Here is a 57,671-nt window from a genome sequence, read left to right as displayed (position 1 = left end):
CGACAGAGCTTCCGGCAATGACGATTCATCGATTGCTAGGCTTTACTGGTCAGGAAAAAGAGGAAGAAACTGAGCGTGAGGTTACAGGGAAACTCATTATTGTTGACGAAATGTCGATGGTCGATACTTGGCTCGCACATCAATTATTAAAATCCTTGCATGAGGATGTACAAGTTGTATTTGTAGGCGATCAAGATCAGCTTCCGCCAGTAGGACCAGGACAGGTGTTAAAGGATTTGTTGGCTTCCGAGCAAATACCTACTGTCGAATTAACAGATGTTTATCGACAGGCCGAGGGTTCTACTATTATTGAACTGGCTCACCAAATTAAACGAGGAAATATTACAAATGACCTAACGTTAAAAACATCTGATCGTTCGTTTATTAAAGCCGCATCAGATCAAGTGGCAAGCGTTGTCACTCAAGTTGTGAAAAGTGCAGTTGCGAAAGGTCAAGAAATCCGAAATATCCAAGTATTAGCACCGATGTACAAAGGTCCAGCAGGTATAGATAATTTAAATAAAATGATTCAGGAGCTTATTAATCCAAACGATACGGGTACTAGAAAAGAGCTCGTCTTTGGGGATGTCACATATCGAATAAAGGATAAAGTCTTACAGCTTGTCAATCAACCAGAAAGTAATGTTTTTAATGGTGATATGGGTGAGGTAATTAGTATTATCAAGGCCAAGGAAACAATTGAGAAACAAGATTTGCTTGTTGTATCATTCGACGGTATTGAAGTAACTTATCAACGTAGTGACCTTAACCAATTGACACTTGCTTACTGTTGTTCTATTCATAAATCGCAAGGCTCTGAGTTCCAAACAGTTATTATGCCGGTTGTACGAGGGTATTCTAAAATGCTGCGTCGTAATTTGCTATATACAGGTATTACGCGTGCAAAAAATTTCTTAATTTTATGTGGTGAGCCTGATGTGTTAGCAGATGGCTTACAGCGTACAGATGATTTACAGCGCTTTACGTCTTTACGTGCAAGGCTCAATCCAATGGAAATTGTAGAAGAAATTGTAGAAGTAGAAACGAATCCAGTAAACGACGATTTACAAAATGAAAAACAAGCCATTGATTTCAAGCTAACTGTAGAAACAGAATCATATATCCATCCATTGATTGGCATGGATGGTATCTCGCCATATGATTTCATAGATGAGTAAAATACAAAACCCGATCAATTCTGAATTGATCGGGTTTTGTTGTACGATTAGTGAATACCAACTAAGTGATGTTTTACTACTTCATATGCTTGGCACACGTTTTTATATTGATCTTTTTCTTTGGCAATCAAATCTGAAGCAATAGAAAATAAAAGATTCTCTTCATTATGATCCTCCATTTTGTTCATTAAAGCAGCTTCCATTTGAGCTACGTACGAGATGATTTGTTTATTCATATATATATTCTCCCTTTATGAAAAAGATGTTTTCGTTTTGGTTTCGAAGCTATCTTACACCTGCATAAATAAAAAATCTAGCAATTCTGTACTAGTCGAAGAAGACTTTTTTGTGAATGTGTCGCAAAAATGAACTTGTTTAAAAAGTGCTGATTGAAACCGTTTTTCTCTAAAGTAACTGAAAAATCATGCAATATAGGCGGGTTTTTAACTGTATTTAAAAAGTGTTACAGTTCATAAAATTCGAGGTCTGATATAATACAGTTTGCTGAGGCGGAACCTAAATTAGGAAGTTTCATATACTAAATAAGTATAAAAACATTTGTGACGTTTAGGGGTGACTGCATGCCAGTAATTACAGGACAGCAATATATTGACCGTATTGACGCTTTACAGACCTACATTTCGATTGATGGGAAAGTTGTCACAGGGAAAGTGTCGGAGCATCCAGCATTTAAGGGAGTTATGAAGAGTCAAGCAAGGCTTTTTGATTTACAAAATGAAGATGCATTGTTCGAGGAGATGACATATGTTTCGCCAACGAGTAATAACCGTGTAGGTATGTCTTTTCTTCAGGCGGTGGCAGTCGAAGATCTCGTGAAAAGACGCAATGCTGTACGGCAATGGGCATTATCCAATAATGGCCTTATGGGTAGAAGTCCGGATTACATGAATACAACATTAATGGCTTTAGCATCGGCTGCGGAGTATTTAAAAGATAAGCCAAATTGTTTCCCTCAGCATTTATTAAATTTTTATGAGTATGCACGTGAGAACGATTTAACAATGACACATACATTCATCGAGCCACAAGTAAACCGCCGGAAATTTTATTTTGAAGATGAAGGTGTTATTATTGCTGCTAAAATTGTAGATAAAACGACCGAGGGGTTAGTAATTAAAGGTGCGAGATTGCTAGCGACACAGGGAGGAATTACAGATGAACTCCTTGTTATATCAACAAATGGCTATGATGAAGGTAAAGGCTTTGCTTTCTCAATACCAAGTAATACAAAAGGATTAAAGTTTTTATGTAGGCAATCATTTGTCGGAGGAGAATCGGCTTTTGATTATCCATTGAGTAGTCGTTATGAGGAAATGGATGCAATCGTTGTATTTGATAATGTTGTAGTACCGTGGGAACGTGTCTTTTATTATGAGAATGTGGAGGTTGCCAATAACTTTTTGAACGTAAGTGGTTTTCAAACATATGGCTTACATCAAGTTCTTACACGTCAAATTGCCAAAACAGAATTTGTCTTAGGTGTTGCACAGTCAATTGTAAATACGATAAATATTGGCGAATACCAACATGTACAGCAAAAGGTTGTTGATATTATCGTGGCATTAGAAACGATGAAGGCTTTACTGTTAAAGTCTGAAATAGAAGCAAAAAGAGATGCTTTTGGTTTTCTAAGACCTGACCATGCGACAGTACAAGTAGCTATTCACATTTTTCCTAAAGTGTATCCGACTTTTACAGAAATTATCCAGTTACTTGGCGCAAGCGGATTAATGTCCATTCCAAGTGAAAAAGCATTTGCAACGGATGACAGCGATCTTGAGCATTATTTGCAGTCTTTTCAAGATGGTGGAGAGGAGCGCGTCAAAAAATTCCGCTTAGCCTGGGATTTAACGATGAGTAGCTTTGGTACAAGACAAACACTGTATGAGCGCTTTTTCTTTGGAGACCCTGTTCGTTTAGCTACCGCGCTTTATAATTCTTACAATAGGGGAGAATTAGTGGATAGAGTCGAAAGTTTTTTAAAAAATAATAATTAATTTCGAGGAAGTAACTGTTTAAAACTAATTTAAATAGTTACTTCTCTTTTATATGAATTGCTGTAAAAAATATATACCATCAATATTTTTATAGATAAGTTAGCACATCATCAAACGTAACGATTCCAAGTAGTTCAAAGTTTTCTGTTACAACGGGGACTGCTAAAAGACCATATTTTCGTATGATTTGGAAGACCTCAGCTTGGCTTGTATTGGCAGTCACTGAAATGATTCCAGTGTTCATAATTTCAGCAATTCGACTTTCTGGTGGAGAAATAATAAGATCTCGTAATGATACGACTCCAAGCAATTGATTATTGGAATCTGTTACATATAAGTAATTAAAAGTTTCTGCATCTGCCTCATTATGCTTTAGGTGTTCAAACACATCCATTACTAAATCATCTTTTGCTATTATTACTACATCTTTTGTCATAAAGGCTCCCGCTGACCCTTTTTCGTATTGAAGTAATTGTTTAATATCCTCAGCCTCATCTTTTGCCATTTGCTCTAAATAATAATCAGCTTCTTTATATGATAGTAGTCCAAAAAAATCGGTAGCGTCATCTGAAGGTAATTCATTTAACATCGCCACTGCAAATGAGCGGTCAAGCTCCAAAATACATTTTTTCTGCATGGATGGTTCTAGCTCGCTAAAAATATCGGCAAATTCACAAGGAGTTAAAAAAGAATATATTGTAAAGCGTCTTTCCTCGCTGAGTTCTATAAAAAATGTTGCCTGATCCATCGGGTGTAAATCTAAGAAGTCCTTTCGGAAGGAATCTTTTTTTTTAGACTTTAAAGATTGCAACATATAGTATGTGTACTCTTCTTTATATTTGTATTGATTTAATATAATCATTTTTTGACACGCCTTTCTATTACAAATTCTCAATTTCAACACTTAGAACGTGATCAATTTTTTTGACATAATAATAAATTTCCGTCGTATACTGATCTTCCGGTACAGAAAGAACTAAATCAATTAATTGGTGGCCGTTATCAAGATCTTTGAGCTTGAAATGCCGAATTTTATATTCACCTTTTTTTGATTGTTCGTTTTGCCCTTTATACTTAATCAATTTAATTAATTCTGTCATACGATAATTCGATTCCACGATAATCTTTAATGAAATTTCCTGACGGTTAAGTGTTGACAGGCCTAATGTTTTAATGAGAAGGGGCACAATATTGACTGCTCCCATCAAGAGGATGACAGCACAACTTGCTTCTAGATAAAACCCCGCCCCAATCGTAATTCCAAGCGCAGAAGCGGACCAAATTAGCGCAGCGGAAGTAAGGCCAGAAATAACCTCGTTACTTCTTCGTAAAATAACGCCAGCCCCAATGAAACCAACTCCACTTACAATCTGCGCAGCAAGTCGCATTGGATCCATATTCGGATGATTTGCACCTCCAAATTTACTGAATGCTTCTATAGAGACAATTGTTAATAAACAGCTAGCAATAGAGATGACCATACTAGGTCTTATGCCAAGTTGTTTTTGTTTAATCTGTCTGTCAATCCCGATCAATAATCCGAATAGCAAAGCTAGGATTAGCTTGAGTATCATTTCTACTGTCATTGTCATCGTTAATCACCTCTTCATTTCTTTGTTTAGAATGCCCTTAAAAATAAAAAAGCTCCCGTAAAAAAGGGAGCTTTTTGCTTAGAATGTATCTTGTTCGATGTACACATCAAATAAACCTATCTTGATATTTCCAATTTGCATAAAATCAGAATTGGATGATTGAAGAGAGGGACATATGTGGACTGAACGCTAAAACGCTGCCTTTTGCCATATTCGAATTTTTTAAAAATGTGAAACGCCATATCGAATAATTGTCCATCACATGTTTCCCCCTTTTTAGTCAAATAAAATAAAAACCCCTCTATCGATTCGAAGAGGGGATGAAGATCGCACAAAAAAGCACGGCCGATTCCCCTTGATCGAGTTTTAGCACTATGCACCGTAAAGAAATGAAATCATTTCTTAGCCACCTTATGAAAAGCCTTAATTCGGCAATTCCTGTTCTACCCATGGGTATCTTTCGATATTTCTGGGCAGTGGCCTATGTTTGCATAGGAGCCTCACCTAACGAGGACTTATTGTTTTCAGCATTGTACTCCGAATAATTTTTTATGTCAACAATTGTTCCAAAAATAAAAATCTTAAAACGGTAGTGTATTTTTGGCTCATCATCATATAGGGGATTTGCGTTCTGCTTAAGCATTTCACACTTGGGTGTCGGGTTGAGCTGTTTGTAGTATTGGTCTCGAAGGGTATTACAGGACGTATCTCCTTTAGCCTTTGTTTTTCTACTACCCCGTTACAGATTCTTGTCTACTCCATTCAAGTCGACTTTTTATTTAGCATACGTGTAAAAATATCATCCCAAACTTTTGGGGAGGCTAGGTAAGTATTTTTACTCAAATCAAATGAATTAATAAAATGAATTTTTATATAAATACTAGATTCTGTAACAATCTAAGCACTTTTCATAATGGTTGTTTCTTGTTTTCAAAAGCTGAACTAAAAATGATAGTGCATCTAAACAGGATCAATACTGAAATTGATTAAAAATACATAGAGAGCCTCAGTCTAACTTTTGTTACTCAGTAAAGATTCGGAATAGCTTTGGTTATCTGCTTGAAATAAACAGCTTAAAAGAACAGAGAACGTGTTGAAAAAGGCAAAACTCTTTACCTTTGCTGAATGGAAAAATTCTAGTGAGATTTCTAATTTGGAACAGAAAATTGTGATAAAAAGCATTCTAAAAATATTATTAGCCTATTGACAAAATGAAAAATACGGATTACGATGGCGAGGAAATTAAATAAAACCTCGTTAGGTGAGGCTCCTATACAAACATAGGCCACTGCCCAGAAATATCGAAAGATGCCCATGGGTAGAACAGGAATTGCCGGATTAAGGCTTTTCATAAGGTGGCTAAGAGATTATTTATTTCTTTACGGTGTATAGTGCTAAAACTCGAGTTAGGGGGAATCGAAAGTGCTTGTTGTACTTATTTATTTTATTATGCGCTTTTTTAAAACCTCCGGGACTCCTGGAGGATTTTTTTTATTTCCAAATAAAGAACCTTATTTCCTTCAACTCTTTTGCAGAAAAATAAGCGTTCATTTTTAGAAAGGAGGGGGTCAAAATGGAGAGTCCAAGTATGGCCGATGCAGATAGTAGGAGTAAAAAACGTAAATCTGTTTTAATTCAACAGATTAGGAGGACGATTCAATGCTTAAAATTTATAAAAGAGGCAGAGAAGGGTTGGAAGAACAGCCTAAGATCGTTCCGGGTAGCTGTGTTTATCTCACAGAACCGACAGATGAGGATGTACAGTATGTTGCTAATCGCCTTGGGGTACCAACTGACTTTATTAGCGACTCCCTCGATATTGATGAACGATCACGAATAGAAAAAAGTGAAAATAATTTATTGTTAATTATCAATGTACCCTTAAAAATGACACCTGGTGAACCTATACCATATAGGACAATGCCAATTGGTATTATTCAAACAAGTGAAGTAATCGTCATAATTTGTCGTAGTAATAATCATCCGATTTTACAGGAATTTATCAAAATTCTTGATAAGAATTTTAATAACAATATAAATGTATCTTTTATTTTACAGCTATTGCTTGTTTCTGCGGGTTACTATTTACATTGTCTTGACGATATTGATCAAAAAGTTATTTTATCTGAAAAAATAATACAAAAATCGATAAAAAACAGTGAAGTGTATACTTTACTCAATATAAATAAAAGTCTTGTTTATTTTACAAAGGCACTAAAAGTCAATCTTGGGATGATGAAGAAATTATCAAGAGTACTAGAAACGAATGAAGAAGATGAAAAATGGTTGCAAGCCACTCTTAATGAGATGCAACAAGCTTATGATACATCTAAAATTTTCAACGAAAACTTAAGTAATTTAATGGACGCATATTCTGCGGCGATTGAAATTAACCTTAGTGTCGTCGTGAAAGTTTTAACTGCTTTTACGATTATCTTGACGTTTCCGACGATGATCGCAACGATATATGGAATGAATTTTCCGTTACCCATGCAGGATGAATCATATGTATTAGTAGTACTTATGTCCTTCTCTACAGTCATTAGTTTGTTGACAGGGTGGATATTTTACAAAACAAAGCTATTTTAGCAGAGAAGGTGAGGGAAAAAGATGCTTACGCTATATAAAAGTGATTCTTCAGGTCAATTACAAAAGGTATCAAACATTGTCCACAACACGTTGCTTTATCTTGTAGATCCGACAGATACAGAAATTTCTCACGTTTCAAATAAACTCAATATTCCGGAAAATTTTATTCGTGATTCCTTAGATATCAATGAGCGACCTCGGATTGAAAAAGATGATTCGTCAATGGTCATCATTCTCAATTCTCCTGTGGCGATGAACGAGGAACGGTTGTACGAAGAAATTCCTTATCGGACGATACCAATCGGAATCATTCATGTAAAAGATCATTTGGTGATTGTCACAAAAAAAGATAATCCATTATGTAGAGAAATATTTTTAGGGAAGTACGGAACATTTCAAACGCATATGAAGACTCGAATAACATTGCTACTATTTGAAGCAATTGCGCAGTCGTATCTCGATTTTCTCAAACGTATAAAAGTCCAAGTTGGACGATTGCAACAAGAATTAAAAGAATCACATAACAACCGCGAGCTATTCGGCTTGATTAATATCAACAAAGGTTTAGTGTATTTTTCAACGTCTTTGAGAGCAATGCGCAATGTGTTTTTACATCTTTCCAAAGGTCAAGATATGAAGCTATATGAAGAAGATGAGAAAATGCTGCATAACGCGCTAGTAGATCTTGAACAAGCAGCGGAAGTAACGGAAATGCGTAGTCTTAGTTTAAGCAATCTAATGGATGCGTACGCGGCAATTACTCATAATAACCTAAATAGCGTTTTAAAAATACTAACTACCATTACGATTGTCCTGATGATACCAACTATTTTGGGTAGTGTTTTCGCAATGAACGTTTCGTTGCCTTTTGAAGATCAACCATTCATGTTTGTTATCATTCTTGGGCTCATGGCAGGAATTAGTGGTGGTCTTGTCTACGTATTTTACAAAACAAAATTTTTACGTTTTTAATCTATTTTACCGTATATAGAAAGGGTGTGTACCAAAATGCTTTTAATATACAAAAGTAATTCTGAAGGGAAATTTGAGCAAACATCAAGTATTGGATATAATAGTTGGCTTCATCTTGAAGCGCCAACATTCAGTGAAATTGAACGTGTAGTAACTGCTCTTGCCGTTCCAAGCGATTTTTTAACGGATTCACTAGATATAGAAGAACGCCCGCGAATTGAAGAGCGCGATGGAGCGGTCTTGATGGTTATACATGTCCCGTACGATCAACTAGATGTCGAGAGTTCTTCTCATGACGTGAAATATCGAACAATACCTATGGGGATTATTCACACTGAAAATCATATGATTACGATTTGTAAAGAAGAGCTACCTTTCATAAAAGATCTTTTTAATGATGGAATGACACTTTTTGAGACACATATGAAAACGCGCAACACTTTAACTATATTAAGTATAACAGCTAGAGCATATATTCGTTTTTTAGCTACAATTGAAAGGGAAATCAATAAAGCAGAAAAAGAACTTGCTAAGTCATATCGTAATAGTGAGTTATATACATTACTATACTTGAATGAAAGTCTTATATATATGGTAACATCACTTAAACAGATGAAATTTACGATGCAAAAAACAATACAGAGTAGCAATATCCAATTAGATGAGTACAATGCAACTATTTTAGACGACGTGCTAATTGAAATAGATCAAGCATATGAAGTGACGGAAATTAATCAAACTAATTTAAATAATATAATGGATGCGTACGGTAACGTCATTCAAAACAACGTAAGTCAAGTACTTAAATTACTTGCTTCATTTACAATTATATTATCTGTTCCGATGTTAATTGCCAGCATTTATGGGATGAATGTGCCTCTACCTTATCAAGATGCATCTAATGCGTTTTGGGTAGTGGTCGTCGTAATGGTCGTGTTAACAGGATTGTCTACCTTTGTTTTTTACAAAAAAAATTATTTCTCTCGATAGCTTCGGTATGAAGGGAAGACCTTTGGGAAAAATTGTTCATCACCAAAAGTTGTGAATGACTTTTGGTGAAACGTATATTATGTAAATAAGTTGGTCTACGTTACGACTGGGCGACTCCTCCGTGACCAACATCGTGCGCTGCCGCTACGTTGCACTTACGCTTTCGCGCAAAAGATATCTGTTGGCCGGAGACCCTGCAGCGCAGCGAAGCGGGTAGGGGAACGGAGGCTAAAAGCATCACGTCCTGTGATAACGCCTTCGTGACCAACATCCTGTTGTCCCGACGCGCTCAGGAAGCTTTGCTCTGTGCGAAAGCGTAGCGACAGCAATATCAAAACGCCCAGTCGGAACGGAAATCAATTACACGTTTTGGGGATGATCCTTATGATTAGCAATTATAGTGCCAATTGACAGAAGAACATATTTTTTTTATAATTCTCGTTAGAAAATTGTAAAAAACGATGATGGAAAAAGTACGTATTTGTGCGTGTAAAAGAAAGGGATTTCTTGGCTGAAAAAATCCTCACTATAACGAATACCGAAAGCTACTCCAGAGTGCAGTTAATCCCTGCCGTTCACTTACGTTACAAGTGCTAAAGAGGTAAGTATACTTTTACTTACAACTAGGGTGGTACCGCGAGACAAATTACAAGTCCTCGTCCCTTTTTTGGGGATGAGGGCTTTTTTATGTTTATTTGCGGATTCATCTCGTAATTTTACAAAACATTTAGGGAGGAACTTTTCAAATGAAAGCAGTAGAAATTCGTCGCATGTATCTAGAATTCTTTAAAGAAAAAGGTCATCATCATGAGCCATCAGCACCACTTGTGCCGATCAATGACCCATCATTACTTTGGATTAACTCAGGTGTTGCAACACTTAAACCATATTTCGATGGTCGTATCATTCCTGAAAATCCACGTATTACAAATGCCCAAAAATCAATTCGTACAAACGATATTGAAAACGTAGGTAAAACAGCTCGTCACCATACATTTTTTGAAATGTTAGGTAACTTCTCAATTGGTGATTACTTTAAAAAAGAAGCTATTCATTATGCTTGGGAATTCTTAACGGATAAAAAATGGATGGGCTTTGATCCAGAACTTTTATCGATTACGATCCATCCTGAAGACCAAGAAGCGTATGACGTTTGGCATAACGAAATTGGTATTCCGGAAGAGCGTTTAATCCGTCTAGAGGGGAACTTCTGGGATATCGGTGAAGGTCCATCAGGTCCTAACTCAGAAATTTTTTATGACCGTGGGGAAGAATATGGTTCAGATGAAACTGACCCAGAAATGTATCCAGGTGGTGAAAATGAACGCTATCTAGAAATTTGGAACTTAGTGTTCTCTCAATTCAACCATAATCCTGATGGCACATATACACCACTTCCAAAGCAAAATATCGATACTGGTATGGGTCTAGAGCGTATCGTATCGGTAGTTCAAAATGTTCCAACGAACTTTGATACTGATTTATTCATGCCAATTATTGGAAAAATCGAGCAGTTAGCTAATCGCAAATACAAACGTCCTGGTGAAGTAGCACTAAGTGAAATCTTCGGTTCAGAAGAAGATATCAATACACCATTTAAAGTAATCGCTGACCATATTCGTACAGTGGCGTTTGCTATTGGTGATGGTGCTCTTCCTTCAAATGAAGGTCGTGGATATGTATTACGTCGTTTACTACGTCGTGCTGTGCGCTATGCAAAACAAATCGGCATTGAAAAGCCATTTATGTTTGAATTAGTACCAACTGTTGGTGAAATTATGAATGATTTCTACCCAGAAGTAACAGAAAAATGCGAGTTTATCCAACGTGTTATTAAAAACGAAGAACTTCGCTTCCATGAAACATTAGACGGTGGTCTTGCTATCTTTAACGAAGTGGTAGAAGCTCAAAAAGCAGCAGGCCATGACTATATTCCAGGTGCAGATGCATTCCGTTTATATGATACTTACGGTTTCCCAATCGAATTAACAGAAGAGTATGCGGAAGAAGTAGGCATGAAGGTAGATCATGAAGGCTTTGAAGTAGCAATGGAAGAACAACGTGAACGCGCACGTGCAGCTCGTCAAGATGTGGATTCTATGCAAGTACAAAACGAAGTACTAGCAAACTTGACGGTTGCAAGTGAATTTGTAGGCTATGATACATTAACGACAGACACAGAAGTGGCAGCGATCATTGTCAACGGCCAAGTGTCAAATGTAGCATCTGAAGGGCAAGAAGCATTAGTTATTTTAGCTAAAACACCATTCTATGCTGAAATGGGTGGTCAAATTGCAGATAGCGGTGTGATTGCTAATGATAGCTTTACTGCCATTGTAAAAGATGTACAAAAAGCTCCAAATGGTCAGCCGCTTCATACTGTACTTGTAGAATCTGGAGAAATGCATGTTGAAGATGCTGTAAAAGCAGCAGTTAACCGTGATGAACGTAATTTAATTATTAAAAACCATACAGCAACACATATTATGCAACGTGCATTAAAAGATGTTCTAGGCGACCATGTTAGCCAAGCTGGGTCATATGTAGGACCTGACCGTTTACGCTTTGACTTCTCTCACTTTGGACAAGTAACAAAAGAGGAATTACAACAAATTGAACGTATTGTAAATGAAAAAGTGTGGGATGATATAGAAGTCGTTATTGAGGAAAAAGGCATCGATGAAGCGAAAGCTATGGGAGCAATGGCACTTTTCGGTGAGAAATATGGCGATATTGTTCGCGTTGTTTCAATTGGTGATTACTCTATTGAACTTTGCGGTGGTTTACACGTAAAACGCTCTTCTGAAATTGGCTTCTTCAAAATTGTTTCAGAAGGTGGTATCGGTGCGGGTACTCGTCGTATCGAGGCAGTGACAGGTAAAGTTGCCTATGAAGCCGTAAAAGAGGAAGAAGCTTTATTAAACGAAGCGGCAGCATTATTAAAAGCAAATCCAAAAGATCTTGTGACAAAAGTACAAGCGTTGCAAGCTGATTACAAAGATTTACAACGCGAAAATGAAGCATTATCACAAAAAATCGCCAATGCACAAGCAGGAGCTATTGTGGACGCGGCGCAAACTTTTGGGGATGTAACTGTTCTTTCTACTAAAGTTGAGGCGAAGGACAACAATCAACTGCGTCAAATGATGGATGACTTGAAGGCTAAAATGCCTAAGGCTGTTATCGTTCTTGGCGCTGTCGATGGTGAAAAGGTTATGCTATGTGCTGGAGTAACAAAAGATTTAGTTGGTGGCAATTACCATGCCGGAAATATCGTAAAAATGGTAGCAGAAGCATGTGGTGGTAAAGGTGGCGGTCGTCCAGATATGGCGATGGCAGGTGCAAAAGAAGCATCAAAACTTGATGAAGCACTACTTTCTGTGTATGATTATGTTAAATCCATCTAACTTCTTTTAGCGAATGTCCAAACATCCAAATAGAGGAACTCAGGCTAAGAACTTCACATCCTGTGAAAACACCTGAGTGACCAGCGTTGTGTTGCTGCCGCTGCGTTAGCACTACGCTTTCGCACAAAAAAACATCTGCTGGCCTAAAGCCTCTGGCGGATGTCACGGAATCGGAAAGGAGTTCCAATAGGATGTTAGCCTAAAATCATCGCATCCATGCGATAACGGCTAACTAACCTGCATCGGTAAAAACGCCACGTCCTGTGGCATTACCGAAATGACCGACGTCGTGTCGGCCCTCAGCAGGCCTAAACACAAAGCCGATTTCGGACGCAATTATCCGAGGCATAATTGATAATACGCCAAAACATGTTATAATAAAGAGAAATTGGAGATGAGCTTTTTTGCACATCTCCTTATTTCTGAAAGCGAGGTGCTGGTCATGAGTTCATTTGATCAAACTATGAAATTTAATTTTCCAGAAGAATCAATGGAACAGGAAGTCAAGCAGGTAATGTTGAAGGTTCATTCTTCATTAGAGGAAAAGGGATATAACCCTATCAATCAGATTGTCGGTTATTTACTTTCTGGTGATCCGGCGTATATTCCTCGCCATCAGGATGCTCGTAATTTAATTCGCAAGCTTGAGCGTGACGAAATTCTAGAAGAGCTTGTTAAGTTTTATATTAAAAAGAATAACGAGGACTAGAAATGAGAATTATGGGATTAGACGTTGGGTCAAAAACCGTTGGCGTTGCTGTAAGTGATGCTTTAGGGTGGACGGCTCAAGGTATTGAAACCGTAAAAATTGATGAAGCTAACGGTGAGTTCGGCATTGAACGAATAGCTGAGCTAGTGAAGGAGTATGCTATAACAGAATTTGTTGTAGGATACCCGAAAAACATGAATAATACGGTTGGACCGCGTGGGGAGGCTTCTGAAAACTATAAAAAGCTTTTAGAAGAGACATTTTCACTACCGGTCAAGCTTTGGGATGAGCGTTTAACAACGATGGCTGCTGAGCGTATGCTAATCGAGGCAGACGTGAGTCGCAAAAAGCGTAAGCAAGTCATTGATAAAATGGCTGCTGTGATGATTTTACAAGGCTACTTGGATAGCAAAAATTAATTGATGAGGTGACAAGCCATGGCACAAGAGCATAACCATGAAGAAGAACTACACGTACAACACATTACAGTAATTGACGAGAACGGAAATGAACAGCTTTGTGAAGTAATTCACGTACATGAATCAGCTGAATTTGGCAAATCATACGTATTTTACTCTATGGTAGGCGCAGAAGAAGATGAGGATGGCTCTGTTGAAATCTTCGTATCTTCATTCGTTCCATCTGAAAATGGTGAAGATGGTGAGTTAACACCAATCGAAACTGAAGCAGAGTGGGACATGGTAGAAGACGTATTAAACGCTTTAGAGGATGAAAACGAAGAATAATCATCATCGTAGTCTTTAAAAGTGTGGAACAAGGATGGCACCAAGCACTCCTTGTTCCTTTTTTTACTTTAGGAAGAATGAAGCTATGTGGTTATAATGACTCGAATCAATGTTTGAACCATAGTTAAAAGGAGGAAATTAAATGAACGAAGAAACACAAGAATTTCTAATCATTGGAGAGAATGGCAAAGAGCAAAAGTGTCGCGTTGTTTTCACCTTTGATGCAGAAGAAAAATCATATGTATTGTTTTCGTTAATCGACGAAGATGGTAATGAAATTCCTGGTGACATTTCTGCTATGACATTTGATTATGATGATAACAATGGAGAAATGACAAATTTACAGCCTGTTGAAACAGAGGCAGAATGGGAAATGATTAATGAAGTAGTCCTGACACTTTTAAACGAGTTTGAAGAAGGGCCGCAGCAATTTACAATTACAGATGAGCATGGGGCAGATCAAGTATGTGAGGTTATTCATACATTTTCATCAGAACAATTTGGCAAATCTTATGTACTTTATGTTCTAGCAACGGACGAGCCAATAGAAGAACGAGACATTTTTGCTTCTCAATACGTATCTGGAAATGACGGAATGATTGAAGATTTATTACCGATTGAAACAGATGAAGAATGGGCATTTGTTGAAGATGTATTAAATGAATTGTAATTAGAACTCTGAGTAGTAACTTGCTACTCAGAGTTTTTTTATTGTGTATAACGATTAACATGGAGCGACACTTTAGGAGTATTAATAGAAAATTTCTATCTCTTATGTAAAAACATTCTATATGAAAATGGAATTTATGCGTTTTCGAGAAAACCTTGATATTTTTCGAGAAATAACAGGTTTTCTCACATCTCATTTTATCTGAATTTTTAAATATCTATAAATAAAACGAGATATCGAACGTTGACCAATCATAAGTAAACAGATAAGATTTGTTTTACATTAAACCAAGTAAGTTGATTTACAAAGGAGGGAATTGAAAATGAGGACAATATGGGGACTACTAGTTGGTGTATTAGTGATAGGTTTGTTGGTAGGCTGCACAAACAAAGGAGAAGCGAGTAAAGACGAAACAGTAACGTTAAAGGTAGGGGCAGCCAATGTTCCACATGCGGAAGTATTAGAGTATTTAGCAAAGGATCTTGAAAAGGATGGCGTGAAATTAGACATTACCATTTTAAAAGATGCTGTTCAAACAAATCAGCAAACGGCAGATGGAGAACTAGATTTCAATTACTTTCAACACATTCCGTTTTTAGAACAAACGAATAAAGAAAGCCGTTTAGATTTAGTGAGTGTAAAAGGAATTCATATAGAACCATTTGGTGTGTACTCTAAAAAAATCAAAAATATAAATGATTTACCGCAAAACGCAAAGGTTTCCGTTCCAAATGATGTCGTCAATTTTTCTCGGGCTTTACTACTATTTCAAAATAATGGACTAATCGAATTGAATAAAGCAAAGAAAAATGATTTTACGATCGAAGATATTACAAAAAACGAAAAAAATATTCAATTTATCGGTGTTGATTCTCAGTTATTAACTCGTTCACTAGATGATGTAGACGCATCGGCAATTAATACGAACTACGCCTTAGAAGGGGGCTATAGCCCTGTGGAAGATGCACTTATTATCGAAGGACCAGAATCGCCATATGTCAATATTATTGCGACGACAAAAGAAAAGCAAAATGATCCAGCAATTCAAACAGTCGTTAAATGGCTGACGAGCGAAAAGGCACGTACTTTTTTTGAAGATCAGTATAAGGGGGCTGTCGTTCCAGCGCTTTAAGTCGGGCGTATCAAAGATAAATTAAATGCTAAGGAGGTAGATGTGAAATGATTGAATTTATCGAAACGACAAAGGAATTTCAGGTAGGAACAACCGTTGTAACCGCATTAAATCATATTAATTTAAAGATTCAAAAGGGTGATATTTTTGGTGTTATCGGCTTTAGCGGTGCTGGTAAAAGTACATTAATACGGACAGTGAACTTACTGGAGGAACCAACGTCTGGTCGCGTACTTGTGAATGACAAGGAGCTGACAACATTAAGTAAAAAGCAGCTTCGAGAGGAAAAGAAAAACATTGGTATGATTTTTCAACACTTCAATCTTCTCCGTTCTAAAACCGTCTTTGAAAATGTCGCGATGCCTTTAGTATTAAGTGGCGTTAAAAAATCAAAAATTGAAGATCAAGTAAGTGAAGTTTTGGCATTTGTTGGTTTACAGGACAAAGCCGAACGTCATATCGATGAACTGTCAGGTGGACAAAAGCAGAGAGTGGGCATTGCTCGTGCACTTGTCACAAAGCCAACAATTTTATAGTGTGATGAAGCGACTTCCGCTCTTGATCCACAAACGACTAAATCTATATTGGAGCTACTCAAGCGAGTCAATATCGAGTATGGCATTACCATTTTAATGATTACACATGAAATGGAAGTCATAAGGGACATTTGCAATCGTGTAGCTGTTATGGAAAACGGAAAAGTTATTGAAACAGGCAATGTACTTGAAATTTTTTCTTCACCGCAAGAGGAGACGACTAAAAACTTTGTACAATCGGTAGTTCGAGATGAAATTCCACGATCTGTCTATGAGCAACTTAAAACGATAGATCATTCTAAAAAAATATATAACCTGAAATTTATAGGTGTAGACGTTGGGCAACCAGTTGTCTCTCAAGTAGCAAAAAAGTTTGATGTTGATGTAAATGTATTGTTTGGCAATATTACAGAGCTACAAGGGATTCCCTTTGGTAATTTAATCGTTGAACTAGTTGGCGTAGACAAAGAAATAGAAAAGGCACATCAATTTATTAGAACGAAAGATATTCAAATAGAGGAGGTTATTGCACATGAAGGTGAGCTCACAAATCATTATCGACGCAGTGCTAGACACGCTGTACATGGTTAGTATTTCGTTATTTTTTGGTGCGATTTTAGGCTTTATTTTAGGGATTACTTTAGTCGTGACGAGAAAAGGGCATATTCTTGAAAATACAATAATTTTCTCAATCATCAATCCCATCGTCAATACCTTACGCTCCATTCCGTTCATTATTTTGCTTGTTGCTATCATTCCATTTACACGCTTACTCGTTGGAACAGCAATAGGTACGACAGCTGCCATTGTGCCACTCGTCTTGCATATCGGTCCATATATATCAAGATTAATAGAAAATTCATTATTGGAAGTGGATGAAGGCATTATCGAAGCAGCAAAGGCAATGGGTGCATCCCCACTTCAAATTATTCAAAAGTTTTTACTACCTGAAGCTTTTCCCTCTCTAATATTAAGTGTCACGACTGCGACAATTGGGCTTATTGGGGCGACTGCAATGGCAGGTGCAGTTGGAGGAGGTGGCCTTGGTGATGTAGCCATTACTTACGGCTATCAACGCTTTGACAATGTCACGATTTTAGTCACAGTGGTGATTCTAGTAGTCCTTGTACAAATCATTCAAAGTATTGGAAATAGTCTTGAACGAAAGTTACGCAGAGTGTCATAAAGGAGAAGGTTAATATGAGGAAACTAAATTATTTTTTCGGTTTAATAGCATTACTATTCTTACTAGTTGCTTGTGCAAAAGCAGATGAAAAAGATACTGTGAAGGTTGGGATCCGTAGCTCGGAATTGAAAACGTGGGAGTATATAAAAAAACAGGCTGCTAAGGAAGATATAAATCTCGATTTAGTGACATTCTCAGCACAATATGACCCGAACCAAGCATTGGCGGAGGGGGAGGTTGATATGAATGCATTTCAGCATGTCGCTTACTTAAATTTATTTAATACGAGTAACGATACAGATTTACAGGCAATTGGCACAACGATTATGGCTCCGATAGGCTTATATTCTAACAAATATAAATCCTTGGAAGATATGAAAGAGGGCGCCAAAATTGCTGTACCAAACGATCCTTCTAACTGGGGTAGAGCGTTACTGCTGTTACAGGAGAATGGATTACTGACAGTTACGGATAATTTTGATGGCAACGGTGGAGAGGATCGGATTAAAGATAATCCGAAAAAATTGAACATATTACCAGTAGATGGTGCGACGACACCGAGGGTTATGGAGGATGCCGATTTCGCGATCATTAATAATGGGGTTGCTGTCGAAGCGGGACTGCTATTGAAAGATGCCATTATTCATGAGAATGAAACGGCGAAGCCATTTATTAATGTTATCGTGGCAAGACCTGAAGATAAGGACGATGAGACATTGAAAAAAATTGTTGACATCTATCAGCGTGAAGAAACGGCTAATTTTATTAAAGATATTTCCAAAGGGAATTATATTCCTGTAAAAATGCCTTTAGATGAATTAGCTACATGGAAAGAATTTTACCTTCATTGACCAATATTATATTGATCTAATGCCTTTGTTTATATATGGATAGTGAAATTGATTCATATGAAAGGGAGATGACGACAAAATGACTAAGAAAAAAGAGTTAAAGCTTGCATTATATTTAATTGGGGCAGGTATGCATATTGCAGCTTGGAAACATCCTTCAGCAAAAGTTAATGCAAGCATTGATATTAAAGCTTTGCAAAAGGTGGCACAAATAGCTGAAAAGGGTAAGTTTGATATTGCTTTTGTTGCGGATAGTTTAGCAATCAATCATGAATCACATCCACATATTTTAAATCGCTTTGATCCTCTTATACAGATTACAGCTTTGGCAGCTGCGACAACCAAAATTGGACTTGGTGCCACTGCATCAACCACATATAGTGAGCCATATGTATTAGCGCGACAGCTAATGTCTGTAGACCATATTAGTGATGGGAGAGTCGGTTGGAATCTAGTGACAACAGCAGATGCCACAGGAGAGACGGCTTTAAACTTTAGCCGTGACAAGCATTGGGAGCACGATCATCGTTACGAACGTGCGGAGGAATTTATCGATGTAGTTCAATCATTATGGGATTCATGGGAGGACGATGCTTTTGTCTACGACCGTGATAATAATATTTTTTATGATCGCAATAAAGTACATGAGACCGCTTTTAAAGGCGAATATTTATCAGTGAAAGGTCCATTGAATATTGCACGTTCCGTTCAGGGGCAGCCTGTTATTATTCAGGCTGGTGCATCAAAACCAGGGCAAAAATTAGCAGCACGAACAGCGGAGGTCGTTTTTGTTCATTGGGATGATATTGAAAGGTCCAAGGAGCATTATCGTCATTTAAAGGCACAGCTTGCTCCATTTGGACGCACTGAGGAGGAGCTTCTTGTGTTCCAAGGGATATCGCCAATTGTGGGGGATACTGAGGAAGAGGCTATCCGTAAGTATAATGAATTACAGGCGTTGATTGACCCCTATGAGAGCTTGAAATTTGTTTCGGGCTATATGGGAAATGTAGATTTTTCTAAATACTCGTTAGATACACCTGCAATCGAAGTGGATTTTCCTAAGGTCAACAGTATTCAAAGTCATTTCTATGAGCATTTAGAAATTATCAAAAAAGAAAATTTAAAGGTGGGCGAATTATATGCACGCCTATTTGGTCCTGCGAAGCGCGATGCCTTTGTTGGAACACCAACACAAATTGCTGATGAGATGGAGCGCTGGATTACAGAGGAAGCGGCAGATGGCTTTATGTTAATGTTTCCGTTATTACCACGTGATTTAGAAGACTTTGTGAACAAGGTCGTGCCTATTTTACAAGAGCGGGGTATTTATCGTAAAGATTATACTGGTTCAACACTAAGGGAACATTTAGGACTCAAAAAACCACAAAATCGATTTACGAAAAGTAAGGTGACTCATTGATGAGTGATGTTTATATTCGTAACGATCGTGAGCAAAAGCTAGTTCAATATGCTAGTGAATTGGCACAACAAATTGACAAGACTGCTAGTAAATATGATGAGAGTGGAGAATTTCCGTTTGAGCAATTTAAAATTTTAGAGGATGCTGGCTATTTTAAATTAACAGTGCCGAAAAAATACGGCGGTGAGGAAATTTCTCTTTATGAAATGTTATTAGTACAGGAACAATTAGCAAAAGGCGATGGTTCTACTGCATTGTCTGTTGGTTGGCACTTATTAACCTTTTTGAACGTTCGTGAGGCAAAGACGTGGCCCGAGCCAATATTTGCGGAATTAAGTCGTAAAGCAGTTAAAGAAGGTTCTCTATTAAATATTATCAATAGCGAACGAGGAAAAGGTAATATTTCTCGTGGAAGTTTACCTGGCACAATTACAAAAAAAGTGCCTGGAGGCTATATCATTACAGGTGAAAAGGCTTTTGCTTCCCTAGCCCCCATTTTAAAACAATTTACGATTATCGCCTATATCGAAGAAGAGAATTTAACAGCTGAATTTTTAGTAACTAAAAATGATCAGGTAGAGGTTGTTAATACTTGGGATGCAATGGGAATGCGTGCAACTGGTAGTCATGATATTATTTTTCATGACACGTTTGTTCCGGAAGAGGCATTGCTATACAAGCATCGTCCAAATGAAATAAACCGTTTTTTAGCTGATGGTCGTGTCTATTCATTAGAAATTCCAGCTGTTTACTTAGGAGTTGCAGGGGCTGCTAGGGATTATGCAATAGATTTTGCTAAAAATACTTATTCATACAGTTTAGAAAATACAATCGCACACGCAAGTCATGTCCAACAAAAAATTGGCGAAATAGAAATACTTTATCAAACGGCACGTCGAACATTGTATAGTATTGCAGCGCAAGTAGAGCAAAATCCTGCGATTAAGGATCAACTTTCTGAAGATGTTAGTATTGCAAAGTATGTCATTTGTAACAATGCCATTGATATCGTAACAAAAGCAATGCAAGTTGTTGGTGGACGAAGTCTGTCTAAGACTAGTAAATTACAGCGACTATTTCGAGATGTTCAATGTAGCCGCTTTAATCCTCCGGCAGATGATGTAGTAATAACACAGCTTGCAAAGGGATTATTAGTCGATGTCAAACAAGGAGCTTTTCAATTATAGATCTCACATTATCTGGATGTTTTTCCAATCGTTATTGTGGAAAAAATATTATTGAGACGTCTGCTAACAATATTGTTGGCAGATTTTTGGGTTCTATGAAGGGGACTTCCATTCCGAATAATCAAAACGACCCATTATTATCTATTTAGTTTTCTCTAGTATGTTATCAATGCTTTAAAACTGTTTTTGTCTCAACTTTTTTTACTAATTCTAGGGAATCAACTTTTAATTATTATACTCATTCTATTGTCGCAAGCTATTTTTAACTTCTTTCAGCGGCTGTCCAAACACCCGCTGAAATAGAGGAACTCAGTCTAAGAACGCCACGTCCTGTGGCAACGACTGAGTGACCAACATCATGTTGGCCCAAAGCCTCCGGCGGATGTCACGGAATCGGAAAGGAGTTCTTAAAAAGGATGTTAGCCTAAAACCATCGCATCCATGCGATAACGGCTAACTGACCTGCATCGTGCAGGCCTAAGCACACATCAATTATGCCGAGGCATAATTGATGTGTGCTTTTTTCTACTGAATTATCTATTTCTGTTTGTCGTGAAAGTTGATTTCTAGTATGATAATGGAGTGATAGGGGGGAAACCCGTGAATAACGGTTCAAAAAAACAAGAAATGTTTTCAAAAATGCAAGAAAGAAAATCCGAGGTAAAAGTTGTGAGGAAAATCGTTGCAATTGTTGCGATTGCTTTGGTACTAATTTTAGGGATAGTCGGTTTAATTGGCTATAATTATGTGAATACCGCATTAAAACCAGTAGATCCAGATGCGACTAAAACAATAGCAGTTGAAGTACCAATTGGTTCAGGTTTAAGCTCTATTTCGACTCTACTAGAGGAAAAAGGGTTAATTAAAGATGCACGTGTTTTTAAATACTATGCCAAATTTAAAAATGAATCTCAGTTCCAAGCAGGCAAATATGATTTATCACAGTCAATGACATTAGATGAACTAATCAAAAGTTTAAAAACCGGAAAGGTTTACCGTACGCCAGTCTTTGCAATGACCATTCCTGAAGGCTTAACACTTGAACAAATCGGTAATATTGTGGAAAAGAAAACACCTTACACTCAAAAGGAATTTATGGACTTAGTAACGAGCGATACATTTGTTCAACAAATGAAGGCTAAATATCCTGAGCTTGTAACGGATGCGGTTTTAGCCGATAATATTCGTTATGATTTAGAGGGCTATTTATTCCCTGCAACGTATTCTTATTTTGAGGAAAAGCCAACATTGGAATCGATTGTAGATGAAATGGTAGGGGCAATGGACAAGGTTGTGAAAAATTACAGCGATGCTCTTACTGAAAAACAAATGTCAGTACATCAATTAATAACATTTGCTTCATTATTGGAAGAAGAAGCTACTGCTCAAACAGATCGAGAAACAATTGCAAGCGTATTCTATAACCGTATCAATCAAGGAATGCCTCTGCAAACGGACCCAACTGTTTTATATGCACTAGGATCTCATAAAGATCGTGTGCTTTATAAAGATTTAGAAGTAGATAATGCCTATAATACCTACAAAAATAAAGGCTTACCACCAGGTCCTATTGCGGGTGCTGGGAAAACTTCAATTGAAGCAGTGCTTAATCCAAGTGAAACAGATTATCTCTTCTTCTTAGCGGATAAACAGGGTGTCAATCACTTCTCGAAAACATATGATGAACACTTACAGAAAGAACAAAAATATTTGCGCAATGCAGAGTAATTTTTGTTACCTGTGAGATGTTAAGTTACTTTTCAGACGGTGTCCATACATCTGCGAAAAAACGTAATTATGCAGAGACATACTGGATATTATTAAAAAATAAATAGTAATAATGTGGGTAGAAGGAAAGAAAAATAGCTTTCCTTCTATTTTCATGCTATTATAAGTTGTGATTTTTAATCGATCCGCATGGGAAAAATTCAATCAGTCCGTTAATGCGGAAAAATATACGTGGTGGCAATTGTTTAAAGCTTATTAAAACAATTGCTCATTTTTGTATGACGAAGTACCAAGACATCACGTTTGGTCTTTTTCTTTTTGTTGTTAAATGATGAAGTACAGACAACGAGGATTACTCGTTGCCTTTTAACTTCTTTCAGTAGCTGTCTTTTGTAGCGATAGGTACAAATGTCCAAGCATCCGCTGAAAGAAGCTAAAGCCTCTGGTGTATGTCACGAAATCGACTGTGTACTTGCACAAAGCCGATTCTAGACGCAATTATGCCGAGGCATAATTGATATGAGGGTGAACTTAAAAATGGAATTATCAGATGCATATATTCAATCATTTATTCAACCACGTAATGAATTGCTTTTAGAAATGGAAGCATTTGCGGAGGAGAATCATGTACCGATTATGCAGCTTGCAGGCATTGATGCACTAAATCAACTGCTACGTATTCAAAATCCGTCGAAAATTTTAGAGATTGGTACAGCAATTGGTTATTCTGCAATAAGAATGGCTGACGCTTTACCTAACGTGCATATCGTTACAATTGAGCGAGATACTGAGCGTGTTGCGAGAGCAAAGGCTTATATTGAACGTTCTACAGTTTCAGATCGTATTACGGTCATTGAAGGTGACGCTTTAGAGGTGGACGATGAAGCAATTCATACGACCTTCGATGCAGTTTTTATCGATGCTGCAAAGGGACAATATCAACGCTTTTTTGAAAAATATGCGCCTCTTGTAAAATCTGGCGGAGTTCTATATATCGATAATATGTATATGCATGGCTTATCAGATTTGGATTTAAAAGATGTACCGCGTCGCAAGCGTACAATGATTCGAAATTTAAAAAACTTTACCGATTGGATTATGGAGCACCCTGATTATACTAGTGCATTTATACCGGTCGGTGATGGTTTATTACTATGTTTGAAGAGGTGACTATTATGAAAAAACCTGAATTGCTTGTTACACCGCAATCAGTGGACCATGTAAAAGCACTTTTACAGGCTGGAGCAGATGCTTTTGTCATTGGTGAACAACAATTTGGTCTTCGTCTAGCAGGGGAATTTTCTGTTAGTGAAGTGGAAGAAGCTACAAAGTTGATTCATGCAGCGGGTAAAAAGGTTTATGTTGCGGTAAATGCGCTATTCCATAATGAAAAAATGGATGCGCTTGCCGAATATTTAAAAGAAATGCAACGTATTGGTGTTGACCGTTTAATTTATGGTGATCCAGCAGTATTAATCATCCGTCGTGAGCAAGGTGTTACAATACCGCTACACTGGAATCCAGAAACGACTGCAACGAACTGGTTTACGGCAAATTATTGGGGGAAACGCGGAGCAACTCGCGCAGTACTTTCACGTGAACTTTCTTTAGATGAAGTGCTAGAAATTAAAGAAAATGTAGAAATAGAGGTTGAGGTTCAAGTACATGGGATGACATGTATGTTCCAATCAAAACGCCCATTACTAGGCCATTATTTCTTATATCAGGATAAAGTAATGGAAATTGAAAATCGTAAGGAAAATCGCAATATGTTCCTTCATGATGATGAGCGTAATAATAAATATCCAATTTATGAAGATGCTAACGGTACGCATATTTTCAGTCCAAATGATATGTGCATTATTGATGAGCTTGGCGAATTATTCGAAGGTGACATTGATGCATTAAAAATTGAAGGTGTTCTTCAAACACCAGAATATGTAGTCACAGTAACAGAAGCATATCGTCAAGCAATTGACACATATTTTGACGAATCAGAAGATGCGTATGAAGATATTAAAGATGATTTACTAGCTAAAATTGAAGAAATTCAGCCTGCCATCAGACCTCTTGATACTGGCTTTATCTTCAAGGAAACAGTTTACTAGGAGGTGGCAAGAACATGGCATTAGCATTAGAACAAAATGACAAAATTCGTGAGATTATAGACGGGAAACGTGTCATTACAAAAAAACCAGAGCTACTTGCCCCTGCAGGTAGTTTAGAAAAATTAAAAGTAGCAGTTCATTATGGAGCAGATGCTGTATTTATCGGTGGACAAGAATTCGGTTTACGTTCAAACGCAGATAACTTCTCAATTGAACAAATGCGCGAAGGTGTTGAATTCGCCAATAAATATGGTGCGAAAATCTATGTTACGACAAATATTTTCGCCCATAATGAAAATATGGACGGCTTAGAGCAGTATTTAAAAGATATTGAATCTGCAGGTGTTACAGGCATTATTGTAGCGGACCCTCTGATCATTGAAACTTGCCGTACAGCTGCACCAAAGCTTGAAATCCATCTTTCTACACAGCAATCTTTATCAAACTGGAAGGCTGTCCAGTATTGGAAAGAGGAAGGCTTACATCGTGTAGTATTAGCACGTGAAGTAGGCGGCGAAGAAATGAAGCTGATGAAGGAAAAAGTCGATATTGAAATTGAAGCTTTCGTTCATGGAGCGATGTGTATCGCCTATTCTGGTCGCTGTGTACTTTCAAATCATATGACCGCTCGTGACTCTAACCGTGGCGGTTGCTGCCAATCTTGTCGCTGGGACTATGATTTATATGAGCTAGAGGATGGCGAAGAAAAGGCACTTTTCGATGATAATCACGCACCTTTCGCGATGAGTCCGAAAGACTTAAAGCTAATTGAAGCAATTCCACATATGATTGAGCTTGGTATTGATTCATTAAAAGTAGAAGGTCGTATGAAATCAATTCACTATGTTGCTACAGTTGTTTCAGTGTACCGTAAAGTGATTGACGCTTATTGTGCGGACCCTGACAATTTCAAAATTCAACGTGAATGGCTTGAGGAATTAGACAAATGTGCTAACCGTGATACTGCAGAAGCATTCTTCCATGATGCACCTGGTCACGAGGAGCAAATGTTTGGTGTACATGGCCGTAAAACGACTTATGAGTTTGCTGGTTTAATTTTAGAGCATGACCCAGAAACAAAAATGGTAACAATGCAACAACGTAACTATTTTAAACCTGGCGATGAGGTAGAGTTCTTTGGACCAGAAATCGAAAATTTCCGTTTTACAATGGGTGAAATTTGGGATGAAGATGGCAATAGCTTAGATGCTGCTCGTCATCCACTACAAATTGTTAAATTTAAATGCGACACACCATTAAAACCACATAATATGATGCGAAAGGAGAATAATTAATGGCAGCAAAGCGTCCAGTCGTCATCGGAATCGCTGGTGGCTCATGCTCAGGAAAGACGAGTGTGACCCGTGCTATTTATGATGTTTTCCGCGATCATTCAGTAGTTGTAATTGAACAAGATTTTTATTATAAAGATCAAAGTCATTTAACGTTTGAGGAGCGTTTAGGTACAAACTATGACCATCCGTTAGCGTTCGATAATGATTTGTTAATTGAGCACATAAAAAAATTATTGGTTCGTCAACCAATTGAAAAGCCAGTATATGATTATGTGCAGCATACAAGAGCAAAAGAAGTTGTTCCTGTAGAGCCTGTAGATGTTATTATACTAGAGGGTATTTTAGTGTTAGAAGATGCAGATTTACGTGATTTAATGGACATTAAATTATTTGTAGATACGGACTCAGATTTACGTATTATTCGTCGTATAATGCGTGATATAAAAGAGCGTGGACGTACAACAGATTCTGTAATCGACCAATATTTATCGGCAGTGCGTCCAATGCATAATCTATTTATTGAACCGACGAAACGTTATGCTGATATTATTATTCCTGAAGGTGGGGATAATGAGGTTGCGATTGATTTAATGGTAACGAAGATTAAAACTATCCTTGAAACCGACAACGTATTGTAATAAGATAGAGTGGTATTGACAATATTTACATGCATATCTGTACATATTTCAGAAAGGCATGCATACTATTAGGTCAAAGAGTAATTTGAAACCGTTTAAAAATAATAAAATTCGATTAAGTGATTCCTACTAGGCACTTAATCGAGTTTTATGTTTTTATATTGACGAAAACAAGGAGTGAAGAACTTTGGCAAACGAAAAACAGTACCCAATGACAGCTGAAGGTAAACGAAAATTAGAAGAAGAATTAGTGAAATTAGAAACGGAAACTCGTAAGGAAATCGTAGAACGTATTAAAATCGCTCGTGATTTCGGGGATCTTTCTGAAAATGCTGAGTATGATTCTGCAAAAGAAGAGCAAGCCTTTCTTGAAGGTCGAATTTCTACATTAAAATCAATGATTCGTAACGCAGTTATTATTTCTGAGGACGAAACAGACAATAGTGTAGTTTCATTAGGGAAAACGGTTACATTTGTAGAAATTATTAATGGAAAACCAACAACAGATGAAGAATCGTACACAATTGTTGGTTCGGCTGAGGCAGATCCAATGGAATTCCGTATTTCAAATGAATCACCAATTGCTAAAGGCTTGTTAGGTCGTGCTGAAGGCGAAGAGGTTGTCGTACAAACACCTGGTGGTGAAATGAAAGTTAAAATTATTTCAATAAAATAATTTTTGTACAAGCAGTTAGCTTTCTTTGTAAAAGAGAGCTAGCTGCTTTTATCTTCATTCAGCACAATGTATTGTATCTACAGCACCGCCAAGGCGATACTGTTCTTGATTCTATCATCTATGTGAGTTTTTACACTTCTTTAGCAAAAGGCATTTGTAGCGACAGACGATTCAGGAGTATCCCGCTTTTATAGGTAGTGAGATGAATGCGGAGTATTGTAGCAATTTAACTATGCGAATGCGAAGCGACAACAACATATGACTGAATAACCAACGTCTCGTTAGCATAAAGCAGATTCCGTACACAATTACGCCGTTGCATAATTGATTCAATAGCCAAAATCCAATAAATACCTTAAGAGGTCTTTAGTTTTGTCTATGATATAATAAGAGCACAATTATTTTGCAAGTGCTGTTGAACTTGATAAAATATTGGCTAGAGAGGGGGAGACTTCATGAGTGAACGAAAAACTCGAAGCAGCCGTCATTTGCAGCCATCTCATAATAAAAAGCTAGATAAACTATTGAATGTATTAATTGGTATTGTCGTGATATTAATTATTATAGTAGCCACATTTGTGTTTAAATGGCAGGATGATGCAGGGCAAGTTGAGAAAGACGAGCCAATACAGGAGCAGAAGAACGATAAAGAAGACGTGAAGGAAGAACCTTCTAAAGAGAAAAATAATGATGTAACAGCTCAAGAGGAAACAGAGGAAGAGCCTACAGATGAAACTCAAACATCTGAACAGGATGCTGCTACTGAAACCACGTCAGACAACCCAATTGTTGATAAGGTTGTAACTAATAAAAGCTGGAAGCCTACACCTACAACACAAACAGGCCAGCATGTGTCTTCTTACGATAATAAATCTGTAGACTGGGCTGAAAAGGTGGCCACAGTTACTGCCGTTACAGGCATCGAAAAAGACAATATGATTATTTGGCGTTTACAAAATAACGGTGGTGCTAATTCGGCTATTGCAACAGTTTCAACCAATGACAAGACACAAATGTACCGTGTCAGCATGGAATGGGTCGAAAACGAAGGCTGGTTACCAGTGAAACTTGAGCAACTAAATACATTAAATGGCGCCTATTGACGAAAGTAACTCGTTTTATTATTTTTAACTTATATCAGCAGATGTAACAAACATCCGCTGATATAAAGGAACTCAGTCTAAGAACCCCACGTCCTGTGGTAACGACTGAGTGACCAACTTCATGTTGCTGACGCTACGTTAGCACTGCGCTTTTGCACAGTAAACATTTGTTGGCCCAAAGCCTCCGGCGGATGTCACGGTAATCGGAAAAGAGCTCTTAAAAAGGATGTTAGCCTAATATCATCGCTTCCGTGCGATAACGGCTAACTGACCTGCATCGGTAAATACGCCACGTCCTGTGGCATTACCGAAATGACCGACATCGTGTCGGCCCTCGTGCAGGCCTAAGCACAAAGCCGATTCCCGGACGCAATTATTCCGAGGCATAATTGATTTGAAGTGCATAAAGAAGGGAAGTAACGAAGATATGAAAATCGCAGTAATCGGTGCAATGGAAGAGGAAGTAGAGCTTTTACGAGCATCTTTAAAAAAGGCAAAAAGCACAACAATTGCAGGTAGTGAATATACAACAGGAACTTACAAAGGGAACGAGGTAGTTTTATTAAAAAGTGGTATTGGTAAAGTGAATGCTGCAATGTCAACTACTATTCTATTACATGAATTCAAGCCTGATGTAGTCATTAATACGGGCTCTGCCGGAGGCTACGATGAAAAGCTTGAAGTAGGGGCAATCGTTATTTCAGATGAAGTCCGTCATCATGATGTAGATGTAACGATTTTCGGTTATGAAATGGGGCAAATGGCAGGTATGCCAGCAGCTTATAAATCAGATGAAAAACTTATGAAAGTGGCTGAAGATGCTGTAGAGGCTGTTGGAGAGCACCAATATGGTATTGGTTTAATTTGCTCAGGGGATGCTTTTATGAATGATCCTGTTCGTGTAGAAGCAGTTCGTCGTCACTTCCCGCAAATGAAGGCAGTGGAGATGGAAGCAGCAGCTGTTGCACAAGTGTGTTACCAATTTGGTACTCCGTTTGTTGTTATACGTGCTTTATCAGATATTGCTGGAAAAGAATCGAATATTAGCTTCGATGAGTTTTTACCAGTAGCTGCAAAGCATTCAACACAAATAGTACTAAAAGCTATCGAATCGTTATAAAGTCTATTATCAGCAGAGTTTTCTTTAACCCACTGAGTATTAGTTTTCACCAAACTGCGGGATAAACTACACAAAAAAGTCAAAATGAGTGCCTTTTAGTGTGAGAAAAATCACAGTTTAAAAGTCGCACGAATGCTAAACTGTTGTTAATTAAATCTCTTCATATTCAGATGGGAGGCATGCATAGTGCTATTTTTAACAGCAGGTGTAGTCATTATAACAATGTTACTCGGTACACTTATTTCAGCAGAACTTTCAGAATCTGTCGAAATTCATTAAGAGAATAGGCTCTCTTGCGACATTTTAATGACGCAAGAGAGCTTTCTTTATTTCAGCAAATGTTTTCGTAGCGAAAGCGAAGCGTCAGCTACAAATGTTTTCGTGGCGAAAGTGAAACGTCAGCTATAAATGTCTCCTTTTTACCGATAAAAATACAAGATTCATTGCGAAATAATAGCATAGATTTATTGAATTATTATTATTATCAATTTACATTATATTACTCAATAATTTTTTGATCTCGTTTATATAATTGATAGAGTTTAATAAGTGCTCGCTTTTCAATGCGAGATACATAGCTACGAGAAATATTTAAACGTGCAGCGATTTCCTTTTGTGTAAGTGCATCCTGCTGGTTAAGACCATAACGAAGTGTAACGATTTCGAGCTCACGTTCGTCGAGCATATGCAAATAGTGATATAGTTGTGCAACATGCTCTTTATGTTCAATTTTTTCTGTTGCACTTTCTTCATCGCATTGTAAGAGATCTCGGATTTGTAGGGCATTACCATCCTTATCTGTACCGATTGGCTCAAATAAGGAAACATCTTTTTGCACTTTTTTCTGTGTACGCAGATGCATTAAAATTTCATTTTCGATACAGCGGGCGGCATAAGTGGCAAGACGAGTTTTTTTGTCAGGTGTATAACTTTCTACAGCTTTCATCAAACCAATTGTACCGATGGAAATATAATCATCAAGTTGCTCATGCTTTGGGTGAAATTTTTTCACAACGTGTGCGACAAGTCTCATATTACGTTCAATTAGATCAAGACGCGCTTGCTCATCACCGCCTAAAAATCGTTCAATACAAGCAGCTTCCTCTTCTTTTGAAAAGGGTTTATGGAAAGTTTGCCCCTTTAAATAGCCAAGTAATGCTGGGATCTCAAGCCATAACTGCAACATAGATGTGAAAATTCCGCTCATTGAATGATTTCATCCTTTCCCCATTTTTCGACAGTATATGTTTTAAAGCTGTGTTAAATGAAAAAAAGTGCAACAGCAAATGCGCTGTTACACTTTTTTTAACGTGATTGTACTAATCATTAGTAATGCTAGTATTGGGAATAGGAAAAGATAAAATACGGGGTGGAACGTATTAGATGCGAAATACGTTAATGTTAAGACTGTACCTGCCGCAGTAATCGGTAACCCAGTAAAATAGCCGTTTGCTTCTGAAATGTTGAAGCGAGCTAATCTCATCGCACCGCAGACAATATACAATACTGTCATTGTCATACCGACAAAACCAAAGTCTACTAAGACAACTTTATACATTAATAATGCAGGTGCCACACCAAATGATATAATATCACTCATAGAATCTAATTGTTTACCTAAATCAGACACTTGTCCAAGTGCTCTAGCCACCTTCCCATCATAGCGATCAAGAAGGGCTGCGATAAAGATAAACAAGACACTGTAGCTATAGTATTCATGTAGTGTAGCCATTATGGCCGCGCCGCCGAAAGACATATTACTGATTGTGATAAAATTTGCTGCTTGCGATTTCATTTTCTTAACCGTGGTATCCACCAACTTGTGATAAAAAAACAAGGGGGATCACTCCTTTGCACTTAAGATATTGTACCATTATACTTCGAATGCGGAAAAATTGACAGTCTAAATTAATCGATAGGGGTTTTGTTTTATGAAAGAAAAACTATATCAACGCTTGATTGAATTAACAAACGGTAAGCAATCTTCCCAGCTTTTGCAATCAATTGCAAAAGCAAAGTGGAGTAAACGTATTATCCCTAGTTACATGAAAGTATACGATATTAAACTTGAAGAGGTTGCGAAACAACAACAACAATTTTCAAGTTTACATGATTTTTTTACAAGAGAGCTTTTAGAAAATGCACGTCCAATTGAACAAAATCCCAGTACTTATGTGAGTCCAGTGGATGCCAAAGTAGAATCGTTTGGGCGTATCGAATGGGATATGACATTCCTTGTAAAGGGTAAACCTTATTCATTACAAGATTTACTTGGCAATACAGAACGTGCTTCACAATATGCAGATGGGCATTTTATCGTGTTTTACTTGAGTCCGGCAGATTATCACCGAATTCATAGCCCAATTGATGGAGAGGTGCTACGACAGTATACACTTGGTCAAAAATCCTTTCCTGTTAATCAGCTCGGTCTTACATACGGTAAAAAGCCAATATCGCACAATTATCGTTCGGTAACGGAGCTGAAAGTGGCAAATAAACAGCAGATAGCGTTTATTAAAGTTGGCGCTACCTTTGTAAACTCTATTGTGCTCACTAATACAACAACACAGTGGCATAAGGGTCAAGAAGTCGGATATTTTTCATTTGGCTCAACAGTAGTTATGCTGTTTGAAAAGGATGCAATAGAATTTACGGAAAATGTTGTACAAGGAAGCCCAATTCAAATGGGTGAAGCCTTCGCAAATATGCTATAATGGTCGAATAATACGTTTAGATTAGGGGTCGCTATTTTGTATAATTTTTTATTACCAAATGAATTTGTCACGAGTATTTATGAAATTACACCGGAAAAGCTTCAAAACTTAGGTATTAAAGGGATTATTACGGATTTAGATAATACGCTTGTGGAATGGGACCGTGCAGATGCAACGGAAGAGCTTATTATTTGGCTTCGCATTATGAAAGAATCTGGCATTCGTGTTATTATTGCGTCGAATAACAAAGAAGCGCGTGTTAAGCAGTTTGCTGAGCCATTAGGTATTCCTTATATTCATAAGGCAAGAAAGCCACTTCGTAATGCCTTTTATAGCGCCATTGTTCAATTGGGGCTACGACCGCAGGAAGTAGTAATGGTAGGAGACCAACTACTAACTGATGTAATGGGCGCAAATCGCCTAGGCTTGCATACGGTACTAGTAAAGCCGGTTGCACAATCAGATGGGCTCGTAACAAAATTCAATCGATTTATTGAACGACGTGTGTTCAATACTTTAAAACGAAAAGGAATCAGTACTTGGGAGGAAAAAGAATGAACGAAATGCCAAATTGTATTGGCTGTGGTACAACAATTCAAACAGAAGATAAAACAGCAGTTGGGTATGCACCCCCATCATCATTAGAAAAAGACGTGGTCATTTGCCAACGTTGCTTCCGTTTGAAAAATTATAATGAAATTCAACCAGTGTCATTAACAGATGACGACTTTTTACGTATTTTAAACGGTCTTGGAACTCAGCAAGGCTTAATCGTAAAAATTGTTGATATATTCGACTTCAATGGGAGCTGGCTACCAGGACTGCACCGCTTCGTAGGGAAAAATCCAGTGTTATTAATCGCGAATAAAGCCGATTTATTACCGAAATCTGTGAAACCGAAAAAAGTAATTAACTGGCTAAAACGTGAAGCAAAGGCTCTAGGTCTACAACCTGTTGATGTACTTTTAGTAAGTGCTCATAAAGGAAAAGGGATGGCTGAAGCGATGGAAGCCATTGATGAGTACCGTAATGGACAAAATGTTTACGTTGTAGGCTGTACAAATGTTGGGAAATCCACGTTCATTAATCGCATTATCAAGCAGGCTACGGGTGAAGGTGAAGTAATTACAACTTCTCATTTCCCAGGTACAACTTTAGATATGATTGAAATTCCACTAGATGATGGTAGCTCATTATATGATACACCAGGAATTATTAATCATCATCAGATGGCACACCATATTGACGCTAGCGAATTAAAATATATTATGCCTAAAAAAGAAATAAAGCCTAAAGTATATCAACAAAATGCAGGACAAACATTATTTATTGGTGCCCTTGCTCGTTTTGACTTTATTCAAGGAGATCGTTCCGCATTTACGGTACATGTGGCAAATGACTTACCAATTCACCGTACAAAGCTTGAGAAGGCAGATACATTGTATGCAGAACATAAGGGTGAGTTGCTCGCACCTCCAACTGCTGAATTTATAGAACAGCTACCGCCATTAGTGCGTCATGAGTTCTCGATCAAAGAAGCGAAAACAGATGTTGTATTCTCAGGTCTTGGGTGGATTACTGTGCAGCATGCTGATGTAGTTGTAGCAGCTTATGCACCAAAGGGTGTACAAGTTTCAATTCGCCCATCACTAATTTAAGTTGTACAAGTAGAGAAGAGGGACTAGGAAATGAAGAAATGGTTTGCGGTTATTGGTGATCCGATCGAGCATTCAAAATCCCCAGCGATGCATAATGCTTGGTTCCAGGAACTGTCGATAGATGCGACGTATATTCCAATACGTGTACCTTCTGAAAATTTGGAGTCTGCGGTTGCTGGTCTAAAAACATTAGGTGCAAGTGGTTGGAACGTTACAATTCCACATAAAACAGCGATCATTCCTTATTTAGATGAGCTAGATGAGTTGGCAGAAAAAATGGGAGCTGTCAATACGGTTGTCCGTACAAAAGAAGGAAAATTAAAGGGATACAATACAGACGGTGTTGGTTTTGTGCGCTCGCTTGAAGATGCGGTTGGCAAGTCACATAAAGACAAGCCAGTTCTTCTGATTGGTGCGGGCGGTGCTGCTCGTGGCGTTGCTTTTGCTATGCAGCAGCAAGGTTATACGAATTTAACCATTGCCAATCGCACAGTAGCAAACGCAAAAGTAATTGTCGATGAAATGGGTATAGGGAATGCTATTTCTTTAGCAGATGCGGAAGAATCATTAGCTGATTTCGGCATTTTAGTGCAAATGACATCGGCTGGTCTTGCTACGGGCAATTTTTCAATGCCATTTTCATTAGAACAACTTGCAGAAGGCGCAATTGTGGCCGATATTGTGTATAATCCATTAATGACGCCTTTTTTAAAAGCGGCTGATGAAAAAGGAGCAACCGTCGTTACGGGTCTTGGAATGTTTGTTCATCAAGGGGCTATTGCTTTTGAGCATTGGCTTGATGAATACCCGAATACAAATTCAATGATTGCCCAACTAAAGGTGCAATTAGGAGGATATTAATTTTTATGTTAACAGGTAAACAAAAACGTTTTTTACGTGCAGAAGCACATCATTTAACACCAATTTTCCAAGTAGGAAAAGCCGGCGTTAATGACGAAATGACAAAGCAAATTCGTGAAGCATTGGAAGTAAGAGAGTTGATTAAGGTACGTATTTTAGATAACTGTGAAGAGGACAAGCATGAAGTGGCAGAAGCACTTGCTAAAGGTGCTCATGCAGAGCTTGTGCAATTAATTGGACTAACAGTTGTTTTATATAAAGAATCACGCAATCAAAAAAAGATTGCATTACCAAAAGCAACGAAATAAGGTGAAACGATGAAAAAGGTCGGTTTACTGGGAGGTACATTTAATCCACCGCATATTGGACATTTAATGATGGCTAATGAAGTACTTCATGCTTTAGATCTTGATGAAGTTCGCTTTATGCCCAATGCGTTACCACCACATAAGTTTGCACGACATGATGCTAGTGATGTGGAGCGCCTTGAAATGGTAAGGCGTGCAATAAGTCCATATCCGTATTTTTCTGTGGAGTCGTATGAGGTGGATAAGGGTGGCGTATCCTATTCATATAAGACACTTTCTGCGATGTGTATAAGAGAGCCTAATGTGAAATTTTACTTTATCATTGGCGGTGACATGATTGATTCGCTTTATACATGGTACTGTATTGATGAATTAGTGAAGCTTGTGCAATTTGTAGGAGTAAAGCGTCCAGGAACAGAGGCCACAACAGAGTATCCTATACTAATGGTGGAAGCTCCCCAAATCGATTTATCGTCCACACTGCTTCGTGAACGCCTTGCTACTGGAGGAACGGTTACTTTTTTACTGCCAGAAGCGGTAGAGACGTTCATACGAGAGGAAGGTCTTTATGGAACGCGAACAGTACCTAGCGGCGATTAAGCCACGCATGCCTGAGAAGCGCTATATTCATACCATTGGTGTAATGGAAACTGCCGCCCGGCTAGCAAAATTTTATGGTGAGGATGAAAAAAAGGCTGAAATAGTAGCCATCCTTCACGATATTGCGAAATATGCAGATATTGAATGGATGGAGCAAATCGTCCTTGATGAAAAATTAGATGCTGGCCTTATTGGCTGGGGTAGTGAATTACTACATGGTCCAGTAGGTGCTTATATTGCAGAAAGCGAATTTGGCATTACTGATGAGGATATGTTAAATGCTATTCGTTTTCATACAACAGGACGCGTGGGCATGAGCCGTTTAGAAAAAATTATTTTTGTTGCAGATATGATTGAACCCAATCGTAAATTTGATGGTGTTGATCTTCTGCGAAAAAAAGCAAAGAAAAATTTGGATAAAGTGATGAGCGCTTGTGTACGCCATACATTGGCATTTTTAATCGACACAAAACAACCCATTTATCCATTATCAATAGAATGTTACAACGATATGATGAAAAGAGAGGACAGTAAAGGATGACTTCAACTTTATTACAATCAGCTTACAAAGCAATTGACGACAAACATGGTGAGGATATTGTCGTTTTAAATATGGAAGGCATTTCACTTTTAGCAGATTACTTTATTATTACTCATGGTAATTCTGATCGCCAAGTGCAAGCAATCGCACGTGAATTACAAGAGGTAGCAGTAAAAGAGGGCTATGAAATTCGTCGTGTAGAAGGCTTCGATGGAGCACGCTGGGTTCTTGTGGACCTTGGAGATGTTGTAGCACATGTATTCCATAAAGATGAACGTGCTTATTATAATTTAGAACGTCTTTGGGGCGATGCGCCGCAACTAGACATGCCAGAGGCTTAAGTGTGAGTAGCTACGAACGATTTGCACACGTGTATGACGAGTTGCAAACGGATATTCCTTATGAACGTTATGTAGGATGGGTTTTGCAGCATGCACCGAGCACTCAATACCCGAATCTTTTAGATATCGGCTGCGGTACAGGCGTGCTTAGCTTGTTGTTCGCGCAGGCAGGCTACAAGGTGAGTGGGGTTGATTTATCGGAAAGTATGCTCTCCATTGCTGCAGAGCGCTTTGCGGATGCAGGATTACATGTGCCTCTCTATTGTATGTCGATGGATGAATTAGATGGCTTTGAGGCGCTTGACGTTGTAACGATTGCTATTGATTCGCTGAATTATGTAATGGATGAAAAAGCTGTTTATTCAACATTAGAACGTATTCATGGTGCTTTACGAGATGAAGGTCAACTGTTTTTTGATGTGCATTCGTTATTTAAAATGAATGATATATTTTTAGACGGTCCGTTTACGTATGACGATGGTGATATTAGCTATGTATGGCATACGGAGCCTGGCGATTTTGAACATTCCGTTGTCCACCAAATGACGTTTTATGTGCGTGATGCTGCGAGTGACTTGTATGAACGCTTCGACGAGGAGCATAATCAGCGCACGTTCTCAATCGATCAGTATATGGCATGGCTTCAGGAAATTGGCTTTAAGCATGTAGAAGTAACAGCTGATTTTACTGATGAAGGTCCTGAATATGAAAGTGAACGCATTTTTATCCGTGCGGTGAAATAGAAGAACAGCTCGCTGGTAAACTGACCAGCGAGCTGTTTTTGCTTTTCATCCGAAGAACACTTAAATCTTCAATGGGAATTAACGCCACTCCTTCAGACAAATTTAAAAGCTTCCAGCAATACGCACCGTTTTTAGTTTTAGAAAATAGCAATCTTTATGAAAATGATCAAGGCGTTTTTGTAGATACGATACGTGTGGCAGACAAATTAGATGATTGTATTCATTTTTTACATACAGATACATATGAAGACCCGTATGCGCATTTTAGTGAGCCAGTACCCATACAGGACTTGGAGAAGGCGGCCCTAGGTACAGATTATTTAGAGTTAAAGGTTCGTGCATGGAATACGATGTATGCTAATCCAGTACAGCTCGCAGAGAAGATTAATCAAATATTAATGCAGATGAATCCCGCTCAAGAGGATGATATGATGCAAAATGTATTTATTCGCCATTTTTACAATGAGGGAATTTTAACGACTGAGCTTCAAGCGAAATTTAATGACATCTTAGCAGAATAACGCTTGTAGAAAGTAATGATGAAAAGTGCCACACTGTCCAATAGGCAGTGTGGCACTTTTTAAGTGACGGATAGAATATCAGAAAAAGAGTTCTTCAGCAAAATGTTTGAGAAAGAACGCCTTGTGCTCACCTCCACATTATGATGCGTGGCGATCTTACTAAAGTCTAGGGTCGACAGGATCACTTTCGAGTGCTAGTGTCCCGAGTACACATTCATGAATACGGGCAGTCGATTCACCTTTAACAAAACGTTCTATTCCTTCTAGTCCGAGTGCGAATTCACGCAATGCATGCTTCATTTTTTTACTTGGATTACGTTCCTTCAGTCTCGTTAAATGTGAAGGCTCTAAATAGTCCATACCATAAATAATTCGTAAATACTCTCGACCACGTACTTTAATTGCGGGCTGTATTAGCTTGCCATTATATTTTGTGACAAATATTTCAGGTTTAATAACAATACCTTCATGACCAGCAGCAGTCATTTCCTCCCACCAAGTAATAATCTCTTGTTCAGAAGCTTCATCCGTAATGACTTTAAACTCTGTTTCAATAAATAGTGTTGAATTTTTGGCAAATAGTCGATTCATTTCCATATGCCATATATGCGGTTTATGGAAAAACGTTTCCGAACTATGTGCTAATACATGGAAAGGTGAAATTTGAATAGATGAAGCATCCTGGACATCCCAACAATAATTTTGGTAAACAGTTGAAAATCGTTGTGCATTTTTAAGTAACCCCTTATACTCCTGAAGCCATTCTGAAACATCGATTTGTACTGTGTCACGTAGTTTCTCCATAAGCTTTGTGCGGTCCATCAGAGCATGCTCAGCTACATGTGCATACTGTTGATCGATTAATTGTTGCGCTTTTAAATTCCAAGGTAAAATTTCTGCATCGAGTAGTACGAAATTTGTATTAAACTGTTCGAAATAATTTTTCTCTATTAATTCTGTATGAAGTTGTTGCAAAATTTTATGTTCCGTCTCTTTATCGAAAAATCGTCTTCCTGCTCTAGTTGTAATGATACCAAGTGTTTCTGTATCAATGTATTCCTTTGCGATAAGCGCATCTTTAAACAATAAAAGAACAGCGCGACTGCCCATATGTTTTTTCTCGGCAATCATTGTCTGGACACCATTCTTTTTATAATAAGTAAATGCCTCAGAAGGGTGTTCCAACGTATCTGCTAACGAAGATGTTTGTGGTGTTGGGCTCATCGTTGGTGGAATATAAACTAGCTGTTCTAACGGTAGTGCATAATGAGAAACACTGTCGATCGCTGCCTTTGCATGAGCACCGCCTATTTGTACATTGTTAAAGTAGGCAGTTTCCACTGTGAATCCTTCTAAAAATGCCCCAATGTTTGGTGGTGCAAAACGTTGAGCTTTTGCCTCAAGTAGAGGATTTCGTTCGATACCGGCATAGTTTTTATACGCCTTCACAAACTCAATTGTCTTTTCAGGGTAGCGAAAAGCAGTTAGCTGCCCCCCGAAAACAACTCCTTGATCAATATTCAACGTATTATTTTGCTTTAACGGCTGAATTTTAGGATCATGCCCCCAAATAATAAGCTGTGATGTTTGATGCTCTATAAACCAATCATTACGAATAGGTTTTCCAGATTTATCTTGCCCCTGAACATCACCATAACGACAGAAATCAGAAATTCTTGTCGACTGTTTTCCTATATAACGGTCACGGATACCTGCGTGTGTAACAACAGCTGAAGAAATGCCGTTATTCACTAACAAATAGTGAGAGGGAGCAGCAAGTAAACATTTTGCGAGACGAGCTTTTAAGGCATTTGTTTTCTCCACTCCGTAAACTTCCTCATAAGTGTTAAATTCAGCTTCAACTAGCTCATCCCCGTGATGTAATGTTACTTTGCGTCCATCTAACCAACGAGCGATTTTCCAGCCATGATTACTGTCAGTCATATAGGCAAGCTCGCGCTCTATATGGCGATCAAAAAAGTCCATCGTTGCAATTGATTTTGGTCCTCGGCTCATAATATCTCCAACCGAAACAAAGCGTCGACCTTGTGGATGAATATAGTAACCTTCCTCATTTTCTTCGTAGCCTAGCTTACCAAGTAATTCGATAAATTCATCAAAACAGGCATGAATATCACCAATAATATCAAGCCCAGCATCTACATTTAACAGTAGCGGTGACTTTTGTCTTGATAATGTTAGTCCATCCGTCTCTGTCACAATATAGGTTTTTGTAAACGACTCTTTTTTAATAAATCGTTTTTCTGCTTTTAATAAACGTGCCTGCTGTTTAATACGTTTACTACCTCTTGGGTCTTTGCGCAAAGTATCTCGATGTAACAATTCATCAAGAGGAATGTCCAATACAATTGCACTAACCGGAACATGTAGTTTTTTTCCAAGTGAAATATATTTTTGACGTTCCTCTGATTGTAAATGTGTAGCATCAACAAAGGTACATTTATTTAATGAGCTTCTAGCCTCTAATACGCGTTCCATAACTGCAAAGGCTTGTGCTGAAATAGCGAAATATTCATCATACAATAAATCTGCTTCTTTCTTCGAATGATGTTGAAAATCGATATAATCTGTATCTGAAACAAGTGTTCGATAAGCATCAGAGCTAATAATTTCAGAAGGAGAAAGCATACCTGTATTAACCCATTGTTGTAAAAGAGTAGATTTTCCACTATTGGATGGACCAATTAGCAGAACAATCCCTGCATGTGGAATCTTGATGTTCATACATTCTCCTCCTTTTTCGTATAAATGCACATTTGGGTTGGTTGTCCGTAAATATCATGTTGATCGCCGATGCCAGTTAATGAAAGCTCATATTGTTTGTTGCGATTCATCGCATGACACCACTCTTGAAATTGTTGGCGTGTCCATTCAAATCGGTGATCATCATGACGCATTTCATCCAATTTGTAAACAGCATTGTATTCGGCATTTGGTGTTGTCACAATTAATGTTTGAGGACTATATTGAGTTAAAATCAACTCCATTATTTTAGGTAATCGTTCCTCATTAATATGTTCAATGACTTCACATAAAACAATGACGTCTTTATGTTCTAATCGAGCATCGTAATAAAATAGCGAGCCCCATGTAGGTTTTGGGGTTACGAATGCATCCTCTAAGCCTTCAAAACGCTTAATTGCTTTTTTCATTGCAGCTTCACTTGGTTCAACCGCAAGCAACTCGTCAATTCCTTTAACGTAGGCAAGTAAACTTGAAAGCTTTCCTTCACCTGAACCAAAATCAATAATTGATGATTTTCGAGGTAGATTATTAATGGTTTCAACAATTTTTTCGTAGCGTAATGTATTGAGTGACCGCTTTACATTTTGTGGTGCTGTGTTTCCATTATATAAATGGGAGAAGCGTAGAGCTTTTTTAAAAATAAATTCTTTCATTGGATGTGTATCTAACCAGCCTTCTCCGTATCGTTTAAGCTTATCAACTTCCAACTCATCAATAAAGTAGTGCTTATAATCATCTAAAACGGGGATCAGTACAAAGAGATGCTGTAGTGCTTGTTGTAGCGTAATGTCCGCAGATAATGTAAGAAAACGTGCGCGATGGTCGTTACTCAAAGCTTCAATGTTTACGGTGTATCCAAGAGGCTGAAACAATTCATGTATAGCTTCATTTGTCATAGCTGAAGCGATTGGACCGAATTCAAATGAAAATGAAAATGCTTGAGCTACAAATTCAATATATTGTTCTTTTGGTTTACCATTTAACTTATTTCAGCGGATGTTCAAACATCCGCTGAAATAAGTTAAGCCTCCGGCGGATGTCACGGAATCGGAAAGGAGTTCTTTGTGCAAGCACAAAGCCGAATCCGGACACAATTATGCCGAGGCATAATTGATTGCAGTACCTAAAGCAGAACGGATAAGGGATAAAAAAATACTACTAGCGGCGAATTCACGGTCATTAATATAATGTGTAATATCAAGTGCATTGTCATTTTGAACAAGTGCGAGTGCATTTGGTGTAACAAATATTGTCACAACAAGACTTGTTTCAGAAAGCTCGTGATAAACAAGTCGAACTAAATGATCCTTTACGCGCCGTTCATATAAATTATTCGGATTTTTTGATAGTAAGTAGGAGATAGCTTTTACATTTTCTCCCTTTGCATGTATTGTTAGCTGCATATTATTCCTCCATTCAGTACGCAAAGGCATAATGTGTCTTTTTTATTGTGGTTCATCACCAAAAGTGGTAGATGACATTTTTTTAATATATGTGCTGTAAATTAGTCGTTTTGGTGGTGACCTTTATGATTCCAATAATAACATGATTTCACAACATTATGTCAGTGTCATAATAGCAAAGGGCAGGTGCCTTCGTTTTTGTCTTAATAGATAAATTATCTTTTCAACGCATGAATGATATTGTAAGATGAAATAGACTCCATATGATTACCTTTTGCAAAGGAAAGGATGTTAGTTGATGATCCAATCTTTTTGGCAAAAGTATAAAAAAAGTATGTTGATCCCCGGCATACTTGTTATCAGTGGACTTAGTTACTTCTTTTTTTCGAGTTCTGACTCTTCACCTCCCCAAGAAGAGCTCATCGAAACAATCCAACCTATTGAACAACATGAAATAAAAGAATCTGTTGATGAAGCGGTCATACAGCAGGTATTTGTTGATATAAAGGGTGCTGTTATGTATCCTGGTGTCTATGAGTTACAGCCCAGTAAACGCATTATAGATGCCGTACAGCTTGCAGGTGGCTATACCCAGGATGCTGAAACGCAACTCATTAATCATGCGCAAAAAGTTGAGGATGAGATGGTTATTTACATTCCTCAAAAGGGTGAAAAGCTAGACGAAATTACTTCTAATCTCTTGACGATGTCTGCTAGCGGAACTTCACAAGGCGACAACGGTATGAAAGATCAAAAGGTCAATTTAAATAAAGCAGATGAAGCAATGCTTACGACATTATCAGGTATTGGTCCATCAAAGGCACAAAGCATTATTTCGTACCGTGAGGAAAATGGTGCCTTTAAAACAATTGAGGATTTAAAAAAAGTGAGTGGTATTGGCGACAAAACATTTGAGAAGCTAAAGGATTTTATTACAGTTAAGTAATGGTAGTACTTTCTGAGATATTGACGACTCTTTTCAAAAAGGGCTACACTATAAAGCATAGTGACTGTTGCAGTAAGGCACAGTTTGTTAATGGCTAATCACCAAAAGTTGTGGATGAAATTTGATAAGACGTATGCCTCGTAAATAAGTTGATTGGAGTGGAGAATGGGCGACTCCTTGGGGAACAGCAATAGAGGAACGGAGGCTAAAAGCATCACATCCTGTGATAACGCCTCCGTGACCAACATCGTGCTGTTGCCGCTGCCGCTTCGCTTTCGCGCAGATAAAACCCTTTTGCTGTCGCTGCGCTTTCGCACAAACAAAACCAAAACCCTATGCTGCCGCTACGTTGCACTCACGCTTTCGCGCAAAAGACATCTGTTGGCCCGAGACCCTGGAGCGAAGCGAAGCGGCTCATCGGACGCCCCCAGGAAGCTCTGCTCTGCGCGAAAGCGGAGTGTTAACGAAGCGGCAGCGGCAAAGCGCCCAGTCGGAACGGAAATCAACCACACGTTATGGTGAAGAGCCTTGTTAATTCAATGTATGTAAAATTTCGGAGGTAGTCATATGGAGCGAATTACTTGGGATCAATTTTTTATGGCGCAAAGCCATTTACTCGCATTACGTAGTACATGTACAAGGCTTGCAGTAGGAGCAACTGTCGTTAGAGATAAGCGAATTATTGCAGGTGGCTATAATGGCTCAATTACAGGTGATGAACATTGTATAGAAAATGGTTGCTATGTTGTAGATAACCATTGTGTGCGCACAGTGCATGCTGAAATGAATGCACTACTACAATGTGCTAAATATGGGACGCCTACAAAAGGTGCAGACTTATATGTTACACATTTCCCATGTCTACCATGTACGAAATCTATTATTCAAGCAGGTATTGAACGTGTGTATTACGCTACGGATTATAAAAATAACCCTTATGCACAAGAGTTATTTGAAAAAGCAAGTGTAGAGGTAGTACACGTTCCGTTTGATGAACGTAAAATCGACTTCTTAAGCGATGAAAAATTAGCCTTGTACATAGACATGCTAAACGAGCTTCGTGAGAGTGGTATGCCAGCAGAAAAATTGCTTCCATATGAACAGAAGGTGAGTTCATTATTTGGCAAAATGCTTTAAAGCATAAATGGATTTACGTAGCACTAGCTGTACTTGTTGCTTCAATAGCAGCACACAAGTCAGCTTGGCTACTTGCCGTTCTTCTACTTTTGGCATTCTGGCTTAAATGGAAAGGTGAAATACATTTAATTTCAGCGCTTGTGATTGTCTTTGGATGTCTTTCCTATTTCTTCATCGTTACATTCCAACTGACGGATTCTTCCCCTCTACCGTCAACATTCCCAATAACTTGGTCGAGCGAATATAAAATAAATGGTCAAAAGCTCAGAGGCTTTGTAAAAACTGAAACAGATGAGAAGCTGTATGTCGTCTATACTTTTTCGTCAGAAGTAGAGAAAAGCTTTTATGAAACTACGTCATTGACAGGTAGGACCTATCTAGTTCAAGGAGAACTAATAGCACCCCTTCCACCCGCACATGAATATGCGTTTTCTATGGAAAAATATTTAATCAGTAAAGGTGCTAGGGGAATATATGAAGTTTCAAATTGGGCCTTTATAGAAGAGAAAAAATCCATTCGGTCGTTTCTTGCAAAACAGAGACATTATATGAAAAAACATATTGAAATAACATTCCCGAAGTCGCTAGTTGCAGAGGCACAAGCACTTCTAATAGGATTGCAGGATCAAGTCGACCATGATCTTCAAAGAGCCTATCAAAAGCTTGGCATCACACATATATTTGCTATCTCTGGTTTACATGTGGCATTCGTCTCATGGTTGTTTTTTGAAGGTCTTCTACGTATAGGCGTAAGGAAGGAAATGGCGACCTTAGTGTTACTCATCATCTTGCCTATATATGGGGTGATAGCTGGAGGTGCTCCTTCGGTATGGCGAGCAGTATCTGTCGTAGAATTAATCATGTTAATGCGGTACTTTCGGTGGCACGTATCTATTGATGATGCACTAGCAATTAGCTTTATTTGCTTTGTTCTTCTTGAGCCAGGTGTCATTTATCAGATTGGTTTTCAATTGTCATATTTAGCAGCGGTTAGTCTCGTCTATTCAGCTGTCATTTTTAGACGTTTCGCGAACTGGTTAATCCGCTCATTTTTCATTACATTCGTGTGCCAGCTTCTTGTGTATCCATTATTGCTCCATCATTTTTATGAAATTTCTATTTCTTCATTTCTAGCAAATATTATTTTCGTACCACTGTTTTCCTTTGTTATTCTGCCTTTTAATATGACCATGTTTGTTATAACAATACTATCAATGCCAGTAGCAAAAGCTTTATTTGATGTGTACGAGCCGCTCCGTGTTTGGCTTACAAAGTTTATTTTATATATTCAGGAATTGCCGTTTCAGCTGTGGTCGCCTGGGAAGCCTGTTATCTGGCTTATTTGCGTGGCGTTAATAAGTGTATTAGCAGGCCTCTATTTTATCGAGATAAAACAGTATAGTAAATTTGCAGTTGTGATCCTCATTCCTGCATTATGTATTCATTTTTTGCCGATGCTGTTTAGCGAAACTAAACTGACATTTTTAAATGTTGGTCAAGGTGATTGTACAGTTATTGAATTACCGTTTAGAAGGGCTGTGTATGTCATTGATTCAGGTGGCTTACTACACTTTGAGCAGCAGGATATATGGAAGACGTCAGAAAGTCCATATGAGGTCGGGAGACAAGTTGTTGTACCGTTTTTGAAAGGAAAAGGGATACGAAATATTGATATCTTTATCGCCACTCATGCGGATGCCGATCACGTAGAAGGCGCTGAAGAGATTTTGCAAGAGATTAACATGCATGAAATTCACCTCACCCCTGGTTCAATGGACAAGCCAGTAATGCGGGATTTACTGATGGATGCCAAAAAGAAAAGAGTTCCTGTGAAAGAAAAAATGCAGGGAACAGCGTGGCGCATCGGAAACACTAGTTTTCATTATTTATGGCCCCCAGACACTCTTTATGAGGGCAATGATGATTCAATCGTTTTATATATGCAACAGGGTTCATTTCGAGCATTGTTAACGGGTGACTTAGAGGAGCATGGCGAACAGGAGCTACTTCATCTATACAACAAGCAGTTAGCGGATATGACATTGTTGAAGGCCGGGCACCATGGTAGTAAAACATCAAGTATTGAACCGTTTGTAGAGCTGCTACGGCCTGAACTAACCATTTTCAGCGCTGGGCTCAATAATCGCTACCGTCATCCAAATGAGGAGATTGTGGAGCGTTTTACAAGTCGACATTTATCTACATTAACAACTGGAATAGATGGGACGATTGAAGTAAGAATTCGTAAAAATAGTTGGTCTGTACAATAGGAAAAAGACCTTGTCCAATATGAGCAAGGTCTTTTCCTAGACATAAAATAAATTATCTAGATGCTACTTCTACTATAATTGCGATAAGAAACATAAGCGTAAACATCCCAAATGATACACCGAAGCCAACTGCAGAATCGGTTGCATCGTTACGGCTACATTGTATGTTTTTTCCTTCAAATGGATTCATTGTTATCCCTCCAATTCTGTTATTTATTATAAGACATCAATTTCATAAAAGCTATAAAGAAACAGAGAATTTGCCATATGGCAAGGAATCGACACAATTCGGTCAAAGTCACAGAGGAATAAAAATCATGTATACTAGTAGTATTGCTACATGGAGGGAAAATTATGATTTCAACGGTTTGGAATAATATTAAAAAAGGACAGCTCTCACCAGTTTATCTACTCGTTGGTGAAGAAAGCTATTTTATAGACGAAACAGTTAAACGATTAAAAGAAGCGATAGGGTCCGAAGAAGAGATCGAGATGTCAACATTTGATTTGGAAGAAATGCCAGTGGATGTCGTTGTAGATGAAGCAGATACAATTCCTTTTTTCTCTGAGCGAAAGCTTATTATTGCTAAAAACGCATCTTTTTTAAAGGCAACAGAAAAGGGCAAAGAAAAAATTGACCATGATATAAAGCGTTTAGAATCATGGCTTGCTAACCCTTCTGATTTTTCAGTAACAGTATTTATCGCGCCGTATGAGAAATTGGATGAACGTAAAAAAGTGACAAAGATGATGAAGGAGCATGCGTTATTAGTCCAAGCTGAAACACCAAAGGAGCAGGACTTAGCTGTGTGGATACAAAGTATAGTGAAAGCAGGAGGCAACAGCATAAAACAAAATGCGATTGAGCAACTTGTCGCTATGGTTGGACCAAATATGCTCCAGTTGCAAATGGAAATTGAGAAGCTAACTATTTATGTAGGAGATGGTGGTGAAATAACGGCCACGCTAGTCGAGGATTTAGTAGCAAAAACATTAGAGCAGGATGCCTTTAAAATGTTAAATGCTTACTTTGCAAACGATTCTGTTGGAGCATTGTCTATTTATCATGATTTACTGCGTCAAAAGCAAGAGCCTATCATGCTTGTTGGATTACTTGCATCAAATGTGCGTACGATGTCCAATGTCTTTTATTTATTAAAAAAGGGTTATCATCCACAGCAAATCGCAAAAAATTTAAAAATACATCCTTATCGTGTCAAGTTAATGGTGGAGCAGCGTAATCGTCCGTCAGAGGAAAGCTTATTGAAGGCCTTATATCAGTTAGCAGAGGTCGATTTACAACTGAAATCAACAGGAGGCAATCGTGAGCGTTATTTAGAACTCTTCTTACTGCGCCGACTTTAGGGGATAACGGTTATGTAGAATGAAAACAACTATTGATGAGCTGTCCAAAGCAATATGGGCAGCTCTTTAGGCGTAATTGATTTTTCCTATAAATAAAAAGATCAGCAACTCTTAATAGAGTATACTGATCTTTTACAACAATTACGCTTTTTTAGCAAGGCGAGACTTTTTACGAGCCGCCGCGTTTTTGTGGATAAGTCCTTTTGAAGCTGCTTTATCTAAAGATTTGAAAGCTGCTTGTAAAAGTTCTTGTGTGTTTTCAGCTTTAGCAGCAACAGCGTTTTCAGCTTTTTTCACTGTAGTACGCATTGCAGATTTAGCTTTAGTGTTAGCAGCGTTAGCTTTTTCGTTAACTTTTACGCGTTTAATCGCAGATTTAATGTTTGGCATATGTTTCACCTCCTAAAATAGGTACGAGATGATATCTTCTCATTGATTTCTTGTGTCAATACAACAAAAATCATTTTAACAAACGCTTGGCCAAATTGCAATAGATAAATGCAAAGAATATTTACTTGACAGTTTGAACAAACTACAGATGAGGTGAACTGTATGCAAAATTTTAATTGGCTACGTACAGATTTAATCGATGAATCTGAAGAGGTTGTATTACATCAAACGAAAGAGCAAAAAGAAACGCTTGAAGATTCGAGTGGTATTCAAATTGAAGATCGGAATGCTGGTCGGGTAAAAATCACTGATGTAGTTGTGAATGCAGAAGGCGAGAAACAAATTGGGAAAAAGAAGGGGCAGTACATTACCCTCTCTGTACCTACTTTGACGTTAGAAGATCGAGATGGATTTGAGCAGCTTGAGAAAGAATTGCTTGTGAATTTTAAAAAAATGCATGAATCCATGTCATGGAAAGAAGATGACAAAATATTAATTATTGGTCTAGGTAATCGTACAATTACACCAGATGCTATAGGACCATATCTTATTGATCATTTGCATAGTTTAGATGTAATTGATGAAAAATTCGTCATGTATGCCCCTGGTGTAACGGGACAAACAGGATATGAAACTGGTGAATTTGTAGCGGCGATAGCTGAACGTTTAAAGCCAAAATTAATTATTGTTGTAGACGCACTTGCAACAAGAGCTAGTGATCGCTTATGTAAAACAATTCAATTAACAAATACAGGGATACACCCTGGTTCAGGCGTAGGAAATAAGCGTAAGGAGATCTCTTATGAGATGCTTGGCATTCCTGTTACTGCAATTGGTATCCCAACAGTAGTTGATGCGCCTGTACTAATTGCCGATGCTGTAGAGGTAATGCTACGTTCTATAGCTGCACGTGTGTCAGAGCGGAGTAAACCTTCATCAAAATTGTCATTGTCTTCTTGGCAACCAGATATAAATAAAGAACTAGACATGTCTTTAGTACAGCCGATTTTTGGTGAATGGGCTACGTGGTCTAAAGAAGAGCGTCAGCAATTGTTTGCAGAGACTTTCGCAGGCTCTCATACACAGCTGATGGTTACGCCAAAAGAAGCTGATTATTGGATAGATAATTATGCAAAACTCGTATCATCTATGCTTATGAAATGGGCAAATAATCTATAATTTTTTTCGTTCTAAAAGGCACATCCTCTCCATACGATATGGGGAGGAGGGTGTGACTTTGCTAAAAAAACTACAGTGGTCATTTGGTTTATTATTGTTCTTCTTCGTATTACCTGTCATTGCTGGGCAACTTCCGTTCAACAAGCAAGCATCGACTCCGATTAAAGAGCCAGAGGATAAACCAGTCGTGTTTGCCGCTACTAATCTACCTGAACAAAGTGTCCTAGAGGAGACAAAAGAGGAAACTAAAGAGGAAATAAAAGATCCATTTAAAGTATTGTTAGTATTTACGCATTCACAGGAATCATATCAACCGATGGTGCAAGCTGTTAGCGGGAAAGCGGCAGTTTATGATGAAAAAACAAATATTTTTAATTTAAAAGATACTATTTCTAAGCATTTTAGTATGAACGGTATACAAACGGACGTTTTAGATGTTGATGTGATGAAGGAATTAAAACGTCAGAAAAAACTTTTTCCGGCAGCTTACAACGTTGTACGTCCTTATTTAGCAAAACGTTTACAAGAGCAATCCTACGATTTAGTGATTGATTTGCATCGAGATTCTGCCAGGAAAAATGCGACAACGATAACTCATAATAACGAATCATATGCACGGATTGCAATTGTCATTGGTGCAGAGCATAAAAATTATAGATGGAATACTGCGTATGCAGAAAGTTTATCAGCTACAATGAATGAAATTGTGCCGAAAATTTCTAGGGGTGTTATATCAAAAAGTGGTGACAATGTGGATGGACGTTATAATCAAGATTTAACAAAAGAAATGATTTTAATCGAAATAGGTGGAATTGACAATACAGAAGAAGAATTGAATCGTACAATTGCTGTAATAGGAAAAGCTATAGCAAAATCTTTTGTTACAGAAAAACAATAGTAAAAACAATAATATTAGAGATTATCATAATAGTCTCTCTTTTTGCCAATTAGGCGTTGCATTTTAATATTTTTTTAAAAGAATAATTGTTTACAAAAATGCTAGAAATTTTTTTAGAAAAAATAGAAGTTAAGCCTTTTAATTATTCGTTTCTTGCCTTATAATTTTCGAGTCAGCACATAAAGATTTGACTTTGAATTGTAAAAGTTTTGAGGCATATGCAATAGGCGAAATACGCTTTTGAAGCATCTACCATTTTTGGAGATGCTTTTTTGATGGGTAAAATGATCCTTTATTCCAAAAAGGATAAAGGCTAACTATACATATGAGAAGAATTTCGTGTTGTTTATGTGATAAAATGTAAACTTTTATAAATACTCATGCGTCAATTATATAAGTGAATGCACTGATTCAATCGTTAAAAGGGGACGATGTAACTTAAAACTAACGTTTACACTATAAAAATCGCAAAGGTTTATGGATTATCGGAAGAAGAGGACGGAATATTATGTCAGGCAAGGCAGTCAATCATCGTTATATCCCTGGGTTAGATGGGATTCGAGCTTTAGCAGTACTAGCTGTGATAGCTTATCATTTTAACTTCGGATGGGCCAGAGGTGGGTTCCTAGGAGTTGATATCTTTTTTGTTTTATCGGGTTATTTAATTACATCTACTGTTTTACCCTTAAAAGGCAATCAGTTAACGGTAGGATTAGGGGCATTTTGGATGGGACGATTCCGACGTCTACTACCTGCTGCATACGTAATGATTATTACTTCATTCGCGTGGGCTACCTTATTTCATAAGGAACTTCTAGATACATTGCGTGGAGATGCTATATCCTCTATTTTTTATTCAAGTAATTGGTGGTTCATTTTTCATAAACTCTCTTATTTTGATAGTTTTGGATCCCCTTCACCAATAAAAAATTTATGGTCTTTAGCCATTGAGGAACAATTTTATTTGATTTGGCCAATTGTGTTAATGTTAGGGCTTTTTCTTGTTAAAAAGCAGGCTAAATTAGCCATTTATATCTTTATCGCTGCAATATGCTCAGCTGTGTTAATGGGCATAATGTATGAACCGGGAGCGGACCCAAGTCGAGTATATTACGGGACAGATACGCGATCTTTTGAATTACTTATAGGCTGCTGGTTAGCGCTCGTTTGGCCGATGAAAAGACTATCTTCTCAAAAATTATCTACTGACCATGTCAATAAACTAAATGCAATAAGCTTAGTTGCTTTTAGTATTTTCATTTTAAGTATTATTTTTGTAGATGAATATCAAACTTTTTTATATAGAGGAGGTATGTTCCTATTCTGTTTGAATGCAGCTATTTTAATAGCATGTGTTTGTCATCCAATTAGCATTTTAGGAAAAATACTTTCGTTGAAGCCTCTGCGTTGGATAGGTTCAAGATCGTATGGAATTTATCTATGGCATTATCCGATTATGGTATTGGGTACGCCAGTCCATGAAATAGGTAATCCTGCGTACTGGCGAGTTGCATTACAATTAGTTCTTATTTTAATGATTGCTGAATTATCGTATCGATTTATCGAAATGCCAATACGGAAGGAAGGATTCCGTGCCTACTATCGACAGCACCTTATCATTAATAAAAATAAGTGGAGCAGCCTTACAATTGCTAGAAAATTTACAACGGTGCTCGTTCCACTATTCCTGATAGTATTTTTAACTGGGATGACAGGAGTAGTAGGTGAAGAAAAAACGGAGTCAAAAGAGTCTCAACCAACAGAAATTAAAATCGATGGTGGAGAACAACCGTCTAAGCAGAATGATGCAGTAGCGGAAAAAGAAGCACCAGAAAGCGACTCAGGGAATGTTGAGAATGAAAAAGCTGAAGCTAGCCCTCCTGACAAAGAAGAACCTAAGCAAGGAGAAAATGATACAACTGCTAACCCTGAAAGTGAATCCTATAATGGAATATTAGCAATTGGAGATTCTTTAATGATAGATATCGCTTCAAGTTTGCATAATATCTATCCAAACATTACGATTGATGCAAAAATTGGCCGCCAAGTTTCACAAGCAATCCAATTGGCACCTAATTATGCTAGTTTTAATCAGCCAAATAAAGCTGTTATTATTCAACTCGGCACAAATGGTTTCTTTACGAATGATCAAATTGATGCACTACTTGAAGCTTTCGCCAATGCCGATATTTATTTAGTGAATACTCGGGTACCACGTGCTTGGGAAGGTAAAGTGAATTATTCATTACAACAAAAAGCTCAAGAGCACGATAATATTACATTGATTGATTGGCATTCGACTGCTATCAATCATCCAGAATTTTTTGCTCCAGATGGCGTACATTTAGAACAAAAAGGTATTAATACGTTAACAAGCCTAATTCAACAATCAATTAATATATAATTTAGTAAATAAAATATCCAGAGTGCACGTAAGTGTAGCTGGATATTTTTTTGTAGGAAAACATTTGACCTACCCCAATTCATTCTAGTTTGTTTCTAGTTTAAGAGATGGAATATTCGGAATACTTTGACATTACTATTTATCTTTGATAATATGAAATCGCATATATCACTTACATAGAAACTGGGGGGAGTAAATTAGATGGTGAAAACTCTGTACAAACTAGATTTAAGCAAACCAATGGAAGACCAGGCGCATCCTGGTCACAATCGATGGCACCCAGACATACCAGCAGCATTTTCAGTAGATCCAGGCACTTCTTTTAGAATGGAATGTAAAGACTGGACAGATGGGCAAATTAAAAATGATGATAGTCCAAATGATATTCGGGATGTGAATCTTGCACGTGTTCATGTGTTGAGTGGACCGGTCTATGTGAACGGCGTTGAACCTGGAGATTTACTGGTCGTAGATATTTTAGATATTGGTACTTTTCAAGATTCGGCGTGGGGGTTTAACGGCATTTTCGCAAGAGAGAATGGGGGAAGTTTCTTAGTTGACGAATTTCCAGAAGAAGCTAAATCAATCTGGGATTTTGAAGGCATTTATACGACTTCGAGACATGTACCTGGTGTGAAGTTTGCTGGGATTATCCATCCTGGCTTAATAGGCGTTGCTCCCTCTATGGAACTTTTGCAAAAATGGAATGAACGAGAAAAAGCACTCATCATGACCAACCCGGCTCGGGTTCCAACGTTGGCCAATGCACCGACTCCGGAGAGGGCAGTGCTCGGCACATTAAAAGGGGCTGAGTTTGATCGAGTAGCTAAGGAAGGAGCTCGAACAGTACCACCAAGGGAAAATGGCGGGAACTGTGATATTAAAAATCTATCTAAAGGGTCGAAAATCTTCTTCCCAGTATTTGTGGAGGGGGCGAAGTTATCGGTAGGAGATCTTCATTTTTCACAAGGGGATGGAGAAATCACATTTTGTGGTGGTATCGAGATGGCAGGATGGATTGATCTAAAGGTGGATGTCATTAAAGGTGGCATGGAAATCTATAAAATTTATGAGAATCCTGTATTCCAACCAGGCCCAGTAGATCCAAACTATAATGATTTCCTCGTTTTCCAAGGGATTTCAGTAGATAATAAGGATGGGAAACAACATTATTTAGATGCTAATCTTGCGTTTCGTCGGGCATGCTTGAATGCCATTGAGTATTTAAAAACGCTGGGTTATACAGGTGAACAAGCCTATATGTTGCTAAGTACAGCACCAGTTGAAAGTCGAATCAATGGCATAGTCGATGTTCCAAATGCTTGTTGTACCATTGCAATCCCTACAAAAATATTCGATAAAAATATTATGCCAAAATGATAGGATAAGGAGGTTTATTCTTGCCTAGTTACACATTTCGTTGCAATGATTGTGGAGATTTTACGTTATTTTTTAAATCAATGGCAGGGAATAAAGAAAAATCAACTTGTCCTATTTGCCAATTAGAGTCAAATCGGGTCTATTTTGCACCGAATGTGTATACGCTTTCGAGAGCACTTAGTTCGCAAATCGAAAAGGGAATGGAACCGCAAATTATGAGTCGAGAAGAATTAGGGACCAATAAGCCAAAGAAAAAGGCGGGCGCAAATCGTCCGTGGCAATTCGGGTAAGTACCTATTGCTTTACTGGATATATTGGATGAAGATGCTATTCTATCATTCAGCGAAGGCGCCTACTGTGATAGGCGAAAATAATAATACTGACAGTAGTTTTCTGTCTAGTTTATTGCGGGTGGTATCCCCAAGCGCCGAGCGTTGTCGGTAGGATTTTTTATCAGATCCCGACAGAAGACTCCCACTTCAAGCGTTAACTAAGTGGCGAGTAGTTTTCAATTCAACGTATATTAATCATCTCTAAACGACAAAAAAGCTGATTGCCCGTTGTAAAATGGCCAATCAGCTTTTTGTGGAGTCTTGAAGTGCATTATTAAAACGCCAAGCGGTTTAATAGCTGGCTTGGACATAACTTAGACACACAATAAGTTAGAACCGTAACATAATCCACGATTATCTTCGTCAATCATAAGTGTATGGATCGCTAACCAATTCCAACAAATTTCTCCTAATATGCCGCCGTGGATTCTTATAATTTACCAACAAAAAAGATCGAAGCAATTAGCCTCAATCTTTCTTACTCACGCATTCCTTTACACACGCTCGCCGTATTTTATTAGTCCCAATCTAGCCCCAAATAGCCCCGAAATCATGCAGTAATGTACATTAACCTGCAAAATCTAAAAATCGCATAAAACACTTACAAGTATTGATGTAACAGGCTTTCTAGACTAGTTGTAGTTGTACATTGCATATCTTTCATAGTATAATTCATTATAGTTTAATTAGGAGTGGAAAAGATGAACCGAGAAGCACGTTTAAAAAGACAAGAGAATATTCGAAATTTCTCTATTATTGCACATATTGACCACGGGAAATCAACGCTTGCTGACCGTATTTTAGAGCAAACGAAATCATTAACATCTCGTGAAATGAAGGCACAGCTCCTTGACTCAATGGATTTAGAACGTGAGCGGGGCATTACGATTAAATTAAATGCGGTACAATTAAAGTACGAAGCAAAAGATGGCGAAGTGTATACATTCCATTTAATCGACACACCAGGGCACGTCGATTTCACTTATGAAGTATCACGTAGTTTAGCTGCTTGTGAAGGTGCTATTTTAGTTGTAGACGCAGCACAAGGTATTGAAGCACAAACACTAGCAAATGTTTATTTAGCTCTTGATAATGACCTAGAAATTTTACCAGTTATCAATAAAATTGATTTACCAGCAGCAGACCCAGAACGCGTTCGTCAAGAAGTTGAAGACGTAATCGGGTTAGATGCTTCTGAAGCGGTTTTAGCTTCTGCTAAAGCCGGTATCGGGATTGAAGATATTTTAGAACAAATTGTAGAGAAAGTGCCTGCACCAACTGGTGATCCAGAAGCACCTTTACAAGCTCTTATTTTTGACTCTGTTTATGATGCTTATAAAGGTGTTATTATTTCCATTCGAATCATGAATGGTACAGTAAAGCCTGGCGATAAAATTAAAATGATGGCTACTGGAGCAGAATTTGAAGTTATTGAAGTTGGTGTACATACACCGAAAGTTGTACCACAGTCTGAATTAACAGTTGGTGACGTAGGCTATTTAACAGCCTCCATTAAAAATGTAGGCGATACTCGTGTCGGTGATACAGTTACATTTGCTAATCGCCCAGCAGCTGAGCCATTAGCAGGTTATCGTCGTTTAAATCCAATGGTATACTGCGGATTATATCCAATCGATACAGCGAGATATAATGACTTACGTGAAGCGTTAGAAAAGTTAGAGCTTAATGACTCTGCACTTCAATATGAGCCAGAGACATCACAAGCACTAGGATTTGGTTTCCGCTGTGGCTTCTTAGGGCTGTTACACATGGAAATTATTCAAGAGCGTATTGAGCGTGAGTTTAACATTGATCTAATCACAACAGCGCCTTCTGTAATTTACAATGTTCACATGACAGATGGATCTACAGTTAAGGTTGACAACCCGTCATTTATGCCAGATCCTCAAAAAATTGATCGAGTGGAAGAACCATATGTAAAAGCGACAATTATGGTACCAAACGATTATGTAGGAGCTGTTATGGAGCTTTGTCAATTAAAACGCGGTAACTTCATGACAATGGATTATATCGATACTACACGTGTCAGCATTATTTATGAAATGCCGTTATCAGAAATCGTTTATGATTTCTTCGATTATTTAAAATCAAATACAAAGGGCTATGCGTCATTTGACTATGAACTCATTGGTTATCAGACTTCAAAACTAGTGAAGATGGATATTTTATTAAATGGTGAGCAAGTCGATGCATTAAGCTTTATCGTGCACCGTGACTTTGCGTACGAGCGAGGTAAAGTCATCGTTGAAAAATTAAAAGAATTAATCCCGCGCCAACAATTTGAAGTACCAATTCAAGCAGCTGTTGGACAAAAAATTGTTGCTCGTTCAACAATTAAAGCTATGCGTAAAAACGTTTTAGCAAAATGTTACGGTGGGGATATTTCTCGTAAACGAAAACTTCTTGATAAACAAAAAGAAGGTAAAAAACGTATGAAACAAGTAGGTTCAGTCGAAGTACCACAAGAAGCATTCATGGCTGTTCTGAAGATGGATGATTCGAAGTAACGTTGATATAACAGCGTTTATAAAGATTTGAATTGAGTGTTTTTATATCAATAGGGTGGGGATTGCCACCGGTTTAAAATTGTTCCAGCAATTTTTTAATGGAATGGTACCCGTCTAAGAGGAATCTTAGGCGGGTATTTTTTACTTTGGCGGAAATGTACCCAATATTATTTGATTCTATCCCAATCCGTATATAACTTAGCAACATTGGTTATACAGAAAGAGGAATATAGATAACAGATTATGATTTATAGAATCATGAAATTATTTGAGTCATTCTACTTGTGAAATATTTACATTATACTCCCTCTTAAAAGTTTCAATAAACTTAACAGCACTTTTTGAAATGTAACGATCCTTCAACCAGATAACGGCGGAATCTGATTGAATACTAAGTTCTTCAAGCTCCAATATTTTCAAGCCATTCATAGAAAATGAGTGTAAGACAGACCTTGGGAGTAAGGAAGCACCGACACCTTCTCTAACTAGGGACATAATCATAGCAGCGTCGGAACATTGACAGACAATATTT

53 protein-coding genes, 3 pseudogenes, 2 riboswitches and 1 other annotated feature (2 of these 59 cut by a window edge) are annotated in these 57,671 nt (G+C 37.9%); of the genes and pseudogenes, 44 read left to right on the top strand and 12 right to left on the bottom strand.

The window, feature by feature from the left end; all coding sequences use genetic code 11:
- On the top strand, positions 1-1,178 hold the 3' portion of the coding sequence (recD2, locus tag ABE34_RS24610; protein ID WP_197145010.1) for an SF1B family DNA helicase RecD2. Its footprint begins 1,255 nt before the window's first position; 1,178 of the gene's 2,433 nt are visible here — the last part of the coding sequence; the start codon falls outside the window, past its left edge; its stop codon occupies positions 1,176-1,178.
- Positions 1,179-1,225: 47 nt separating this feature from the next.
- Here recD2 and ABE34_RS24605 read toward each other — a convergent pair whose 3' ends face one another.
- A complete protein-coding gene (locus ABE34_RS24605; RefSeq protein WP_197145009.1) occupies positions 1,226-1,414 on the bottom strand; it encodes a hypothetical protein in 189 nt (62 codons plus the stop codon).
- Between the two features lie 345 nt (positions 1,415-1,759).
- On the opposite strand from ABE34_RS24605, the gene hpaB reads away from it, so the two are divergent.
- Positions 1,760-3,196, top strand: coding sequence for a 4-hydroxyphenylacetate 3-monooxygenase, oxygenase component (gene hpaB, locus ABE34_RS24600; protein WP_197145008.1), 1,437 nt, complete (start codon positions 1,760-1,762; stop codon positions 3,194-3,196).
- Positions 3,197-3,284: 88 nt separating this feature from the next.
- On the opposite strand, the gene ABE34_RS24595 is transcribed toward hpaB, so the two are convergent.
- Together ABE34_RS24595 and ABE34_RS24590 are read right to left on the bottom strand one after the other, a co-directional pair.
- Entirely contained in the window at positions 3,285-4,058 is a 774-nt protein-coding gene (locus tag ABE34_RS24595) for a magnesium transporter (RefSeq protein WP_197145007.1), read from the bottom strand.
- 19 nt (positions 4,059-4,077) lie between these two features.
- Positions 4,078-4,788, bottom strand: coding sequence for an MgtC/SapB family protein (locus ABE34_RS24590; protein WP_197145006.1), 711 nt, complete (start codon positions 4,786-4,788; stop codon positions 4,078-4,080).
- A gap of 345 nt (positions 4,789-5,133) precedes the next feature.
- A riboswitch (M-box (ykoK) riboswitch) is annotated at positions 5,134-5,307 on the bottom strand.
- A 727-nt stretch (positions 5,308-6,034) separates the two neighbouring features.
- Positions 6,035-6,209, top strand: a riboswitch (M-box (ykoK) riboswitch).
- Positions 6,210-6,447: 238 nt separating this feature from the next.
- Here ABE34_RS24590 and ABE34_RS24585 point away from each other — a divergent pair.
- The 22 genes and pseudogenes from ABE34_RS24585 (at position 6,448) to mtnN (ending at position 29,854) form a co-directional block, all read left to right on the top strand.
- A complete protein-coding gene (locus tag ABE34_RS24585; RefSeq protein WP_197145005.1) occupies positions 6,448-7,377 on the top strand; it encodes a magnesium transporter CorA family protein in 930 nt (309 codons plus the stop codon).
- Positions 7,378-7,398: 21 nt separating this feature from the next.
- Positions 7,399-8,349, top strand: coding sequence for a magnesium transporter CorA family protein (locus ABE34_RS24580; RefSeq protein WP_197145004.1), 951 nt, complete (start codon positions 7,399-7,401; stop codon positions 8,347-8,349).
- Between the two features lie 36 nt (positions 8,350-8,385).
- The gene (locus ABE34_RS24575) at positions 8,386-9,339 is read left to right on the top strand and encodes a magnesium transporter CorA family protein (protein WP_197145003.1); all 954 of its coding nucleotides are present in this window, start codon (positions 8,386-8,388) and stop codon (positions 9,337-9,339) included.
- A 452-nt stretch (positions 9,340-9,791) separates the two neighbouring features.
- Positions 9,792-10,006, top strand: a binding site (T-box leader).
- 79 nt (positions 10,007-10,085) lie between these two features.
- Positions 10,086-12,746, top strand: coding sequence for an alanine--tRNA ligase (gene alaS / locus ABE34_RS24570; RefSeq protein WP_197145002.1), 2,661 nt, complete (start codon positions 10,086-10,088; stop codon positions 12,744-12,746).
- A 442-nt stretch (positions 12,747-13,188) separates the two neighbouring features.
- A complete protein-coding gene (locus tag ABE34_RS24565; RefSeq protein WP_004226839.1) occupies positions 13,189-13,455 on the top strand; it encodes an IreB family regulatory phosphoprotein in 267 nt (88 codons plus the stop codon).
- 2 nt (positions 13,456-13,457) lie between these two features.
- A complete protein-coding gene (ruvX, locus tag ABE34_RS24560; protein WP_197145001.1) occupies positions 13,458-13,874 on the top strand; it encodes a Holliday junction resolvase RuvX in 417 nt (138 codons plus the stop codon).
- An 18-nt stretch (positions 13,875-13,892) separates the two neighbouring features.
- Positions 13,893-14,201: a DUF1292 domain-containing protein gene (locus ABE34_RS24555; protein WP_049667728.1), complete on the top strand. Its 309-nt coding sequence runs from the start codon at positions 13,893-13,895 to the stop codon at positions 14,199-14,201.
- 142 nt (positions 14,202-14,343) lie between these two features.
- On the top strand, positions 14,344-14,871 hold the full coding sequence (locus ABE34_RS24550; RefSeq protein WP_197145000.1) for a DUF1292 domain-containing protein: 528 nt from the start codon (positions 14,344-14,346) through the stop codon (positions 14,869-14,871).
- Positions 14,872-15,193: 322 nt separating this feature from the next.
- A complete protein-coding gene (locus ABE34_RS24545) occupies positions 15,194-16,003 on the top strand; it encodes a MetQ/NlpA family ABC transporter substrate-binding protein (RefSeq protein ID WP_197144999.1) in 810 nt (269 codons plus the stop codon).
- Positions 16,004-16,050: 47 nt separating this feature from the next.
- Positions 16,051-17,130, top strand: a pseudogene (locus ABE34_RS24540) (methionine ABC transporter ATP-binding protein).
- Positions 17,072-17,725, top strand: coding sequence for a methionine ABC transporter permease (locus tag ABE34_RS24535; protein WP_197144998.1), 654 nt, complete (start codon positions 17,072-17,074; stop codon positions 17,723-17,725). Before ABE34_RS24540 ends, ABE34_RS24535 begins: the two are co-directional and overlap by 59 nt.
- 14 nt (positions 17,726-17,739) lie before the next feature.
- Positions 17,740-18,576 (top strand): MetQ/NlpA family ABC transporter substrate-binding protein, encoded by an 837-nt coding sequence (locus ABE34_RS24530; RefSeq protein ID WP_197144997.1) that lies wholly within the window; start codon positions 17,740-17,742, stop codon positions 18,574-18,576.
- 79 nt (positions 18,577-18,655) lie between these two features.
- Complete coding sequence (locus tag ABE34_RS24525) at positions 18,656-19,999, top strand: LLM class flavin-dependent oxidoreductase (RefSeq protein WP_197144996.1); 1,344 nt, start codon at positions 18,656-18,658, stop codon at positions 19,997-19,999.
- Complete coding sequence (locus ABE34_RS24520) at positions 19,999-21,186, top strand: acyl-CoA dehydrogenase family protein (RefSeq protein ID WP_197144995.1); 1,188 nt, start codon at positions 19,999-20,001, stop codon at positions 21,184-21,186. The genes ABE34_RS24525 and ABE34_RS24520 overlap by 1 nt, the downstream gene beginning before the upstream one ends.
- Before the next feature lie 600 nt (positions 21,187-21,786).
- Positions 21,787-22,914: an endolytic transglycosylase MltG gene (mltG, locus tag ABE34_RS24515; RefSeq protein WP_197144994.1), complete on the top strand. Its 1,128-nt coding sequence runs from the start codon at positions 21,787-21,789 to the stop codon at positions 22,912-22,914.
- A 537-nt stretch (positions 22,915-23,451) separates the two neighbouring features.
- Complete coding sequence (locus tag ABE34_RS24510) at positions 23,452-24,084, top strand: O-methyltransferase (protein WP_197144993.1); 633 nt, start codon at positions 23,452-23,454, stop codon at positions 24,082-24,084.
- Positions 24,085-24,089: 5 nt separating this feature from the next.
- A complete protein-coding gene (locus ABE34_RS24505) occupies positions 24,090-25,022 on the top strand; it encodes a peptidase U32 family protein (protein WP_197144992.1) in 933 nt (310 codons plus the stop codon).
- Positions 25,023-25,036: 14 nt separating this feature from the next.
- A complete protein-coding gene (locus ABE34_RS24500; protein ID WP_197144991.1) occupies positions 25,037-26,317 on the top strand; it encodes a peptidase U32 family protein in 1,281 nt (426 codons plus the stop codon).
- Positions 26,317-26,955, top strand: coding sequence for a uridine kinase (udk, locus tag ABE34_RS24495; protein ID WP_197144990.1), 639 nt, complete (start codon positions 26,317-26,319; stop codon positions 26,953-26,955). Before ABE34_RS24500 ends, udk begins: the two co-directional genes overlap by 1 nt.
- A 187-nt stretch (positions 26,956-27,142) precedes the next feature.
- Complete coding sequence (gene greA, locus ABE34_RS24490; protein WP_197144989.1) at positions 27,143-27,631, top strand: transcription elongation factor GreA; 489 nt, start codon at positions 27,143-27,145, stop codon at positions 27,629-27,631.
- Positions 27,632-28,086: 455 nt separating this feature from the next.
- Positions 28,087-28,734 carry a YrrS family protein gene (locus ABE34_RS24485; protein WP_197144988.1) on the top strand — a complete coding sequence of 216 codons (648 nt, stop codon included), beginning with the start codon at positions 28,087-28,089 and terminating at the stop codon, positions 28,732-28,734.
- 427 nt (positions 28,735-29,161) lie between these two features.
- Entirely contained in the window at positions 29,162-29,854 is a 693-nt protein-coding gene (mtnN, locus tag ABE34_RS24480) for a 5'-methylthioadenosine/S-adenosylhomocysteine nucleosidase (RefSeq protein WP_197144987.1), read from the top strand.
- 499 nt (positions 29,855-30,353) lie between these two features.
- On the opposite strand, the gene sigK is transcribed toward mtnN, so the two are convergent.
- Both sigK and pssA read right to left on the bottom strand, forming a co-directional pair.
- Entirely contained in the window at positions 30,354-31,061 is a 708-nt protein-coding gene (gene sigK / locus ABE34_RS24475; protein ID WP_049667745.1) for an RNA polymerase sporulation sigma factor SigK, read from the bottom strand.
- 87 nt (positions 31,062-31,148) lie between these two features.
- Complete coding sequence (pssA, locus tag ABE34_RS24470; protein ID WP_197145045.1) at positions 31,149-31,649, bottom strand: CDP-diacylglycerol--serine O-phosphatidyltransferase; 501 nt, start codon at positions 31,647-31,649, stop codon at positions 31,149-31,151.
- Between the two features lie 136 nt (positions 31,650-31,785).
- Between pssA and ABE34_RS24465 the strand changes: the two genes are divergently transcribed.
- From ABE34_RS24465 to ABE34_RS24420, 10 genes are read left to right on the top strand one after another with little or no spacing between them, the layout of a single operon-like run.
- The gene (locus tag ABE34_RS24465; RefSeq protein WP_197144986.1) at positions 31,786-32,568 is read left to right on the top strand and encodes a phosphatidylserine decarboxylase; all 783 of its coding nucleotides are present in this window, start codon (positions 31,786-31,788) and stop codon (positions 32,566-32,568) included.
- Positions 32,569-32,604: 36 nt separating this feature from the next.
- On the top strand, positions 32,605-33,126 hold the full coding sequence (locus tag ABE34_RS24460; RefSeq protein ID WP_197144985.1) for a YqeG family HAD IIIA-type phosphatase: 522 nt from the start codon (positions 32,605-32,607) through the stop codon (positions 33,124-33,126).
- A complete protein-coding gene (yqeH, locus tag ABE34_RS24455; protein WP_079562867.1) occupies positions 33,123-34,226 on the top strand; it encodes a ribosome biogenesis GTPase YqeH in 1,104 nt (367 codons plus the stop codon). Before ABE34_RS24460 ends, yqeH begins: the two co-directional genes overlap by 4 nt.
- Positions 34,227-34,256: 30 nt before the next feature.
- On the top strand, positions 34,257-35,087 hold the full coding sequence (aroE, locus tag ABE34_RS24450) for a shikimate dehydrogenase (RefSeq protein WP_197144984.1): 831 nt from the start codon (positions 34,257-34,259) through the stop codon (positions 35,085-35,087).
- 5 nt (positions 35,088-35,092) lie between these two features.
- Positions 35,093-35,395: a ribosome assembly RNA-binding protein YhbY gene (yhbY, locus tag ABE34_RS24445; protein ID WP_197144983.1), complete on the top strand. Its 303-nt coding sequence runs from the start codon at positions 35,093-35,095 to the stop codon at positions 35,393-35,395.
- Between the two features lie 9 nt (positions 35,396-35,404).
- Positions 35,405-35,995, top strand: a complete 591-nt coding sequence (locus ABE34_RS24440; protein ID WP_197144982.1) for a nicotinate-nucleotide adenylyltransferase — start codon at positions 35,405-35,407, stop codon at positions 35,993-35,995.
- The gene (gene yqeK / locus ABE34_RS24435) at positions 35,964-36,536 is read left to right on the top strand and encodes a bis(5'-nucleosyl)-tetraphosphatase (symmetrical) YqeK (protein ID WP_197144981.1); all 573 of its coding nucleotides are present in this window, start codon (positions 35,964-35,966) and stop codon (positions 36,534-36,536) included. Before ABE34_RS24440 ends, yqeK begins: the two co-directional genes overlap by 32 nt.
- On the top strand, positions 36,533-36,877 hold the full coding sequence (rsfS, locus tag ABE34_RS24430; protein ID WP_197144980.1) for a ribosome silencing factor: 345 nt from the start codon (positions 36,533-36,535) through the stop codon (positions 36,875-36,877). Before yqeK ends, rsfS begins: the two co-directional genes overlap by 4 nt.
- 2 nt (positions 36,878-36,879) lie before the next feature.
- Entirely contained in the window at positions 36,880-37,620 is a 741-nt protein-coding gene (locus ABE34_RS24425; protein WP_197144979.1) for a methyltransferase domain-containing protein, read from the top strand.
- A gap of 38 nt (positions 37,621-37,658) precedes the next feature.
- Positions 37,659-38,141, top strand: a complete 483-nt coding sequence (locus tag ABE34_RS24420) for a hypothetical protein (RefSeq protein ID WP_197229943.1) — start codon at positions 37,659-37,661, stop codon at positions 38,139-38,141.
- A 159-nt stretch (positions 38,142-38,300) separates the two neighbouring features.
- Here ABE34_RS24420 and ABE34_RS24415 read toward each other — a convergent pair whose 3' ends face one another.
- From ABE34_RS24415 to ABE34_RS25730, 3 genes and pseudogenes are all read right to left on the bottom strand, one after another.
- A complete protein-coding gene (locus ABE34_RS24415) occupies positions 38,301-40,886 on the bottom strand; it encodes an AAA family ATPase (protein ID WP_197144977.1) in 2,586 nt (861 codons plus the stop codon).
- The gene (locus ABE34_RS25735) at positions 40,883-41,560 is read right to left on the bottom strand and encodes a methyltransferase domain-containing protein (protein ID WP_241747226.1); all 678 of its coding nucleotides are present in this window, start codon (positions 41,558-41,560) and stop codon (positions 40,883-40,885) included. The genes ABE34_RS24415 and ABE34_RS25735 overlap by 4 nt, the downstream gene beginning before the upstream one ends.
- Positions 41,534-42,310 (bottom strand): annotated as a pseudogene (locus ABE34_RS25730) (hypothetical protein); the annotation flags it as partial. The gene ABE34_RS25735 and the pseudogene ABE34_RS25730, both read right to left, overlap by 27 nt.
- Positions 42,311-42,608: 298 nt before the next feature.
- Between ABE34_RS25730 and ABE34_RS24400 the strand changes: the two are divergent.
- The 3 genes from ABE34_RS24400 to ABE34_RS24390 all read left to right on the top strand — a co-directional run bounded on the left by ABE34_RS24400 (position 42,609) and on the right by ABE34_RS24390 (position 46,663).
- A complete protein-coding gene (locus ABE34_RS24400; protein ID WP_197144974.1) occupies positions 42,609-43,256 on the top strand; it encodes a helix-hairpin-helix domain-containing protein in 648 nt (215 codons plus the stop codon).
- Positions 43,257-43,823: 567 nt separating this feature from the next.
- A complete protein-coding gene (locus tag ABE34_RS24395) occupies positions 43,824-44,393 on the top strand; it encodes a ComE operon protein 2 (RefSeq protein WP_197144973.1) in 570 nt (189 codons plus the stop codon).
- 89 nt (positions 44,394-44,482) lie between these two features.
- Entirely contained in the window at positions 44,483-46,663 is a 2,181-nt protein-coding gene (locus ABE34_RS24390) for a DNA internalization-related competence protein ComEC/Rec2 (protein ID WP_206700764.1), read from the top strand.
- A 52-nt stretch (positions 46,664-46,715) separates the two neighbouring features.
- On the opposite strand, the gene ABE34_RS24385 is transcribed toward ABE34_RS24390, so the two are convergent.
- Positions 46,716-46,853, bottom strand: coding sequence for a YqzM family protein (locus ABE34_RS24385; protein WP_197144972.1), 138 nt, complete (start codon positions 46,851-46,853; stop codon positions 46,716-46,718).
- A 164-nt stretch (positions 46,854-47,017) separates the two neighbouring features.
- Here ABE34_RS24385 and holA point away from each other — a divergent pair, with 164 nt between their 5' ends.
- Positions 47,018-48,028, top strand: coding sequence for a DNA polymerase III subunit delta (gene holA / locus ABE34_RS24380; RefSeq protein ID WP_197144971.1), 1,011 nt, complete (start codon positions 47,018-47,020; stop codon positions 48,026-48,028).
- Between the two features lie 141 nt (positions 48,029-48,169).
- On the opposite strand, the gene rpsT is transcribed toward holA, so the two are convergent.
- Entirely contained in the window at positions 48,170-48,418 is a 249-nt protein-coding gene (gene rpsT / locus ABE34_RS24375; protein WP_197144970.1) for a 30S ribosomal protein S20, read from the bottom strand.
- 162 nt (positions 48,419-48,580) lie between these two features.
- On the opposite strand from rpsT, the gene gpr reads away from it, so the two are divergent.
- The 5 genes from gpr (at position 48,581) to ABE34_RS24350 (ending at position 54,569) form a co-directional block, all read left to right on the top strand.
- Positions 48,581-49,597 carry a GPR endopeptidase gene (gene gpr, locus ABE34_RS24370; RefSeq protein ID WP_197144969.1) on the top strand — a complete coding sequence of 339 codons (1,017 nt, stop codon included), beginning with the start codon at positions 48,581-48,583 and terminating at the stop codon, positions 49,595-49,597.
- A gap of 52 nt (positions 49,598-49,649) precedes the next feature.
- Positions 49,650-50,495, top strand: a complete 846-nt coding sequence (gene spoIIP, locus ABE34_RS24365) for a stage II sporulation protein P (RefSeq protein WP_240518340.1) — start codon at positions 49,650-49,652, stop codon at positions 50,493-50,495.
- 508 nt (positions 50,496-51,003) lie between these two features.
- A complete protein-coding gene (locus ABE34_RS24360) occupies positions 51,004-52,899 on the top strand; it encodes an acyltransferase family protein (protein WP_197144968.1) in 1,896 nt (631 codons plus the stop codon).
- Positions 52,900-53,100: 201 nt separating this feature from the next.
- The gene (gene fmdA, locus ABE34_RS24355; protein ID WP_197144967.1) at positions 53,101-54,279 is read left to right on the top strand and encodes a formamidase; all 1,179 of its coding nucleotides are present in this window, start codon (positions 53,101-53,103) and stop codon (positions 54,277-54,279) included.
- Positions 54,280-54,299: 20 nt separating this feature from the next.
- Complete coding sequence (locus ABE34_RS24350; RefSeq protein WP_241747223.1) at positions 54,300-54,569, top strand: FmdB family zinc ribbon protein; 270 nt, start codon at positions 54,300-54,302, stop codon at positions 54,567-54,569.
- A 365-nt stretch (positions 54,570-54,934) separates the two neighbouring features.
- Here the strand turns inward: ABE34_RS24350 and ABE34_RS25325 are convergent.
- Positions 54,935-55,042: pseudogene (locus tag ABE34_RS25325) on the bottom strand (GNAT family N-acetyltransferase); the annotation flags it as partial.
- Positions 55,043-55,312: 270 nt separating this feature from the next.
- Here ABE34_RS25325 and lepA point away from each other — a divergent pair.
- Complete coding sequence (gene lepA / locus ABE34_RS24345) at positions 55,313-57,139, top strand: translation elongation factor 4 (RefSeq protein ID WP_197144966.1); 1,827 nt, start codon at positions 55,313-55,315, stop codon at positions 57,137-57,139.
- 273 nt (positions 57,140-57,412) lie between these two features.
- Here the strand turns inward: lepA and ABE34_RS24340 are convergent, their stop codons facing one another.
- Positions 57,413-57,671, bottom strand: partial view of a LysR family transcriptional regulator gene (locus tag ABE34_RS24340; RefSeq protein ID WP_197144965.1) — the end only. The gene runs 647 nt beyond the window's last position; 259 of the gene's 906 nt are visible here — the last part of the coding sequence; its start codon lies off the right edge, out of view — the gene reads right to left on this strand; the stop codon is at positions 57,413-57,415.

Origin of the sequence: Lysinibacillus sphaericus, assembly GCF_015844675.1 — a bacterium.
GTDB classification, from domain to species: Bacteria; Bacillota; Bacilli; order Bacillales_A; family Planococcaceae; genus Lysinibacillus; species Lysinibacillus sphaericus_E.
Note: the sequence above shows the minus strand (reverse complement) of the source record. Positions and strands in the feature narration are given on the sequence as shown.

Coding starts and splice junctions, on each gene's coding strand:
- ABE34_RS24605 (WP_197145009.1), bottom strand. CDS start 1,414: ATGAATAAACAAATCATCTCGTACGTAGCTCAAATGGAAGCTGCTTTA.
- hpaB (WP_197145008.1), top strand. CDS start 1,760: ATGCCAGTAATTACAGGACAGCAATATATTGACCGTATTGACGCTTTA.
- ABE34_RS24595 (WP_197145007.1), bottom strand. CDS start 4,058: ATGATTATATTAAATCAATACAAATATAAAGAAGAGTACACATACTAT.
- ABE34_RS24590 (WP_197145006.1), bottom strand. CDS start 4,788: ATGACAATGACAGTAGAAATGATACTCAAGCTAATCCTAGCTTTGCTA.
- ABE34_RS24585 (WP_197145005.1), top strand. CDS start 6,448: ATGCTTAAAATTTATAAAAGAGGCAGAGAAGGGTTGGAAGAACAGCCT.
- ABE34_RS24580 (WP_197145004.1), top strand. CDS start 7,399: ATGCTTACGCTATATAAAAGTGATTCTTCAGGTCAATTACAAAAGGTA.
- ABE34_RS24575 (WP_197145003.1), top strand. CDS start 8,386: ATGCTTTTAATATACAAAAGTAATTCTGAAGGGAAATTTGAGCAAACA.
- alaS (WP_197145002.1), top strand. CDS start 10,086: ATGAAAGCAGTAGAAATTCGTCGCATGTATCTAGAATTCTTTAAAGAA.
- ABE34_RS24565 (WP_004226839.1), top strand. CDS start 13,189: ATGAGTTCATTTGATCAAACTATGAAATTTAATTTTCCAGAAGAATCA.
- ruvX (WP_197145001.1), top strand. CDS start 13,458: ATGAGAATTATGGGATTAGACGTTGGGTCAAAAACCGTTGGCGTTGCT.
- ABE34_RS24555 (WP_049667728.1), top strand. CDS start 13,893: ATGGCACAAGAGCATAACCATGAAGAAGAACTACACGTACAACACATT.
- ABE34_RS24550 (WP_197145000.1), top strand. CDS start 14,344: ATGAACGAAGAAACACAAGAATTTCTAATCATTGGAGAGAATGGCAAA.
- ABE34_RS24545 (WP_197144999.1), top strand. CDS start 15,194: ATGAGGACAATATGGGGACTACTAGTTGGTGTATTAGTGATAGGTTTG.
- ABE34_RS24535 (WP_197144998.1), top strand. CDS start 17,072: ATGAAGGTGAGCTCACAAATCATTATCGACGCAGTGCTAGACACGCTG.
- ABE34_RS24530 (WP_197144997.1), top strand. CDS start 17,740: ATGAGGAAACTAAATTATTTTTTCGGTTTAATAGCATTACTATTCTTA.
- ABE34_RS24525 (WP_197144996.1), top strand. CDS start 18,656: ATGACTAAGAAAAAAGAGTTAAAGCTTGCATTATATTTAATTGGGGCA.
- ABE34_RS24520 (WP_197144995.1), top strand. CDS start 19,999: ATGAGTGATGTTTATATTCGTAACGATCGTGAGCAAAAGCTAGTTCAA.
- ABE34_RS24510 (WP_197144993.1), top strand. CDS start 23,452: ATGGAATTATCAGATGCATATATTCAATCATTTATTCAACCACGTAAT.
- ABE34_RS24505 (WP_197144992.1), top strand. CDS start 24,090: ATGAAAAAACCTGAATTGCTTGTTACACCGCAATCAGTGGACCATGTA.
- ABE34_RS24500 (WP_197144991.1), top strand. CDS start 25,037: ATGGCATTAGCATTAGAACAAAATGACAAAATTCGTGAGATTATAGAC.
- udk (WP_197144990.1), top strand. CDS start 26,317: ATGGCAGCAAAGCGTCCAGTCGTCATCGGAATCGCTGGTGGCTCATGC.
- ABE34_RS24485 (WP_197144988.1), top strand. CDS start 28,087: ATGAGTGAACGAAAAACTCGAAGCAGCCGTCATTTGCAGCCATCTCAT.
- mtnN (WP_197144987.1), top strand. CDS start 29,162: ATGAAAATCGCAGTAATCGGTGCAATGGAAGAGGAAGTAGAGCTTTTA.
- sigK (WP_049667745.1), bottom strand. CDS start 31,061: ATGAGCGGAATTTTCACATCTATGTTGCAGTTATGGCTTGAGATCCCA.
- pssA (WP_197145045.1), bottom strand. CDS start 31,649: ATGAAATCGCAAGCAGCAAATTTTATCACAATCAGTAATATGTCTTTC.
- ABE34_RS24465 (WP_197144986.1), top strand. CDS start 31,786: ATGAAAGAAAAACTATATCAACGCTTGATTGAATTAACAAACGGTAAG.
- yqeH (WP_079562867.1), top strand. CDS start 33,123: ATGAACGAAATGCCAAATTGTATTGGCTGTGGTACAACAATTCAAACA.
- aroE (WP_197144984.1), top strand. CDS start 34,257: ATGAAGAAATGGTTTGCGGTTATTGGTGATCCGATCGAGCATTCAAAA.
- yhbY (WP_197144983.1), top strand. CDS start 35,093: ATGTTAACAGGTAAACAAAAACGTTTTTTACGTGCAGAAGCACATCAT.
- ABE34_RS24440 (WP_197144982.1), top strand. CDS start 35,405: ATGAAAAAGGTCGGTTTACTGGGAGGTACATTTAATCCACCGCATATT.
- yqeK (WP_197144981.1), top strand. CDS start 35,964: ATGGAACGCGAACAGTACCTAGCGGCGATTAAGCCACGCATGCCTGAG.
- rsfS (WP_197144980.1), top strand. CDS start 36,533: ATGACTTCAACTTTATTACAATCAGCTTACAAAGCAATTGACGACAAA.
- ABE34_RS24415 (WP_197144977.1), bottom strand. CDS start 40,886: ATGAACATCAAGATTCCACATGCAGGGATTGTTCTGCTAATTGGTCCA.
- ABE34_RS25735 (WP_241747226.1), bottom strand. CDS start 41,560: ATGAAAGAATTTATTTTTAAAAAAGCTCTACGCTTCTCCCATTTATAT.
- ABE34_RS24400 (WP_197144974.1), top strand. CDS start 42,609: ATGATCCAATCTTTTTGGCAAAAGTATAAAAAAAGTATGTTGATCCCC.
- ABE34_RS24395 (WP_197144973.1), top strand. CDS start 43,824: ATGGAGCGAATTACTTGGGATCAATTTTTTATGGCGCAAAGCCATTTA.
- ABE34_RS24385 (WP_197144972.1), bottom strand. CDS start 46,853: ATGAATCCATTTGAAGGAAAAAACATACAATGTAGCCGTAACGATGCA.
- holA (WP_197144971.1), top strand. CDS start 47,018: ATGATTTCAACGGTTTGGAATAATATTAAAAAAGGACAGCTCTCACCA.
- rpsT (WP_197144970.1), bottom strand. CDS start 48,418: ATGCCAAACATTAAATCTGCGATTAAACGCGTAAAAGTTAACGAAAAA.
- gpr (WP_197144969.1), top strand. CDS start 48,581: ATGCAAAATTTTAATTGGCTACGTACAGATTTAATCGATGAATCTGAA.
- ABE34_RS24360 (WP_197144968.1), top strand. CDS start 51,004: ATGTCAGGCAAGGCAGTCAATCATCGTTATATCCCTGGGTTAGATGGG.
- fmdA (WP_197144967.1), top strand. CDS start 53,101: ATGGTGAAAACTCTGTACAAACTAGATTTAAGCAAACCAATGGAAGAC.
- lepA (WP_197144966.1), top strand. CDS start 55,313: ATGAACCGAGAAGCACGTTTAAAAAGACAAGAGAATATTCGAAATTTC.